The sequence below is a fragment of the Aedoeadaptatus coxii genome (genome assembly GCF_001553115.1).
Classification (GTDB): Bacteria; Bacillota; Clostridia; order Tissierellales; family Peptoniphilaceae; genus Aedoeadaptatus; species Aedoeadaptatus coxii.
Genome location: NZ_KQ960155.1, coordinates 57,672 through 114,129 on the forward strand (window position 1 = coordinate 57,672; position 56,458 = coordinate 114,129).

The 56,458-nt window shown below is 47.6% G+C and carries 57 protein-coding genes, 1 tRNA gene, 1 other RNA gene, 3 riboswitches and 1 other annotated feature (2 of these 63 only partly in view); of the genes, 6 read left to right on the top strand and 53 right to left on the bottom strand.

The window, feature by feature from the left end:
• From thiD to thiS, 9 genes are all read right to left on the bottom strand, one after another.
• Nucleotides 1–450, bottom strand: the 5' portion of a protein-coding gene (gene thiD, locus HMPREF1863_RS00505; RefSeq protein WP_332309961.1) for a bifunctional hydroxymethylpyrimidine kinase/phosphomethylpyrimidine kinase. It extends 330 nt beyond the left edge of the window; the window shows 450 of its 780 coding nt (coding positions 1–450); it begins with the start codon at nucleotides 448–450; its stop codon lies beyond the left edge, outside the window.
• On the bottom strand, nucleotides 447–1,133 hold the full coding sequence (locus HMPREF1863_RS00510) for a thiamine phosphate synthase (protein ID WP_068366154.1): 687 nt from the start codon (nucleotides 1,131–1,133) through the stop codon (nucleotides 447–449). Before HMPREF1863_RS00510 ends, thiD begins: the two co-directional genes overlap by 4 nt.
• On the bottom strand, nucleotides 1,133–1,948 hold the full coding sequence (locus HMPREF1863_RS00515; RefSeq protein WP_068366157.1) for a hydroxyethylthiazole kinase: 816 nt from the start codon (nucleotides 1,946–1,948) through the stop codon (nucleotides 1,133–1,135). Before HMPREF1863_RS00515 ends, HMPREF1863_RS00510 begins: the two co-directional genes overlap by 1 nt.
• 66 nt (nucleotides 1,949–2,014) lie before the next feature.
• A riboswitch (TPP riboswitch) is annotated at nucleotides 2,015–2,110 on the bottom strand.
• Between the two features lie 111 nt (nucleotides 2,111–2,221).
• Nucleotides 2,222–2,968, bottom strand: a complete 747-nt coding sequence (locus HMPREF1863_RS00520; protein WP_068366160.1) for an EFR1 family ferrodoxin — start codon at nucleotides 2,966–2,968, stop codon at nucleotides 2,222–2,224.
• Nucleotides 2,969–2,999: 31 nt separating this feature from the next.
• Nucleotides 3,000–3,614 carry a thiamine phosphate synthase gene (thiE, locus tag HMPREF1863_RS00525; RefSeq protein WP_068366163.1) on the bottom strand — a complete coding sequence of 205 codons (615 nt, stop codon included), beginning with the start codon at nucleotides 3,612–3,614 and terminating at the stop codon, nucleotides 3,000–3,002.
• The gene (gene thiH / locus HMPREF1863_RS00530) at nucleotides 3,611–4,777 is read right to left on the bottom strand and encodes a 2-iminoacetate synthase ThiH (protein WP_198142686.1); all 1,167 of its coding nucleotides are present in this window, start codon (nucleotides 4,775–4,777) and stop codon (nucleotides 3,611–3,613) included. Before thiH ends, thiE begins: the two co-directional genes overlap by 4 nt.
• A gap of 10 nt (nucleotides 4,778–4,787) precedes the next feature.
• Nucleotides 4,788–5,549 carry a thiazole synthase gene (locus HMPREF1863_RS00535; RefSeq protein WP_068366169.1) on the bottom strand — a complete coding sequence of 254 codons (762 nt, stop codon included), beginning with the start codon at nucleotides 5,547–5,549 and terminating at the stop codon, nucleotides 4,788–4,790.
• 1 nt (nucleotide 5,550) lies between these two features.
• Nucleotides 5,551–6,150 (bottom strand): sulfur carrier protein ThiS adenylyltransferase ThiF, encoded by a 600-nt coding sequence (gene thiF / locus HMPREF1863_RS00540; RefSeq protein WP_068366172.1) that lies wholly within the window; start codon nucleotides 6,148–6,150, stop codon nucleotides 5,551–5,553.
• Nucleotides 6,140–6,334 carry a sulfur carrier protein ThiS gene (gene thiS, locus HMPREF1863_RS00545; RefSeq protein WP_068366175.1) on the bottom strand — a complete coding sequence of 65 codons (195 nt, stop codon included), beginning with the start codon at nucleotides 6,332–6,334 and terminating at the stop codon, nucleotides 6,140–6,142. The genes thiF and thiS overlap by 11 nt, the downstream gene beginning before the upstream one ends.
• 494 nt (nucleotides 6,335–6,828) lie before the next feature.
• Between thiS and HMPREF1863_RS00550 the strand changes: the two genes are divergently transcribed.
• On the top strand, nucleotides 6,829–8,208 hold the full coding sequence (locus tag HMPREF1863_RS00550) for an alanine/glycine:cation symporter family protein (RefSeq protein ID WP_068366178.1): 1,380 nt from the start codon (nucleotides 6,829–6,831) through the stop codon (nucleotides 8,206–8,208).
• Nucleotides 8,209–8,244: 36 nt separating this feature from the next.
• Here HMPREF1863_RS00550 and HMPREF1863_RS00555 read toward each other — a convergent pair whose 3' ends face one another.
• Complete coding sequence (locus HMPREF1863_RS00555; protein WP_068366181.1) at nucleotides 8,245–9,093, bottom strand: LysR family transcriptional regulator; 849 nt, start codon at nucleotides 9,091–9,093, stop codon at nucleotides 8,245–8,247.
• A 103-nt stretch (nucleotides 9,094–9,196) separates the two neighbouring features.
• Between HMPREF1863_RS00555 and HMPREF1863_RS00560 the strand changes: the two genes are divergently transcribed.
• A complete protein-coding gene (locus HMPREF1863_RS00560) occupies nucleotides 9,197–10,210 on the top strand; it encodes a YeiH family protein (protein ID WP_068366184.1) in 1,014 nt (337 codons plus the stop codon).
• 90 nt (nucleotides 10,211–10,300) lie between these two features.
• The gene (gorA, locus tag HMPREF1863_RS00565) at nucleotides 10,301–11,650 is read left to right on the top strand and encodes a glutathione-disulfide reductase (RefSeq protein WP_083508449.1); all 1,350 of its coding nucleotides are present in this window, start codon (nucleotides 10,301–10,303) and stop codon (nucleotides 11,648–11,650) included.
• A 50-nt stretch (nucleotides 11,651–11,700) separates the two neighbouring features.
• On the opposite strand, the gene HMPREF1863_RS00570 is transcribed toward gorA, so the two are convergent.
• The 3 genes from HMPREF1863_RS00570 to HMPREF1863_RS00580 all read right to left on the bottom strand — a co-directional run bounded on the left by HMPREF1863_RS00570 (nucleotide 11,701) and on the right by HMPREF1863_RS00580 (nucleotide 14,563).
• Nucleotides 11,701–12,903: an FprA family A-type flavoprotein gene (locus HMPREF1863_RS00570; protein WP_068366187.1), complete on the bottom strand. Its 1,203-nt coding sequence runs from the start codon at nucleotides 12,901–12,903 to the stop codon at nucleotides 11,701–11,703.
• 78 nt (nucleotides 12,904–12,981) lie between these two features.
• Nucleotides 12,982–13,737: an exodeoxyribonuclease III gene (locus HMPREF1863_RS00575; RefSeq protein ID WP_068366190.1), complete on the bottom strand. Its 756-nt coding sequence runs from the start codon at nucleotides 13,735–13,737 to the stop codon at nucleotides 12,982–12,984.
• A gap of 1 nt (nucleotide 13,738) precedes the next feature.
• Nucleotides 13,739–14,563 carry a tRNA 2-thiocytidine biosynthesis TtcA family protein gene (locus tag HMPREF1863_RS00580; RefSeq protein WP_068366193.1) on the bottom strand — a complete coding sequence of 275 codons (825 nt, stop codon included), beginning with the start codon at nucleotides 14,561–14,563 and terminating at the stop codon, nucleotides 13,739–13,741.
• A 197-nt stretch (nucleotides 14,564–14,760) separates the two neighbouring features.
• Here HMPREF1863_RS00580 and HMPREF1863_RS00585 point away from each other — a divergent pair.
• Together HMPREF1863_RS00585 and HMPREF1863_RS00590 are read left to right on the top strand one after the other, a co-directional pair.
• A tRNA-Thr gene (locus tag HMPREF1863_RS00585) sits at nucleotides 14,761–14,836 on the top strand.
• Nucleotides 14,837–14,915: 79 nt separating this feature from the next.
• Nucleotides 14,916–15,695, top strand: a complete 780-nt coding sequence (locus tag HMPREF1863_RS00590) for a copper amine oxidase N-terminal domain-containing protein (RefSeq protein ID WP_068366195.1) — start codon at nucleotides 14,916–14,918, stop codon at nucleotides 15,693–15,695.
• A gap of 190 nt (nucleotides 15,696–15,885) precedes the next feature.
• Here HMPREF1863_RS00590 and HMPREF1863_RS00595 read toward each other — a convergent pair whose 3' ends face one another.
• From HMPREF1863_RS00595 to HMPREF1863_RS00735, 29 genes are all read right to left on the bottom strand, one after another.
• Nucleotides 15,886–16,716, bottom strand: a complete 831-nt coding sequence (locus HMPREF1863_RS00595) for a hypothetical protein (RefSeq protein WP_232300081.1) — start codon at nucleotides 16,714–16,716, stop codon at nucleotides 15,886–15,888.
• A 162-nt stretch (nucleotides 16,717–16,878) separates the two neighbouring features.
• Entirely contained in the window at nucleotides 16,879–17,271 is a 393-nt protein-coding gene (locus HMPREF1863_RS00600) for a hypothetical protein (RefSeq protein ID WP_068366201.1), read from the bottom strand.
• Nucleotides 17,272–17,291: 20 nt separating this feature from the next.
• Entirely contained in the window at nucleotides 17,292–17,939 is a 648-nt protein-coding gene (locus tag HMPREF1863_RS00605; RefSeq protein WP_068366204.1) for a hypothetical protein, read from the bottom strand.
• A 442-nt stretch (nucleotides 17,940–18,381) separates the two neighbouring features.
• On the bottom strand, nucleotides 18,382–19,239 hold the full coding sequence (gene rarD, locus HMPREF1863_RS00610) for an EamA family transporter RarD (RefSeq protein WP_068366207.1): 858 nt from the start codon (nucleotides 19,237–19,239) through the stop codon (nucleotides 18,382–18,384).
• Between the two features lies 1 nt (nucleotide 19,240).
• On the bottom strand, nucleotides 19,241–20,008 hold the full coding sequence (gene truA / locus HMPREF1863_RS00615) for a tRNA pseudouridine(38-40) synthase TruA (protein WP_068366209.1): 768 nt from the start codon (nucleotides 20,006–20,008) through the stop codon (nucleotides 19,241–19,243).
• Entirely contained in the window at nucleotides 20,005–20,817 is an 813-nt protein-coding gene (locus HMPREF1863_RS00620; protein WP_068366213.1) for an energy-coupling factor transporter transmembrane component T family protein, read from the bottom strand. Before HMPREF1863_RS00620 ends, truA begins: the two co-directional genes overlap by 4 nt.
• Nucleotides 20,810–21,673, bottom strand: coding sequence for an energy-coupling factor transporter ATPase (locus HMPREF1863_RS00625; protein WP_068366217.1), 864 nt, complete (start codon nucleotides 21,671–21,673; stop codon nucleotides 20,810–20,812). Before HMPREF1863_RS00625 ends, HMPREF1863_RS00620 begins: the two co-directional genes overlap by 8 nt.
• Entirely contained in the window at nucleotides 21,646–22,479 is an 834-nt protein-coding gene (locus tag HMPREF1863_RS00630) for an energy-coupling factor transporter ATPase (protein WP_068366220.1), read from the bottom strand. Before HMPREF1863_RS00630 ends, HMPREF1863_RS00625 begins: the two co-directional genes overlap by 28 nt.
• Before the next feature lie 121 nt (nucleotides 22,480–22,600).
• Nucleotides 22,601–23,110: a tryptophan transporter gene (locus HMPREF1863_RS00635; protein ID WP_068366222.1), complete on the bottom strand. Its 510-nt coding sequence runs from the start codon at nucleotides 23,108–23,110 to the stop codon at nucleotides 22,601–22,603.
• Between the two features lie 41 nt (nucleotides 23,111–23,151).
• Nucleotides 23,152–23,380: a binding site (T-box leader), on the bottom strand.
• Nucleotides 23,381–23,648: 268 nt separating this feature from the next.
• Complete coding sequence (arsB, locus tag HMPREF1863_RS00640) at nucleotides 23,649–24,689, bottom strand: ACR3 family arsenite efflux transporter (protein ID WP_068366226.1); 1,041 nt, start codon at nucleotides 24,687–24,689, stop codon at nucleotides 23,649–23,651.
• Nucleotides 24,690–24,691: 2 nt separating this feature from the next.
• A complete protein-coding gene (locus tag HMPREF1863_RS00645; RefSeq protein WP_068366353.1) occupies nucleotides 24,692–25,096 on the bottom strand; it encodes an arsenate reductase ArsC in 405 nt (134 codons plus the stop codon).
• Between the two features lie 10 nt (nucleotides 25,097–25,106).
• Complete coding sequence (arsA, locus tag HMPREF1863_RS00650) at nucleotides 25,107–26,837, bottom strand: arsenical pump-driving ATPase (protein WP_068366229.1); 1,731 nt, start codon at nucleotides 26,835–26,837, stop codon at nucleotides 25,107–25,109.
• An 11-nt stretch (nucleotides 26,838–26,848) separates the two neighbouring features.
• Nucleotides 26,849–27,226 carry an arsenite efflux transporter metallochaperone ArsD gene (gene arsD, locus HMPREF1863_RS00655; protein ID WP_068366232.1) on the bottom strand — a complete coding sequence of 126 codons (378 nt, stop codon included), beginning with the start codon at nucleotides 27,224–27,226 and terminating at the stop codon, nucleotides 26,849–26,851.
• Nucleotides 27,227–27,323: 97 nt separating this feature from the next.
• Nucleotides 27,324–27,605 carry an ArsR/SmtB family transcription factor gene (locus tag HMPREF1863_RS00660; RefSeq protein ID WP_068366234.1) on the bottom strand — a complete coding sequence of 94 codons (282 nt, stop codon included), beginning with the start codon at nucleotides 27,603–27,605 and terminating at the stop codon, nucleotides 27,324–27,326.
• An 82-nt stretch (nucleotides 27,606–27,687) separates the two neighbouring features.
• Nucleotides 27,688–27,888: a DNA cytosine methyltransferase gene (locus HMPREF1863_RS00665; protein ID WP_232300082.1), complete on the bottom strand. Its 201-nt coding sequence runs from the start codon at nucleotides 27,886–27,888 to the stop codon at nucleotides 27,688–27,690.
• 97 nt (nucleotides 27,889–27,985) lie between these two features.
• Nucleotides 27,986–28,228 carry a glutaredoxin domain-containing protein gene (locus HMPREF1863_RS00670; protein WP_068366240.1) on the bottom strand — a complete coding sequence of 81 codons (243 nt, stop codon included), beginning with the start codon at nucleotides 28,226–28,228 and terminating at the stop codon, nucleotides 27,986–27,988.
• Between the two features lie 39 nt (nucleotides 28,229–28,267).
• On the bottom strand, nucleotides 28,268–29,812 hold the full coding sequence (locus HMPREF1863_RS00675; protein WP_068366243.1) for a D-alanine--D-alanine ligase family protein: 1,545 nt from the start codon (nucleotides 29,810–29,812) through the stop codon (nucleotides 28,268–28,270).
• 56 nt (nucleotides 29,813–29,868) lie between these two features.
• Entirely contained in the window at nucleotides 29,869–33,093 is a 3,225-nt protein-coding gene (gene carB, locus HMPREF1863_RS00680) for a carbamoyl-phosphate synthase large subunit (RefSeq protein WP_068366246.1), read from the bottom strand.
• An 8-nt stretch (nucleotides 33,094–33,101) separates the two neighbouring features.
• A complete protein-coding gene (locus HMPREF1863_RS00685) occupies nucleotides 33,102–34,142 on the bottom strand; it encodes a carbamoyl phosphate synthase small subunit (RefSeq protein ID WP_068366249.1) in 1,041 nt (346 codons plus the stop codon).
• Nucleotides 34,143–34,153: 11 nt separating this feature from the next.
• Complete coding sequence (locus HMPREF1863_RS00690) at nucleotides 34,154–35,050, bottom strand: dihydroorotate dehydrogenase (protein WP_068366251.1); 897 nt, start codon at nucleotides 35,048–35,050, stop codon at nucleotides 34,154–34,156.
• Nucleotides 35,025–35,720 carry an iron-sulfur cluster-binding protein gene (locus tag HMPREF1863_RS00695; RefSeq protein WP_068366254.1) on the bottom strand — a complete coding sequence of 232 codons (696 nt, stop codon included), beginning with the start codon at nucleotides 35,718–35,720 and terminating at the stop codon, nucleotides 35,025–35,027. The genes HMPREF1863_RS00690 and HMPREF1863_RS00695 overlap by 26 nt, the downstream gene beginning before the upstream one ends.
• Entirely contained in the window at nucleotides 35,701–36,624 is a 924-nt protein-coding gene (gene pyrB, locus HMPREF1863_RS00700) for an aspartate carbamoyltransferase (RefSeq protein WP_068366256.1), read from the bottom strand. The genes HMPREF1863_RS00695 and pyrB overlap by 20 nt, the downstream gene beginning before the upstream one ends.
• A 223-nt stretch (nucleotides 36,625–36,847) precedes the next feature.
• On the bottom strand, nucleotides 36,848–37,498 hold the full coding sequence (locus HMPREF1863_RS00705) for a hypothetical protein (protein WP_068366259.1): 651 nt from the start codon (nucleotides 37,496–37,498) through the stop codon (nucleotides 36,848–36,850).
• 204 nt (nucleotides 37,499–37,702) lie between these two features.
• A non-coding RNA gene (gene ssrS / locus HMPREF1863_RS00710) (6S RNA) lies at nucleotides 37,703–37,881 on the bottom strand.
• Nucleotides 37,882–37,946: 65 nt separating this feature from the next.
• On the bottom strand, nucleotides 37,947–38,453 hold the full coding sequence (locus HMPREF1863_RS00715; RefSeq protein ID WP_068366262.1) for an OsmC family protein: 507 nt from the start codon (nucleotides 38,451–38,453) through the stop codon (nucleotides 37,947–37,949).
• A complete protein-coding gene (locus tag HMPREF1863_RS00720) occupies nucleotides 38,443–39,609 on the bottom strand; it encodes a cobalamin-independent methionine synthase II family protein (RefSeq protein ID WP_068366265.1) in 1,167 nt (388 codons plus the stop codon). Before HMPREF1863_RS00720 ends, HMPREF1863_RS00715 begins: the two co-directional genes overlap by 11 nt.
• A gap of 56 nt (nucleotides 39,610–39,665) precedes the next feature.
• Nucleotides 39,666–40,487, bottom strand: coding sequence for a phosphate/phosphite/phosphonate ABC transporter substrate-binding protein (locus HMPREF1863_RS00725; RefSeq protein WP_068366268.1), 822 nt, complete (start codon nucleotides 40,485–40,487; stop codon nucleotides 39,666–39,668).
• Between the two features lie 65 nt (nucleotides 40,488–40,552).
• Nucleotides 40,553–41,680, bottom strand: coding sequence for an acyl-CoA dehydrogenase family protein (locus HMPREF1863_RS00730; RefSeq protein ID WP_068366271.1), 1,128 nt, complete (start codon nucleotides 41,678–41,680; stop codon nucleotides 40,553–40,555).
• 224 nt (nucleotides 41,681–41,904) lie between these two features.
• The gene (locus HMPREF1863_RS00735) at nucleotides 41,905–42,759 is read right to left on the bottom strand and encodes an RluA family pseudouridine synthase (protein ID WP_068366274.1); all 855 of its coding nucleotides are present in this window, start codon (nucleotides 42,757–42,759) and stop codon (nucleotides 41,905–41,907) included.
• Between the two features lie 57 nt (nucleotides 42,760–42,816).
• Between HMPREF1863_RS00735 and HMPREF1863_RS00740 the strand changes: the two genes are divergently transcribed.
• On the top strand, nucleotides 42,817–43,614 hold the full coding sequence (locus HMPREF1863_RS00740) for an NAD(+)/NADH kinase (protein WP_068366277.1): 798 nt from the start codon (nucleotides 42,817–42,819) through the stop codon (nucleotides 43,612–43,614).
• A gap of 46 nt (nucleotides 43,615–43,660) precedes the next feature.
• Here the strand turns inward: HMPREF1863_RS00740 and HMPREF1863_RS00745 are convergent, their stop codons facing one another.
• From HMPREF1863_RS00745 to HMPREF1863_RS00795, 11 genes are all read right to left on the bottom strand, one after another.
• A complete protein-coding gene (locus HMPREF1863_RS00745; protein WP_068366280.1) occupies nucleotides 43,661–44,899 on the bottom strand; it encodes a glycosyltransferase family 4 protein in 1,239 nt (412 codons plus the stop codon).
• Between the two features lie 8 nt (nucleotides 44,900–44,907).
• Complete coding sequence (locus HMPREF1863_RS00750; protein WP_068366283.1) at nucleotides 44,908–45,702, bottom strand: J domain-containing protein; 795 nt, start codon at nucleotides 45,700–45,702, stop codon at nucleotides 44,908–44,910.
• A complete protein-coding gene (locus tag HMPREF1863_RS00755) occupies nucleotides 45,695–46,060 on the bottom strand; it encodes a metallopeptidase family protein (protein ID WP_068366285.1) in 366 nt (121 codons plus the stop codon). The genes HMPREF1863_RS00750 and HMPREF1863_RS00755 overlap by 8 nt, the downstream gene beginning before the upstream one ends.
• Before the next feature lie 137 nt (nucleotides 46,061–46,197).
• Nucleotides 46,198–47,811, bottom strand: a complete 1,614-nt coding sequence (locus HMPREF1863_RS00760) for a Na+/H+ antiporter NhaC family protein (protein ID WP_068366288.1) — start codon at nucleotides 47,809–47,811, stop codon at nucleotides 46,198–46,200.
• A gap of 105 nt (nucleotides 47,812–47,916) precedes the next feature.
• A riboswitch (Lysine riboswitch) is annotated at nucleotides 47,917–48,091 on the bottom strand.
• 62 nt (nucleotides 48,092–48,153) lie between these two features.
• Nucleotides 48,154–48,948, bottom strand: coding sequence for a zinc transporter ZupT (zupT, locus tag HMPREF1863_RS00765; protein WP_068366291.1), 795 nt, complete (start codon nucleotides 48,946–48,948; stop codon nucleotides 48,154–48,156).
• Between the two features lie 9 nt (nucleotides 48,949–48,957).
• A complete protein-coding gene (locus HMPREF1863_RS00770; RefSeq protein WP_068366297.1) occupies nucleotides 48,958–49,263 on the bottom strand; it encodes a DUF4298 domain-containing protein in 306 nt (101 codons plus the stop codon).
• Between the two features lie 44 nt (nucleotides 49,264–49,307).
• Complete coding sequence (locus HMPREF1863_RS00775; protein WP_068366300.1) at nucleotides 49,308–49,823, bottom strand: folate family ECF transporter S component; 516 nt, start codon at nucleotides 49,821–49,823, stop codon at nucleotides 49,308–49,310.
• Between the two features lie 29 nt (nucleotides 49,824–49,852).
• Nucleotides 49,853–49,948: riboswitch (THF riboswitch) on the bottom strand.
• 55 nt (nucleotides 49,949–50,003) lie between these two features.
• Nucleotides 50,004–51,749: a pyruvate kinase gene (gene pyk, locus HMPREF1863_RS00780; protein ID WP_068366302.1), complete on the bottom strand. Its 1,746-nt coding sequence runs from the start codon at nucleotides 51,747–51,749 to the stop codon at nucleotides 50,004–50,006.
• An 8-nt stretch (nucleotides 51,750–51,757) separates the two neighbouring features.
• Nucleotides 51,758–52,714: an ATP-dependent 6-phosphofructokinase gene (locus tag HMPREF1863_RS00785; protein ID WP_068366306.1), complete on the bottom strand. Its 957-nt coding sequence runs from the start codon at nucleotides 52,712–52,714 to the stop codon at nucleotides 51,758–51,760.
• Nucleotides 52,715–52,721: 7 nt separating this feature from the next.
• Nucleotides 52,722–56,156, bottom strand: coding sequence for a DNA polymerase III subunit alpha (locus HMPREF1863_RS00790; protein ID WP_068366308.1), 3,435 nt, complete (start codon nucleotides 56,154–56,156; stop codon nucleotides 52,722–52,724).
• A 48-nt stretch (nucleotides 56,157–56,204) separates the two neighbouring features.
• Nucleotides 56,205–56,458 carry the 3' portion of an HPr family phosphocarrier protein gene (locus tag HMPREF1863_RS00795; RefSeq protein ID WP_083508452.1) on the bottom strand. Its footprint extends 7 nt past the window's final position, so the window shows 254 of its 261 coding nt (coding positions 8–261); its start codon lies beyond the right edge, outside the window; it ends in the stop codon at nucleotides 56,205–56,207.

The following is a 56,458-nucleotide window of genomic DNA, read 5'->3' on the forward strand; positions in this document are numbered from 1 at the left end:
GATCTTCGTCGAAAGAAGATGTTCCGCCTCGGGAATATTGGGCGTTATAAGTGTGGCAAGGGGCAAAAGCAATTCTTTCAGCGCAGCTTCCGCCTCTTCTCTTAAAAGAGGGGATCCGCTGGTCGCCACCATGACGGGATCTACGACCACCGGCCCGCAATAATGTTTTAGGTGATCGGCGATGGTTTTTATAATCTCCGCCGAGGATACCATGCCGATCTTTACGGCGTCGGGAGGAATGTCGTCCATAATGGCATCTATTTGCGACGCCACCGCTTCCGGCGAAAGATCGTAGACCGCGTTCACACCCATTGTATTTTGCGCCGTAATGGAGGTAATGGCCGATGTGGCAAAGACGCCGAGGGATGTGGCCGTTTTAATGTCGGCTTGAATCCCCGCGCCTCCCGACGAATCGCTTCCCGCAACGGTCATCATCGTCTTTATTTTCATTTGGCATCTTCCCAGCGGCGCACTAATTCTTCCGCCGCCTTTTTCGGATCCTCAGCCGATGCAATAGCGGAAACGACGAAAAATCCGTCGACGCCGGTTTCCACTAAGGATTTCATATCCTCGGCCTTGACGCCGCCGCCGATGGTAATGGGAAGGGGCGAAATGGCGGCGAGCTTTTTAATTTCATCGAGGGTGCGGTAAATTATATTGCCCGCATCGTCCAGGCCACAATCGCGTTTCGTCTCCGTTTCGTGGAGAGGACCGGCGCCGAAATAATCCACGCCTTCAAAATTTCCCTCTTGCACGTAACGAGTTAAATCTCCTGTAGGCGCGGAAAGACCGATGACGGCATCGTCGCCTAAATATTTTCTGCAGACCGCTACGGGAATATCCGTTTGGCCTACGTGAACGCCGTCTACTTTCGCACCGGCTTCACGGGCGGCAAGGGCTACATCCAATCGATCGTCGATTAAAAGGGTGACCTCGTCGGATTTATTCATAGCCTTTAATAGATCCGATACCTCCACGGTAATGGCGATCATTTCCCGGGCACTTGCCACTTTGCTTCTGATTTGCACGCAGGTAAAGCCCGCTTCCACGGCGGCGCGAACCATGTCCGCTACCGGGCGGCCAAGGGTGTTTTCAGGACCGACGACAAAATATTTTTCGATGCTGAAGGCCATTACAGTGCCTCCATTTCACAATTCGCAATGTCTTCTCCCGTTAAATTGGAAAGAGCGTCCAGGAAGGCGACCTTAAAGCTTGCCGTGCCCTTCGCCTCGCCTTCGGCGATTTTCCCCGCTACATTGTAGGCGTTGGTGGCGGCGAGAGCGGCGGTAAAAGGATCGGTTACCGACGCGTAAACGGCGCAGACGCCGCCTAAAGAACAGCCGCTTCCCGTAATCCGCGCGAAATATTCACTGCCGCCGAAAGAGCGAATGGTGCGCGTACCGTCGGTGACAATATCTTCTTTGCCCGAAACGCAAACGGCGCCGTCGATAAACTTTGCCAGCGCTTCCGCCGACGCTGTGGCGCTTTCCACAGTATCTGTAGAGTCTACGCCGCGAACGGCACCTTTTTCAGAATCGATAAGGCCCCACATTTTGGCGAGGCTGATAATTTCCGAAGCATTTCCCCGCACAATTTTCGGCGGATAATCTTTCATGCCTTCTAAAAGCTTTGTGCGCAATTCGCCGATGCCGATGGCGACGGGATCCAATACATAGGCGGATTTTTCATACGCCCGTTTCGCCGCGGCGGTCATGGTGTCGCCGTGGGAAGGCATGAGCGTGCCTACGTTAATGTAAATGCACTTTGCAATGTCCGCCACCGTTTCTCCTTCATCGACCATGTAGACCATGGCGGCGGAACCACCTACGGCAATTTGCGCATTGGCGACGAAATCGATGGTGACAAAATTCGTAATCGAAGGAGCCATAGGCCCGATGGCGCGTACGTCGTTTCCCGCTTTGACGAGAGCTTGTTTAATTTCTTTCATCTTGAACCTTTCCTAGACAAAAAAAGAAGTACCTTCTCCGTTGAGAAGATACTTCTTGTCATGTTCATAAAAAGTCGCATGCATTCCTACGCGAGTATTAACTCACAGGTTCATAGGGTCAGGTTCTACCTTCTCAACGTCAAAGTCCCCCTTGCAATTATTCGATTAAGGAAACAATATCATTGAGAAAGTTCTTTGTCAATAAAGGATCATTCATTTTGAGCACGCAAAAGAGGCGACAGGTATTTAAAAATACCTTTTTGTCGCCTGAAATTATTTTTCTTCCACCTTTTCAAATGTATAGCGAAAACGACCTTTGGTTTTCTTCCCGTATTCCACGGCTTCCACCGGGCAGTAGTTGATGCAGGCCATGCAATGGGTGCAGCGATCGAGCCAAATCGGCCGCCCTTCTTCCATAACCACATTGGCGAGAACGCAGTGTTTTGCACACTCGCCGCAGCCGATGCAATTGTCTTTTGCGTAAAATGGTTTCGCTTTGACGAAGAGGCTGTAATAGATTCCGTTTACGGCGGAAATCAATCGATCGCTCCATCGAGGATGTACTTTTTTGCGCTCTCCTTTTTCCACGGCGCGGGCGATGGCGTCGATTTTTCCTTCCGCCTTTTGAATAATGGCGCGAGATTCTTCCACACCGGGCGTTTTAAACATGGCGATATAGTTTTCCGGCATGACCACGGAAAACGTGTCGCCGTAGGGAGCGCCTACGCTTTTAGAAAGCGCCTCGGCGTAATGGGCGGCGTTGCCCATGCTTCCGCCGCAGGTCAACACGTAATATACGCTCTTCGCCGAAATCCGAAGGCCGGATACATAATCTTCCACGATCCGCGGCATGCGATAACAATAAGTGGGCGTCACCACGATCATGGTGTCGTCGGAAATGTCGTCCATGTTTCCCCTTCGGATTCTTTCGCCCAAATCCACTACGCTCATTCCCAGCTTTTCGCCGAGCACCTCCGCCACGTGGCGACTGTTGCCCGTGCCGCTGAAATAATAAATCATGCTACTCCCCCTTTACAAGGAGTATAACACATTACACGGTCTCCAATAATTTCCGCAATCCCTTGACGGCGCCCTCCGGATTTTTTGCGTATTGGATCGCCGATACGACGCAAATACCGTCCATGGGAAGGCCTTTTAATTTTGGTAAGGTTTCTTCGTTAATGCCGCCAATGGCAAAGACGGGTACATCCACCGCCTCTTTAATGGCTCTGAAGGTTTCGAGGCTCGTCGGCCGGGTGATGACTTTCGTCTTGGTGGGAAAAAGGGCGCCCGTTCCGAAATAGTCCGCTCCTTCCTCGGCCGCTTCGTAGGCGCGCTCTACACTTTTGACAGAGGCGCCGATAATGGCGTCGTCGCCTAATATTTTTCGCGCCACGGAAATGGGTAAGTCATCCGCCCCGATGTGAACGCCGCAGCCGGCGGCGTAGGCTACGTCGATGCGATCGTCGACGATAAGGGGCGTGTCGTATTCCTCCGCCATGGCTTTTAATTCCCTCGCCAAGCGGAGTACCTCTTTATCGGTTCTGTTTTTTTCACGAAGCTGAAGATAATCCACGCCGCCTATTAAAGCCGATTCCACGGAGCGTAAAAAATCTAACTCGTCGTCGAAAGCTTCGGAGTTTGTGACAAAGTAAAGTTTTTTCATAGGCGAATATAATCGTTCCGTAGGACGTAGAGCCCTTCTTCCGCCAAATCTTTTTCGATTTCGTCCAGGGTGCGATTGTCGGCGATGACAAATTGCTCTTCCCCTTCGTCCTCTTCGTGTTCCTCCGTGCGACGGCCGATGCCCGTATCCACCGAGGCTGAAATTTTCGTGGCGCCGTAATACATGGCCTTGTCTCTAAATTCTTTCCGCTCTCTCGTGGAAATAGTCATGGAAGCGAAGGGCATAAACATGCGAATAGCCAAAATGAATTGCATCAGCTTTCGCTCGCCGATGCGATTAGTGTTGTCCACATCTTCCGCGCCGTGGGTGGGGCGAATTCTCGGAAGGCTAATGGCGATTTCCAAATGAGGATATTTTCTTTGAAGTAAAAAGGCGTGAAGCCCGAGGCAGTAGGCATCTCTCAAAGGATCGCTCAATCCGAAAAGAGCGCCGAAGCCCACGCCGCGCATGCCGCCCATGGCCGCCCGCTCTTGGGTGTTCATGCGGTAAATCATGCTCCTCTTGTGGCCGTGAGGATGGTAGTAGGAATAGCTTTCGGGATCATAGGTTTCCTGAAAGACGGTGACGAAATCCGCCCCCGCTTTTTGAAGGCGTTCGTAATCTTTTACATTGGCAGGGTAAATTTCCAAACTCACGACGCGGAAATACTTTTTCGCCAAGCGAACGGCCATTTCGATGTATTCGATGGGAGAAAATTTGTCCGATTCCCCGGTTAAGATTAAAACATCTTCAATGCCTTCGGCGGCCAACGCCTTCATTTCGTTTTCAATTTCTTCTTCCGTCAACATGGCGCGCTTAATGCCGCTCTTCGAATTAAATCCGCAGTAACGACAGCCGTTTTCGCAGTAATTGGCGATGTAAAGGGGAGAGAAGGAATTCACATTGTCGCCGAAATATTGGCGGCGCAACATACGCGCCTTTTCCGCCATGGCGTCTAAAAATCCTTCCGCCGCATCGCTGAGCAAGACGTAATAATCGTCGGGGGTCAGCCGGTCTTTTTGAAGTACCGCCCGCACGTCGGCAGGCGTAATGGTGCGCGCCTTTTGTTTGTTGTAGGACGCTTCGATTTTTTTCGGGATCTCTTCGGAAATTTGGTCCATATCCGGAAGATAATCCCGCACATCTTTTACATTAACAACCATGATCCACCTCTTAATCGAAGAAATCTCTTAAAGGAGAGGACGGATCGGCGCCGCGATCCAACACGCGACCCGGTTTGGAAAGATATCCTAAACGTCCAGCTTCGATTCCTTTTTTAAAGGCTTCCGCCATTAAGGTAATGTTCGAAGCCGTGGCAATGCCGGTGTTGGCCATAATGGCGGCTGCGCCCATTTCCATAGCTTCCGCCGCTTGAGACGGTCTGCCGATGCCGGCATCGACGATGACAGGCAAATCGATTTCTTCGATAATGATTTGAATGAAATCTTTCGTGGAAAGTCCTTTGTTACTGCCGATGGGAGAGGCCAGGGGCATAATGGATGCGGCGCCTGCATCGCGCATATCCCGAGCGTAATTAAGATCAGGATACATATAGGGCATGACGACGAAATCTTCTTTTGCCAAAACTTCCGTCGCCTTTAAAGTTTCTGCATTGTCGGGAAGGAGATATTTAGAATCACGCATAATTTCAATTTTTACGAAATTGCCGCAGCCCATTTCCTTGGCGAGACGGGCGATGCGAATAGCTTCGTCGGCATTGCGTGCACCACTGGTGTTGGGAATAAGGGTTACATGTTTCGGTATGTAATCCAAAATATTTTTAACATCGGCGGTGTTCGCCCGTCGCAAAGCCACGGTAATCATTTCCGCGCCGGCACATTCTACGGCGGCGTCGATTAATTCCGGCGCATATTTTCCCGATCCTAAAATAAAACGGGAGGTAAACTCCTTATTTCCTAATGTCCACTTGTCCATTTCAATACTCCTTTTTACAAACTAATTCCAACACGACACTACATTCCATGGCGGCAATGGCCATGACCTTGGGAATATAGCAATCCTTCCTGTCTTCCCCTTGAAAATCGCCGACAACATGTATATGCCCGAGATCTCGTCTCGAGAGTTCGCCGAAGGGGCCGGCCACGCCGGTGGTGCAAATATAAGGCTTATCCCTTCCTGCGAAAAAATCATAAGCCATGACTTTCGACGATACGGTGTCGAAGGCCTCGATGAACATATCCCCCTCGGCGTAAACCGAACTGAGAACCTCTTCATCCACCAATTCATTGCGCGGCTCGATGGCGACATAGGGCAAAAGCTCTTTAATGCGCTCCGCCGTCCTTTCGGCCTTCATTTTTCCAATATCGTCGACGCCGTAATGCTGACGATTTAAATTCGACGGCTCCACACGATCGAAATCGTAGATAATAAGTTTTCCCACACCGAGGCGGGCGAGCATATGCGCAATATTGCTTCCAAGGCCGCCGGCGCCGAAAATCACCACCGTAACATTTTCAAGTTTTCCATTGATCCCTTCAGATTGGCGCTGAAGTACCGCCTCCCGTTTAACCTCCACCGGTAAAAGAAAACACCTCCAAAACATCGTCATCTTCGACGATCGTGTCGTCGAAATCCACGCGGCGAATTAACTGCTTATTTTTTTCCAAGGCTACGGATTCGGGATCGAAACCTCTCTCCAAAAGCACTTGTCGCAAAGGCTGTGGGCCATTTAAAGTAAAGGACTTGCCGTTGATCTTCATGGTCACCTCCTAACAAAAAAAAGCACGAAGAAACTACACCCGCGGTGGTGTACCCCTTCGTGCTTTGCACTCTGTTTATGAGTTTACCATATATTATTTCCCCGTCAAGAACGAATTTTTATAAACACTATGATTCAAAATCCATTCCAAACGCAATCCCCAACCCTACATTCGCCGACAAACGACGATTTCCACGCCACTGCAAAACAGAATTCCTTCCATTAAAATTATGATAAATTAAAAAACTGCTTGTTATTCGATGATCGTGTTTTTATTTTTCGACCGCCGGCGGCGAGAAGGAAAAACCTCGAAAAAATGCAATTCTTTTTCCTCGGTTCGTTTAGAAATTAATAATCTTTTTAAATGCCTTTTCTGTTTCGAAATTATTTTTAAAATAACGAAGATTTTTTGGAAAAAGGTCTTCCCTTTTTTGCGTTCAGTAGTATAATGTATTCAATAGAAATTATATTATATTGTCGAATTGGAGGTGGCTTATGTCATTTGCAGATTTATTGGTAAAAATTGACGCGTTTTTGTGGGGCGTTCCCCTTATGGTTTTATTGCTCGGTGCAGGCATTATTTTAACGGTGCGCACCCGCTGCATACAATTGAGGAAGTTCCCCTATATTATCGGAAACACACTCGGGAAAATGTTCCGTCGATCTGAAATTGAAGAAGGTGCCATCTCCCCGTTCCAAGCATTATCGACAGCCCTCGCCGCAACAGTCGGTACAGGTAATATCGTCGGCGTATCCGTCGCCATTTTAACCGGCGGTCCCGGCGCCGTTTTCTGGATGTGGTTTGCAGCATTCTTCGGAATGTGTACGAAATTTTCGGAAGTTAACCTTTCCATCGCCTACCGCGTGAAAACCGACGTAGGGTATGCCGGCGGCCCCATGTACTACATCGACCGCGGACTTCATAAACCTTGGCTCGGCAAAATCTTTGCATTCTTAGCCGCTGTCGCCACCTTCGGTCTCGGTTGTTCGGTACAATCCAACGCCATCGCCGGTACGCTGAAATCTTCATTCAGCATTCCGCCGTTCTTAACCGCCGTCGTCATTACGATTTTAACCGCCGTCGTCGTTATCGGCGGTATCCAATCCATATCGAAAGTTACTGAAAAGCTCGTTCCCTTTATGGCAGCATTTTACATCGTCGGCGGCCTGATTATCATCTTCGCCAATGTAGGCAATCTGCCGGGCGCAATTCACGATATTTTCGTCGGCGCATTCAATCCTAAAGCTGTCGGCGGCGGCGCCATCGGTTTCACCATTATGACCGCTATGCGAAGCGGCATCAGTCGCGGCGTCTTCACAAACGAAGCCGGCTTAGGTTCTTCGCCTATCGCCCACGCTACCGCTTCCACCGACCACCCCACCCGCCAAGGCCTCTGGGGCGTTACGGAAGTTTTCCTCGACACCTTTGTCGTATGCTCCATTACCGCACTCGTTATCTTAACCTCCGGCGTATTAAACAGCGGCGAAGCAGACGCTTCCGCACTGGTCGCCGAAGCATTCTCCATGAAATTTACTTTCGGCCGTTACATCGTCTCCATCGGTCTTTTACTCTTCGCTTTCTCCACCATTTTAGGTTGGGAATTCTATGGCGAAACATCGGCACGCTACTTAATCGGCAGCCGCATCGGCGCTCCCTACAAAGTTCTTTTCCTGATCATGGTCTTCGTCGGATGTACGATGAAATTAGACCTGGCATGGGAAGTTGCCAACATTCTGAACGCCTTAATGGCCGTTCCGAACTTAATCGGCTTGATCGGACTTTCCGGCGTCGTCGTAGCACTGGAAAAAGACTTCTTCAGCGACGATCGTCTGCGGAAATCCCCGGAAGAATACCAACACCTATTGAAAAAATAACACTTCACGAAAATAGCCCTCTTCGGAGGGCTGTTTTTATGTTCTCTTTAGTTCGTGATAAAGTTCAATACCCCCCGTTCCCTTTAAGGCGACGAGGGAAAATTCGTGGCGATCGGTAATGCCCCGCACATGAAATGTGGCGAGGTTTGGTTCTTCTTTTAATATGCTTTCGTAGCCGAAGGTAATGCCCACTTCCCGCTCCACCAGTTTTGTAATGAGTTGTAAGCTGGAGCAGGTGATCAACCGTTTGAAATCGCCTACATCGTAGCCTTTGTACTGTAGTTTTTGCTCCAAAATTTCTCTGGAGCCGGAGCCCGGTTCCCGAAGAAGTAAACAGGCTTCCCCCAGTTCTTCCATATTAAAAACCCCGCCTGCCAAGGGATCGCCGGGGGCGCAAAGGCCGGTAAATAAATCTTCCGTCAAGATTTCGTAATCGAATTCGCTTTTTGAAAAGCGCCCTTCGACGATGAGAAAATCCAATTGGGCGTTGCGCAGTTGATCTAAAAGCATGCCCGTGTTGTCGATGGTAATAGCAAATTCGTTGGTTCTGTTTTTCATCATCCGGCTCAGCTCTTCCACATAGGCGTAATTGCCGATGGTTTTCGTAAGGCCGATGCGAATTTTTTTTAGGGGCGCGGCGCGAAAGCTGTCCACTAAATCCCGGTAATTCTTTTGCAGCCCGCGGGCGTAGCTTTCCAGACGCTCCGCTTCTTTTGTCATGAGGATTTTTTTGCCGTCGTATGTAAAAAGCTTGACCCCGAATTCCTCTTCCAGGGAATGAATGTGTTTGGTCACGGCGGGCTGGGTGATGTGAAGATTTTTAGACGCTTTGGTGTAATTCCGCGTGTCGATGACTTCTAAAAAGGTAGCGAGTCGCGTATCCATAGTACCTCCATAACGTTTTGTTATCGCAAGATAATAATTGATAATTTTATTTTATTTTAACTCTATGGGATAATAATGACAACTATGAAAGGAGCACTGCTACATGAAAACCATTCAGTCTATTTTCCCGGGGGTTGTTCTCACCTTCCTTATCGCCATTGTTGCGCGATTCCTCGAAAACCTTATGCCCCTGCCTTTAATCAGCGCATCGGTTATCGCCCTCTTTATCGGCATGATCTGCAATCATTTTATCGGCGACGACCACATTGTGCATAAGGGCGCCACGTTCTCTTCTAAGAAATTACTTAAACTGGGCATTATTTTACTGGGCGCTTCCCTTAATATTGCCACTGTCTTCCAAGTAGGTCGCCTTTCCATTTCGGTTATGGTCTTTACCCTGCTCACGTGTTTCGGCCTCGGCCATTTCTCCGGTAAGTTCTTCGGCCTTAACTGGAAAATGTCCAATCTGATTTCCGCCGGCACGGGCATTTGCGGCGGCAGCGCCATCGCCTCCATCGCCCCGGTTATTGACGCCGACGATTTGGATATCGCCTACGCCATGAGCGCCACCTTTATTTTCGACATGGTCATGATCGTCGCCTTTCCCTTAATGGGTCACGCTCTCGGCCTTTCCGATATGGCCTACGGCCTTTGGGCAGGTACTGCCGTTAACGACACCTCGTCCGTCGTCGCCGCAGGCTACGCCTTCTCCGACGCCGCAGGGGATTTCGCCACTATGGTAAAACTCACCCGTACCCTCGTCATTATCCCCACGGTTTTAATCTTCGCCGTCATTAATGCCCGCATTAAAGCAAAGCAACATATTGAAGGCGAAAGCAAAAAAGTATCCATTACCAATGTTTTCCCCTGGTTTATTTTAGGCTTCCTCGCCTTTACCGCCATTAATTCCTTAGGCTTTATTCCCGCCAATATTAGCCAAGGCATGAAATTTGTAAGTAAATTTTTAATGGTTATGGCTCTTGCCGGCATCGGCCTGAAAACATCTTTAAAAGATATGAAGAGCTCGGGCACCGGCCCCATGCTTCACGGCTTCGTCATTTCCCTTTTAGTGGTTATCGTCGCCATTGGCGTAGAATATTTCATGGGTCTCGTTTAAATGTCAGAAGAAATGGAGAGAGGTTAACACCCTCTCTCTTTTTTGTGCCATAATAGAATCAGTAACTGTAATTAAGAAAGGAGATTACCTTTGAAACAACATTTTGATTACATGGTCATCGGCGGCGGCAGCGGCGGAAGCGCCACGGCCAATCGCGCCGCCCAATACGGCGCCAAAGTCGCCATCGTCGAAGAAAAAGATTTCGGCGGCACCTGCGTCAACAGAGGCTGCGTGCCGAAGAAAATCCTCTGGTACGCTTCGGGGATTCGCAGAACTCTGGAAAAAGAATCGGAAAACTACGGCTACAAAATAGGCGATTGGGCCTTTGACTTTAAAAAATTAAGAAATTCCCAACAAGGCTATGTGGGCCGTGCGCGAAACAGTTTTGAATCCGGTCTCGAAAAAAACGGCGTCACCAAACTTTTCGGCAAGGCGCAATTTAAAGACGCCCACACCGTCGTCGTCGACGGCGAAGAATACACCGCCGATCACATTACCATCGCCACAGGCGCATACCCGAGCCCTTGCAAACTTCCCGGCGCGGAACTCGTGGATTATTCCGACGATTTCTTTACATGGGAAGAACTCCCGAACACCATCGCCATTGTCGGCGGCGGCTACATCGGCACGGAACTTTCGGGATTTTTGGCGGGCATGGGCGTGGAAACTCATCTCCTCGTGCGCAAAGATCGCATTCTCAGAAAATTCGATTCCTTTATTACCGACGCCGTTACGGAAGAGCTTCAAAAAGGCGGCGTGAACATTCACTTCAACACCTCGTCGAAAAGCTTTAAGCGTGTTGAGAGCGGCATTGAAATCACATTCCAAGACGACACCACCGCCGTCTTCGACAAAGTGCTTTGGGTCGCCGGCGTCACCCCCAATATCGAAGGGCTCGGCCTGGAAAACACCAGTGTAACGATAGATGATCGCGGCCGCATTGTCAGCGATGCTTACGAATGTACGAGCGAACAAGGGGTTTACGCCATCGGCGATGTGACGGGGAAATTAGATTTAACACCCGTCGCCATTGCCGCCGGACGTCGCCTGTCCGATCGTCTCTTCGGCGGAAAAAAAGACGCACACTTGGATTACGACAATGTGCCTACGGTGGTCTTTAGCCACCCGCCCATGGGCACCGTGGGCCTTACGGCAAAAGATGCAAAGGAAAAATACGGGGAAGACGCCGTTAAAACCTACACCTCATCCTTTACGGATATGCGCTCCTCCGTGTCGGGTCATCCCCATCAATGTAAAATGCTCCTCGTCTGCGCAGGAGATGACGAAAAAATCGTCGGCGTTCACGCCATGGGCCTCGGCGTCGACGAAATGATGCAGGGCTTCGGCGTCGCCGTGAAAATGGGCGCCACCAAAGCGGATTTCGATTCCACCGTGGCCATCCACCCTACCAGCGCGGAAGAAATGGTCACCATGCGCTAGGGCAAAAAAAGAAGAGCTCTCCTTTACGGGAGAACTCTTTTTTTGTTTCCTTATTTCTTTAATGCTTCCGCCATTTCTTTTGCCATTTGACGGCATTTTTCGAAATCTTCCGCTCCGGGAAGGCCCATGACGTCGACGGTAGTGGGAAGGACTTCCCATTTACTTTGTTCGGCGAATTCCGCAAATTTCTTTTCGGCGCCGCCGCCCCAAGTGTAGTTGGTGAAGGTGCCGAGGATGTGGTTTTTCATTTTTTGTTTTTTAAGCACTTCTACAAGGTTTTCCATAGGCGGGAATAGGCCGACGTTGTACGTGGGGCAACCTAAGATAATGCCTTTGTAGTTCCATGTTTCGCTGATGAGGTAGCTAATATGGGTTTTGGAAATGTCGCGAATGCGAATGTTGCGTACCCCTTCTTCACTGAGGGCGCGGGCGATGGATTCGGCGACAAATTCGGAATTGCCGTACATGGAGCCGTAGACGATGAGGACGCCGTCTTCTGTTTTTTGTTCGCTTAAATCGCTGTATAAGCCGACGATGCGACCGATGTTTTCGCGCCAAACCGGGCCGTGGTCGGGGCAGATCATTTTAATGTCTAAGCCTTCTAATTTTTTAAGGGCGCGAATAACTTGTACGCTGTACTTGCCGACGATGTTGGTGTAGTAGCGAATGGTTTCTTCTCGGTAATTATCCCAATTTAATTGATCGTCGAAAATGGCGCCGTCTAAGGTTCCGAATCCGCCGAAAGCGTCTTGGCTGAATAAAATGCCCGTTTCTTCTTCGAAGCAGACCATGGATTCCGGCCAGTGTACCATGGGGGTGGTGTAGAAGGTAAGTTTGCGTTCGCCGATTTCTACGGTTTCGCCGTCTTCAACGAGGATCACGCGATCGTCGCCGATGTTGTAGAAGTTGTTCATCATGGCGACGGCTTTTTTGTTGGTAATGATTTTAATGTCCGGGTAACGTTCGATGACCGACTTCAGGGAAGAGGTATGGTCGGGTTCCATATGGTCGACGACGACATAATCCAGGGAGCGGCCGCCGAGGACTTCGGTAATGTTATCCATAAATTCGCGAACGGAATCGATTCTTACGCAGTCGAGGAGGCAGGTTTTGCTGCCGCCGTCGAAGAGGTAGGAGTTGTAGCTGATGCCGTCGGGCAGGGGCCACATAGCTTCAAATAAATGGGTGTAGCGATCATTGACACCGATGTAGTGCATATGATCGTTCATCTTAACTATTCTTAAATTTCCCATACTATCACCTTTCTTTTAAATGTATTTTTACTCACCTTAAAGTTTAACGTTTCCGCACTGTATTTTCAATGATAAAACTTAAACGTCCAGCTCCAAGTAGACGGGGCAATGATCCGACCCTAAAATGTCGTCGCGAATGTCCGCCTCGACGATGGCATCGTCTAAATCATCGCTTACGACGAAGTAATCGATGCGCCATCCGGCGTTGCGATCCCGGGCTTTGGTAATGTAGCTCCACCAGCTGTAGCGATCTTCGGCATCGGGATAGAGGTAGCGGAAGGTGTCCGTGTAGCCGGCGTCCAAAAGGTTTTGAAATTGGGCGCGTTCTTCGTCGGAAAAGCCCGCGTTTTTTCGGTTGGACGAGGGGTTTTTAAGGTCGATTTCGTTGTGTGCCACGTTTAAATCGCCGCAAAGTACGACGGGTTTTACGTTTTTCAACATATTTAAATAGGCTCTGAAATCTTCTTCCCATTCCATGCGGTAATCCAATCGGGCGAGCCCTCGTTGGGAATTAGGCGTATAGCAGGTGACGAGGAAGAATTCCTCGTATTCGCAAGTAATGACCCGCCCCTCTTTGTCGTGTTCTTCCATGTCGATGCCGTAAGACACGTGAATGGGCTCTTCTTTTGTAAACACCGCCGTGCCGCTGTAGCCTTTTTTCTCGGCGTAGTTCCAATATTGGTAATAGCCTTCCAGTTCCAAATCCAGCTGCCCTTCGGAAAGTTTGGTTTCCTGAAGGCAAAATATATCGGCATCCACGTCATTGAAAAAATCCATAAAGCCCTTTTTCAGGGCGGCACGAATGCCGTTGACATTCCAAGATACGAATTTCATTTTATTCTCCTTTGTCGTAACGATCTAAAAAGTTGACTTGCGTTCCGTCGTAATCTTTAAAGCCCAATAGTGCGCCCAGCTCCACATTTTGCGCCGATCGGAAAATGGACATGCCCACATTGGGGTTTTCTTTCGCAATGTCTTCGATGAGGTTTTTCACGTAAGCTCGCGCGCCGAAATTTTCCTTTTCGGTGACGGTGCAGGCGCAATCGATGGGGGTAAGGTCGTTGGCTTTTACAAAGCGGCGCACGTCCTCTTCACGAATATATACCATGGGGCGAATAAGCTCCATGCCCTCAAAGTTCGTAGCGTGAAGTTTGGGCATCATGGTTTTGTAACTGCCGCCGAAGAGCACGTTCATGAGCACGGTTTCGATGACATCGTCGAAATGGTGACCTAAAGCGAGTTTGTTGGCGCCTAAAGATTTCGCCTTGTCGTAAAGGCTTCCCCGTCGCATACGGGCGCAAATATAACAGGGCTTCTCGCCGCCCATATCCTCCGCCACTTCAAACACATTGCTGTCGTACATTTGAAGGGGGATGCCCATGGCCTCCGCCGTTACCTTCACTTGCTCCTGAATATGGGGAAGGTAACCGGGGTTCATGCAAATAAACAAAAGCTCGAATTGCTTTTTGCCGTGGCGCTTCAACTCCTGTAAAAGCTTGGCGAGGAGCAGGGAATCTTTTCCCCCGCTAATGGCCACGGCGATGACGTCGCCGTCGTCGATCATGTCGAAGTCGTTGATGCCCTTAATAAAACGGCGCCAAATTTGTTTTCTGAAACGTTTAATAATGCTGCGTTCAATGTCCGCTACTGTCGCTTTCATACTCTTGCCTCTCTATTAAAAAATCCCGCCGGGCGGGATACTCTTACTCATCAATACTACTATAAAAGGCAATTTCTTTCAATAAAGAGCCCCTCGCCGAAACCTCTTCCTCCTTAAAATTCAGGACGTGGGCGAAAACATTTTGTAAGATACTCTTGCAATTTCTCTATAATTAGCCTAAAATAATAGAAGTATTCGCTAACGTGGCTCAGATGGTAGAGCAGCTGATTCGTAATCAGCAGGTCAGGGGTTCAAGTCCCCTCGTTAGCTCCAAGCGACGCCCTCGGGCGTCTTTTTTTATGCCTTTATTCTTCGTGCAATGATACAATGGGGTTAAGAAAAGGAGGATACCATGAAAAAAGTATTGACCGCCCTATTCACCCTTCTCCTCATCTTGACGCTTTCAGGAGAAACGGAAGCCCGTTCGCCGAGAATTTGGGTCAACGGCCGTTACATTGAATCCGACGCCCAACCTTTTATTTACAACAATCGCACCATGCTACCGGTGCGCAGCGTATCGAATGCGTTAGGTTACCGCGTCATTTGGCTCCCGGAAGAACGCGCCGTCTCAATATCCGATTATGATCAAATCGCCAACGGCAATTGTGTCTCCCTCCGTATAGGCGACCACACCATTTACGGCGATGAAGATGATGAAAATTCTATTTACTCCGATGTAGCGCCCCTTATTCGTAACGGTCGCGCCTACCTTCCCCTTCGTGCATTAGCGCAGGCCTTGGGCGAGCCCGTTCAATGGGACAGACGAAATTTCACCGTCGCCGTGGGAAGGGGTTATCCCTCTCTCGTAAGCACCTGCTCCTATCCGCGCGCCACGGTAACCCGCATCGTCAACGGCACCACCCTCGACATTCGCTACGATAACGGACGCACGCGGCGGGTGAAGCTCCACGCTTTCCGCCCGAGAACGCCGGATAGCGACAGAGGCTACCTCTCCAATTTAGATGTGCACCGCATGTTGCTACTCAATCAGCAGGTCTATGTCGTCGAAACAAAAACCGGGAACGACGAAGTTTTTATCTTTATGCATCGACCGATTCATAATCGCCCGACAGAAGATGAAGTCAAGCGACTTTGCTACAATTACTTCGCCCCCCGCATCTTAAGTGATTAATCACATGCACTGTGCCGGCATTCCCGGCACTTTTTTATTGCACTTAGATGGTTAAAGTGGACAATAAAAAAGCGACTAAGATATTAGTCTAAGTCGCTAGCTTCATAATAAAATTGATTTTCCTCCACTTTAAAAATAAAAGACAGCAACTTAAATATTATTGCTGCCTCTATAAGATGCATCGTCACCATTAGTTGTTGAGTAAATAAAACCTTAATTCATTCGCTCTAATCCATGTCGTCTTGTCGAGATACCACTGTAACTTTTCCCCCGGGGAATTGCGATGGTCCGCATCCTTTTTCTTCTCATCTACAGATTCTTCAATGATACTTTCTTTCGCTTCAACTAATGCTTTCTTTACTTGTTCTAAACTACAATAATGCACCTCGCCATTTTCATAGTCTGTTTTATTAGAATGCATCTTCATTGCTTTTTGTTGCCCAAGTCCTGACCGAAGATCAAACGTCTCCACGACGACATCGCCCATTAAATTCCCCGATGCTAAATCATCCGAAATAGCGGCAACCACTTTATATGTGTCGCCTTGTTTTTGAACAATGAGTTTATAAGTGAACACTGCCCCAGAATTAAGTGCGCGGCCATCTCTTATATCATCATATTGATAAAAAATCCTGGCTAGTACCTCATACTGACTTCCTCCCAAGGGAGTTACTGTCATATCTTGAACGTTCCATTGTTTTACTTTATATTGCAAGTTAAATATGTCTTGCTGATATTTAATAACTTCTTTTTTATCCCGTATATACCGAATCAAATCCTTAGATTGAGGATCGACATCTTTTAAATCATAGTGATCCAAGTCGGCGAAGTCTGAAAAAACATTAATTATGAAGTCACATACAAAATCTTTGATCGGTTCGTTCGCACTTTGTTGGCCCACGGTACTACTTCCGGTAGTGGCGGTTTTCGCCGCTGAAGCAATGTTTGGACAACCAGCTAAGGCTAAAAATAAAATGCCCACTGTTAACCATTGTTTGTATTTCCGATTTTTCAATGCCATCCCCTTTCATCAATCTAATATATAAAACGTATTAGGATATCCTTTTCTGCCTAAAGTATAATTTATTTTTCTGCCCATTTCAATATCATTTCTCATTGTTTCATTCCTAAAAAAAGCGCCCGACCGAAATCGAGCGCGTGATTTTCATTCTGTTTTATTCCGTCATTGTTTTCTCTTTTCTCCGGGCCGAGTCCTAAACCAATCCGCAAAGAGGAACGCGGCAAGAAATGTGATCGTCGTCGTAACATTCGGCGAATTTGCTATATAGCGAAAGGCATAATCATTGCCTACACTAGCGAGGAAATAACAGCACGCAACTACAACGAGTAAACCAATGCTCCAATAAAGCTTTTCCCTATGCGTCATATCGTACATCATGAGATAACTCATTAGACCTGCGACAAATAGTGCGGCCAGTTTAAAGAGCCAACTATTGGCGACGACTGCTGCAAAATTACCCCACGCTATCTGCTCCCAATCAGGCTGTAGTGCCTGCATAATGTAGGGCAGGCTCAAGAGTAAAATAACTATGCCGATGCGTCTGATACCTTTCAATCTCCATCACCACCGGTTTATTAACCTAAACTTTGATAAACAATAACCGGTAAATTCAGTTCCCAGGAACTTCCTCCACGTGTAATTTTTATATTTGATCTTCCCCCTACCAATCCGTAAGCGGTACCATTTATCGGATTTTTAAAATTTGTGTACTTTTTAATATGACCCGGAGAAACGTACCATATTCTATCCTGTGAAATTTCTGCCTTACCATTATAGTAATTAATACCATGACAAATCGCTGAAATTGTTGCATTTGATAATGATAATGAGGGATCTTCCTTGCGCCAATTGACCTCTACGGCATTTAATAGATATCCGCCATTTGTATAACTATAATAGATTTTAACCCATGCTTTTAGTCCGCGACTTCCATCCCATTTTATGTCTTGCATTGAACCCGCATTACCAAAGCTTGAAGGAGTGATTTCATACAATGCTTCTTTAAAAAACATTGTTTCCTCTCCGCTGACATTATGCGTAGTTGCAACCACTTGTGGCTCAGATTCCGTTACCGGCTCTAAAAAGACTTTATTTCCCGTCTCTCCAATAAGAACTGCTTTTTGTTGATTGTATTCTTCTGTATTTTCATTATATGCAAAGATAGGTGCTGACATCAAAAGTATAGAGCTTAAACAAGCAATTAAAAATAATCTCTTTTTCATGCTTGGCCAACCTTTCTTATCTAATTATTTTAATCTTTCTTATCTCAAATAATTACATCTCCATTTTTATACCTACTCAAATTAAAATACATTATCAATGTCCTCCTCTACGTTGGAATCGGTTCTATCTAAATATTATCATCATATTTTTTCAGCGTCAATACTCTATTTTGATAAAGTTTTCTCTTTATAAGTCTTGTTCTTTAATTCTTGCACAAGATAGGAAATGTCTCTAAGGATTGTTAGGTCGACTTCGACTTGTCTATTCGTCCTGAAATTCTTTATAAAAAACCATTGAAAGCTACTCCACTTGGCGCAAAAAATAGCTTTTAATGGTTTATATTCAACTTCTCTGCGCGTCCTATGAGCAAAATTGTCGAAGCGTAAATTTTTAACTCTATCGACTAGAAGTCTTTATGTAAATCGGAGCTGCCGGTTATTTTTACTCCACGGCCTTCTTCTTTTGCCGGAAGGTATCCGTCAAAAACAATGCCACGCCGACCCAGACGAAGGCGAACATGATGCCGTGGACTTTTGTAAAATCTTCGCCGTAAAAGAAGACGCCGATCAAAAGTTGGATCGTCGGGTTAATATACATTAACACGCCGGCGAGGGAAAGGCTCGTGGTCTTCATCCCGATGGAAAATAGGATGAGGGGCACGCTGGTGGCGATGCCCGTAGTGGGGAGCATCCACCATTGGAAGGATGTTACATTGGAAAGATCACTTACCAGGAAAAGATAGGCGAGGGCGATCGGCGTGACCCACATGGTTTCCACAAAAATGCTCGTAATCCCCGGCGCCGTCACTTTCTTTTTAATGGCGCCGTAAACTGCGAAGCTGACGCCGATAAAAATGGCGAAGAGGGGCAACTCGCCGTAGGCCACCATGGGCACGATGACGCCGATAAGGGCGAGGACGAAGGCGAGCCATTGAAGGGGTCTGAGTTTTTCTCCGTAAACGAAGGAGCCTAAGACGATGGAAAAGAGAGGATACATATAATAAGCCAGGGAAGCATCCAACACTCTTCCCGTCATGACGGCGGTAATGTAACCGCCCCAGTTTAAACTTACCACGACGCCTGCGGCGAGCAATGTGAGCATTTGCTTTTTATCACAAAGCACTTTTTTCAGCGTATCGGTCTGCTTGCCGGCGACGATTAAGATAAGGCAAAACACCATGGACCATGCGATGCGAAAGGCGAGGACGGCCATGGGATCGACGGTGGAAAACATGCTCCAGTAGGCGGCAATAAGCCCCCACATAATGTAACACAATAAAACTAACAGACTTCCCGACATATTATTTACCTCTTTGATTCGTATCGTTCGGATAATCGATGGACATTAAAATCAAGCCTTCCGACGGCGCCGTGGGCCCGAGATCTCCGCGATCTAAGGTTTGCGTCGCCTTTAAAAGCTGATCGACAGGTTTCAATCCCCTGCCGATTTCAATGGCACAACCCATAATGATGCGAATTTGGTTTTTTAGAAAACTCATGGCGTAAAAATCCACGTCGATGAAATCGCCTTTTCGCGTCAGTTCGATGCGGTCGATAGCGCGTTTGGGATTGCTCGGCGAGGCGTAGCGGCCGATAAAGGCGGAAAAATCATGAAAGCCCTGAATCATTGCCAGGGCTTTTGCCATTTTTTCGTGATCTAAGGGATAGGGCACGTGGGTATAGGCTCGATCTAAAAAGCCGTTTCGATGTTTGCTGTTGTAAATGCGGTATTTGTAATGTTTGTTCTTGGCGCTGTAGCGGGAATGAAATTCCGCGGGCACTTCTTCGGCATGGGTAATGCTTACATCCTTCGGCAAATGTTGATTGATGACGCGGGGAAGATTCCCAAGATCGATCGTGGTTTCGGAATGAAAATTCGCCCGCTGCCCCATGGCGTGAACGCCTTTATCCGTTCGCCCTGCCGATTGCAGATTGACGGGATGCTTTACCGCCTCTTCGATGGCTTTTTTTAAATGAGATTCGATGGTGCGAAGGGTTTTCGGCGACTGATCCTGATAGCCGTAAAAATCCGTGCCGTCGTAGGCGATGGTGAGTAAAATATTTCTCATGGCAAGGGCACGCCCATCCAACGGGTGGCGCACACGATCATAAGAAAGATACAATTGACGCCGAAGAGAATTTTATCCTGGGAAGTCACCACTAAGGGATTGAGTTTCGTGCGGTGATCGTCTCCCCGATAGCATCTGCTTTCCATGGCCGTGGCCAATTCTTCCGCGCGCCGCAAAGCGTTTAAAATCAAGGGCACAAGAAGGGGCACCAGGTTCTTCGCCCGGTTCAACACATTACCCGATTCGAAATCCGCACCTCGCGCCATTTGCGCCTTCATAATTTTATCCGCCTCGTCGATTAAGGTGGGGATAAAGCGCAGGGCGATGGTAATCATCATGGCGATAGCGTGGGCCGGAAAGCCGACGACTTTTAAGGGCGAAAGTAATTTTTCGATGCCTTCGGTTAGTGCCAAGGGCGATGTCGTCAAAGTTAAAAGGCTCGTTCCCACGACAAGGAGTATAAGGCGAATGCCCATAAAGATCGCCTGATGAAGCCCTTCGTTTGAAATGCTTAAAATGCCGAAGCGGAAAATTTCCTCTCCCGGAATAAAAAACAGATTCATTAAAAAGGTAAAAATCAAAATGAGGCGTAAAGGCTTCAGCCCTTTTATCACCATATTGGCGGGAATTTTCGCCGTGTAAATAATTAAAAACAGCCACCCGAGGACGAGGATGTAGGGCCAAAAGGAATTGATGAAGAATAAACTCGCAATAAAAAACATCATGATTAAAATTTTAAAGCGAGGGTCCAATGCGTGTACCGGCGATTCCGCCGGAAAGTATTGGCCGATGGTAATATCTTTAAGCATGGCGAGCCTCCCACCAATTTGTAAGTTCTTTAAGGGCTTCGTCGACGGTGATGCAGTTTTCCTCTACATCGAGCCCTTTTTCTCTGAGCATGGTCATGGCGCTGCGCACTTGGGGCACGCCGAGGCCGATGGCTTCCAGCTCTTTTTCACGCTTGAAAATCTCCCGCGGCGTGCCGTCCATGCGCACTTCCCCTTTGTCCATGACGATCATGCGCGTGGCGAGCTGTGCCACTTCTTCCATGCTGTGGCTTACGAGGACGATGGTGGTGTCGGTGGTGTCGTAAATTCCCTTAATTTCCCGTAAAATTTCACGACTTCCGTGGGGATCCAAACCCGCCGTCGGCTCGTCCAACACGAGAACCTCAGGCTCCATAGCGAGAATCCCGGCGATGGCCACACGTCTTTTTTGTCCGCCGGAAAGGGAGAAGGGGCTTTCGTCGCCTACATCGTCGTAGGAAAGGCCGACCCGTTCCATGGCGCGGCGCACTCTACCGTCCACTTCTTCTTCCGAAAGGCCAAGATTGATCGCGCCGAAGGCGATATCTTTCTTCACCGTCTCTTCAAACAACTGGTATTCCGGATATTGAAACACCAGGCCTACTTTTTGGCGTAGTGTGGCGATTTTTTTGCCCTTTTCTCTGTAATTGACGCCGTCGTATAAAATATCGCCCATGGTCGGCTCGTTTAAGCCGTTTAAATGTTGCACGAGGGTAGATTTTCCGCTTCCCGTGTGGCCGATAAGGGCGATAAATTCCCCGGCATCGATGTCCAGATTAATATTGTTTAACGCCTTTTTCTCAAAAGGCATTCCCTGATTGTAAATGTAGCTTACATTTCGGATGCTGATGCGCGACATAAGGCGTTAACAAACTCCTCTCTGTTTAAAATACCGTCCGGCAGGGGCACACCGACTTGCTTTAAGCGAAAGGCGAGCTCCGTCACTTGGGGCACGTCCAATCCGATGCGCTTCATCGTCTCTACCTGGTTAAAGACGTCTCTCGGTTCGCCCTCTAACAGAACGGATCCCTTTTCCATTACCACTACCCGATCGGCCTGCACGGCTTCGTTCATAAAGTGGGTAATGAGGAGCACGGTTTTATTTTCTTCGCGATTTAATTTTAAAATCGTCTTCATAACTTCTTTTCGCCCCACGGGATCCAGCATGGCCGTAGGCTCATCCAATACGATGTAATCGGGATTCATGGCGAGGATCCCTGCAATGGCCACCCGTTGTTTTTGACCGCCGGAAAGTTTGTGAGGTTCCGCATGTTTATAATCCGTCATCTCCACGGCATCCAGGGCATAATCTACGCGCCTGCGAATTTCTTCTTGGGGAAGCCCCAAGTTTTCCGCGCCGAAGGCCACGTCTTCTTCCACAATGGTGGCGACGATTTGATTGTCCGGATTTTGAAACACCATGCCGGCGCGGCCGCGAATATCCCAAATGTCCTCTTCATTTTTCGTATTCATGCCGTCGACGATGACGTCGCCTTCCAAAGGCTTGTAAAGGCCGTTGATGCATTTCGCCATAGTGGACTTGCCGCTTCCGTTATGACCCAAAATGGCGACGAACTCGCCCTTTTCTATTTTCAGATTCACGCCGTCCACGGCATTTCGCTCGCCGTCGTCATAGCGATAGACTAAATTTTTTATCTCTAACATAAAAGCTCCTTGAAAGCTCAAAACTTGTGATTAACTCGTATAGTATATCACAGAAAATCCGTTTATTAGCTGATTATGCCATGAATCCATAAGAAAAAAGGGACGCTTTTCGCGTCCGTTTTTATCGGGTAAGTGTCCTCGCCAATTGCTTTCCGACTAATTTGTCGAAAACGAGGCCTAAGGCGCCGCTCATTGCCGCCGTAGGAAGGACGATGGTAACAAACATGGCGCTGAAAGGTGCGCCGTCGGGAAGACCTGCAATCATCATGGCTACGCCTAAGAAAGCGGAGCCGCTCACGACCGTCGCGAGGAAATAAAGAATAGCTTTTTTAATGGCGCCGCTGTTTAAGAGGTAGCGGTAAGCGTAAAGTGTAAACAAAGCCGTAATGGGCTTATCGATCATATTGGCCACTTGCCCGCCGGGGAAAGAGGTGCTGATCGCCGACATAATGCCCATGGCCACGCCGATAGCCAGCGCGTTTTTAACATTCGGATAAATTATAATGTAGGTTACCATAAAAAATAGCATGAAATCAGGCTTCATTCCGAAGAAAAAACCCGGAATAGTATAGTGAAAAATAAAACCTAATGCGATAAAAATTGCTCCGTGTACTAACGACTTCGTGTTCATAATAACTCCTTTTCTCGGCACAAAAAAACCATTTGCTTCCCAATAGGAGCAAATGGTGTATTCGCGGTGCCATCCTAGTTACGCCAAAAAGGCGCATCTCAATTTAGATACTAACATATCCTATCTCTGTAACGGGAGATCCGGCTCGGGTACTTTATTCGCCTCGCACTCACAGACCCATTCATCTTAGTTCACTTCATCGGTTCACACCTACCACCGACTCTCTGAGAAGCATCCCTAAAACTACTTACTTCTGCTCGACGTTTTCATATAGTTATATAGGATTAAAACTATTATAGCAAAGCTTTTTGAATTTGCAATCTTTTTTTGACTCAATTCTCTAAAAATCAAGAAGCTAAGCAAGACCCTTTCCTCACCTCAAAAAACATTATTATTTACAATATCATGAAATGTGTTATAGCTTCTAAATCCTAACATGAACTATAGGTGGACATCCTAGGACATTTAGAGCATATATATGATCTAGCATTTTGTAAATTAACACTAATTGATTGTTATTAGCAGTTTTAACTCATATTCAACGATTAAATTTATTTTCCATAGAATTAGCAATCTTTACCAAGGCTAACATAACAGGAACCTCAACCAGAACACCTACTACAGTTGTTAACGTAGCTCCTGATGATAGCCCAAAAAGAGATATAGAAACTGCGACGGACAACTCAAAAAAGTTAGATGCGCCAATCATGCTACATGGAGCTGCAATTGAATATGGTAGCTTTGCTAAATATGCCATGAAAAATGTTATCCCAAATATAAACAAAGTTTGAATTATCAGAGGAATTGCAATAAGGATAATATTTAGTGGCTGATCCAATATCTTCTGTCCTTGAAATGAAAATATTATAACCAACGTCAATAATAATCCCATCATCGTGTATTTATCAAATGCAGGGATAAAAGTTTTATTTAGGTAGTCTTCCCCTTTATTTTTAATGATTATACTTCTAGTTATCATGCTTAAAATAAGAGGAACAACAATAAATAATACAATGGATAATAAAAGTGTTCCCCATGGAATATTTATATTTCCCACCTTTAATAAGAAGCTCACAATCGGTATATAGGCTATCAATATAATTAAGTCGTTACTAGCTACCTGTACTAAGGTGTAGGCACTATCACCTCTTGTTAACTTGCTCCATACAAATACCATTGCGGTACATGGTGCAGCTCCGAGTAATACCGCCCCGGCTAAATATTCTGATGCCAATTCCTTATTAATAAATCCCTTATAAATAATAAAGAAAAATAAGGATGCGATTAAATACATGGTGAGTGGCTTGATGATCCAATTTACAAACCATGTGATAAATAGACCTTTAGGATTTTTCCTTATATCTTTTATACTTTTAAAGTCAATTTTCAACATCATTGGATAAATCATTATCCAAAGTAAAATGGTTGTCGGAATAGACACCTTGTAAAACTCAAATTTTCCTAACCACTCCGGAATAGAAGGAAAATAGTTCCCGATAAGTATGCCTATTACCATACAAATTAACACCCAAAAAGTCAGGTTTTTCTCAAAAAAACCAATATCATTTGTTTTCTTCATTCCTAAATTGCCTCAACTTCCTCAATTAATTTATGAACCTTACTTTCAATCTCCTTAATGGTTTTTATAAACTCTTCATCATTTTTTCCACTAGGATCTTCAAGTCCCCAATCATCTGTTTTGACAGTGTAAGGCAGAATTGGACAGACGACATTACATCCCATTGTAATGAGGTAATCAACTTCGGGAATCTCATCTAGAAGTTTTGGCTTTTGAGCCTCTTGCATATCAATGGCATACATTTCTTTGACGAGCCTTACTGCATCCTGATTAATTTGATCCTTTAATTCTGTCCCTGCAGAATATACCTCTATAGAATCTCCGGCGAATTTTTTTGTCAGCGCTTCAGCGATTTGACTCCTGCACGAATTGTGAACACACACAAAGGCAACTTTAATCTTCTTCATATTTTTCCTTCTATATCTGATAAAGTTTATCGCCATAAAGGTCTTCCTTTGACCATTCAATGACGGCTAGTTTTCCTGAAGTGTGATCTAATATTTTGTTAATCCACTTAACTTCTTCATTTGCTTTAGAAGATAACATCTTGTTGCTGGGATTTGCTTTAAACAGGGATGAATTGACAATCCACCAATTTGTATGAATTGATGCCCTTTTTAAATCTTCTTCTAGTCGATATGCCTCATAAAATGGGGTAGCCTCTGCCAAGCTAACGATTAATACTTCTGTTTCCTCTCCTCTTAATCTAGGTAACAATTTTTTTACAGAGTTCGGTATCTGTCCTTGTGTTCTTTCAACTTCTTTATGATAACTTAAAGTTGAGTCTAACAACAGCAAGGTATGACCCGTGGGAGCAGTATCAATCACCACTATTTCATCGTCCGCTTTTTCCACAAGCTCTGCAAAAGCTCTAAATACAGCTATTTCCTGTGTACATGGTGATCTTAAATCTTCTTCAATATAAGCTACATCATCCGCACTCATTGTTTTTCTTGCATTTTCAAGTACTTCATCTTGATACTTTTTTAATTCTTCTTTTTCATCAATATGACTCATAGATATTCTGCTGGAACTATCTACCATATATTTTATATGGTCGGCCGGATCTGTCGTAGCTAGGTGTACTTTTTTACCCAGTTTGCTTAGCTTGAGAGCAACAGAAGATGCAATAGTAGTCTTTCCTACACCGCCCTTGCCCATAGTAAAGATTACTTTTCTATTATTTTTTACAAGATCACTGACAACATCATCTAAATTAAAGAGTTCGCCTTTTACTTCCACTTTTTGTTCATTTATTTGATCTTTCTTAAGGAGATTTCTTATAGAGTCAATTCCTGTAATGTTATATGATCTCAAGGCAATTGTATAGGTATCAAACTGAGTTAACATATCCGGCATATTTTCAAGGGCTAACTTTTGTTTGTTAAATATATTTTCAGATAAGGCATCATCATAATTTTCTAAGACACCATTAATCACTAATATTTGATTTTTTACTCCAATCTCAGATAGCTCCTTTGATGCTCTGGCTACCTCATTAAGTGGTGTTTTATCAGGCCTTGTAACTAATGCCAGGGTTGTTAAACTCTTGTCTGCTAAATTTTCAACTGCCTTTTTATAAGTTTCTTTTTTAACGTCTAATCCTGATAACTGTCCTAAACAGGATGCTCCATGCGTACTTTCACTAATAAAATTAGTCCAAGCAGAAGGAAGCTGTAACATTCTAAGGGTATGACCCGTAGGTGCTGTATCAAATATAATATGGTCATAGTCTGTATTAAGCTTAGAATTTGTAATAAAATTAGAAAACTCATTAAAGGCAGCAATTTCTACTGTACAAGATCCGGATAACTGTTCTTCCATATTCTCAATAACAGAATCAGGCAATTTGCCCCTAAAAGGTGCTACTACACTTTCTTTATAATTATGTGCCGCTTCCAATGGATCCAGATTGATTACTTCTAAATTATCTACTCCTTTAATTGGCTTAGCTTTACCGTCCAATTCTGTTTCAAAAACATCTTGTAAATTTGAAGCAGGGTCTGTACTAATGAGTAGTACTTTCTTTCCCTCATCCGCTAAAGTCACTGCCGTTGCACAAGCTGTAGATGTTTTACCAACACCTCCCTTACCTGTGAAAAATAGATATTTAGTTAATTTAATATCCGCAAGATTAAATTTCTTCACAATGAACCCCCTCAGCAACAAGAGCTATTGTTTCCACAGCACCCTTGATTTGGTTTTTCATCTTCTCTATTTTCAAGATACTCTTTAGAGATTTGTAAAAGTTCCATTATTTCTTCGTTTTTTGGATATCTACCTTCTATGACTATATCGTCGTCCACAAGGATTAATGGCAGCCTATCGGTTCCATTTTTATCCAAAGCTTCTTTTACCTTGTTATTATTTACAAATGCCATTGGCTCACTAGATAGATTGTATCTTTCAATAGTGATGCCATTTTTCTTCAAGTTGTTAATTACTGTAGAAATACGTACGAGTTCAGGATCTACATTAACTCCGCAAACACCTGTATCACAACACATAGCCGGTTCATAAATTGACATTCTTTTCATTTTTTACACCCTTTCTTCAGTTTCTTAAATTGAATTTTATTGATACATCAAATCCTTTTGATGTGAAGAGTCTTTTTTTAGTTACCCTTAAGGGTAACTAATTACTTGCTGTACATTCTAAAAACATCTGTATTATTTCTTGTCTTCCTTGTTCAGATATAGTGTAGTAAACCCACTTGCCTTCATCTCTTGCTGTAACAATTCCTGACTCTATCAATATTTTCATATGGTAAGACAAGCCTGATTGTGTTAAATCTAGTTTTTCCAATAAATTACAGGCACATTCTTCCCCATTTTTTAATAAATCTAATATTTCTAGACGAATCGCCACAGAAAAGGCTTTAAATATCTTTGCAGTTTTTACTAAATCTCTGTTCATAAAAGTCCCTCACATCAAATTCCTTTGATGTGTTTACCATATCACTAATCGTTCTTCTTGACAAGTCTTTTTTCGTGAGATATCACAAATTCTTCCAGATAAACTTGTCATCTTCTATTACATTCCGGCTAGGGCTATTCTTTCTGAGGGTATCACAGGCACTTCTATCAAATTCGACAAATGCTAGTCCTTTCACGCCTGCTTCTTCCAAACCCAAAGCCAGACCTCCTGCACCTGCAAAAAGTTCAATTCCTGTAACTTCCATTCCCATTAACCATTCCATTTTTCACTTTTGACATGTCTTCTAAACCATATTATAAGGCAACGCTTATTTAAAATCTCGCTCCAGAAAAAAATCTATTCATGCCTCGATTGTAATACTATAATTCTTCTACAGAAAATGCCACGGTTCCGTCTTCTTTAATAAAAGCCGGAACGCCGATTTGTCCTTTTTCTTTTACCGAATCAAAGGCGGGATGCTCGTCTCTCAGTTTCATAAATTCTTTCAAGTTGCCGATGGTTTCTGTAATGTTAATGTCCTCGTAGGGAATGTTTTTCTCTCTTAATTCCTTTTTCGCCTCGATGCAATCGGGGCAAAGGGGTGTTTCGTAAAGTCGAATCATGTATCCTCCAAAGAAAAAGCCGGCGTATGCCGGCTCTTTTTATCTGTTTTCAAGTAGTCGTAACCGTTCTTCCAGTGCGTGAACACGGCGTTCCAAGGCGCGGTAGCGCGCGTCGGCTCCGTCTTCTTTTGCCACGCCGTAAACGGCTTCGTCGCGGATTTCGGGAGCGTCTTTTTCTCGCCTTTCGGCTTCTTCCGCTTCAGCTTCCTCTGCATAACGAACTAAATAATCTACGGTGTCGTCTCGCTTTTGGGCGGCGCGACGCTTAAAGTCTTCCGCTTTTTCCCGGGCATCTTGCGCTGCCGATTGGAAGCCTTCTTTTATTTCATAAGCTTTGTCTTCCCCGCGATTTTTTAATTCATAAGCCTTCACTTCCGCATCATCCATGGCATCCGACACGCGATCTCTCAGTTCGTAAGCTTTCGCTTCCCCTTCCTTCGCGGCGGATTGTGCGTTTTCTTTTAAGCGATCCATTTCCTCGGAGGCCATGGCCTTGTATTCGGCACTTTTGCGTTTGGCTTCCCGTTGAAAATCGTCGAAGGCACGCTTTGCTTCTTGATCGAAGCGGCGGCGATAGGCGCTCTGCGCTTTTACCCGCGCTTCTTCCTGTTCTTCGTGCCGTTTGGCGCGAATGCCGTCTACATCGCCTTTTTTACCGTCGTCTCGCAAGCCTTCCCGCTTGACGGCAATGTCCACGATGGTTTGAATTAGTTCGTCGTAGCCTATCCCATCTTCTTTCGCCGCAGCGGCAAACAAGCCCTCGGGATGAAAGTCGACGGCGCTCTTTAGCCCGTAAACGTACGCTTTTTCTTCGTTTACTTTCATAGCGACGACGGCGTAATCGCGCATTTGTAAAAGATCAAATACCTTCGCCGCAAGAGCCTTCGCCTCGTTCATATGCGTGTCTTGGAGATCTGCCGGCGTGGCGCAAATGCCCTCTTCCCCGTCGGGATCCTCTACGAGAACGAGCGGCGGCAAGACCGTCTTCTCATCGCCATTTCCGAGGACACTAAAGAGAACGTCCTCCCCTTCTATACTTTCCATTAAAAGAAGCTCTTCTCCTTCTAAAAGACGAGGGGTCGCCTCTTCTAAAAGTTCTTCTTCGTTCAAAACCAATGCGCCGTCACCACATTGGGAAAGGATGCCTTCGGAAGCATTCATAACCACTAAGGGATACGCCGGGGAAAGGCCGGCAAGCGCCACGGGATTTTCCGCCAACCACATGGTGGGATGGGGAATATGGTTTCTCGAAAGAATTCCCGTCATCAGGCCGCGATCCGATGCGATCCCCTGCCCCATGGCATTGCTTCCGGCAAAGGGAATATCCAAGGAGTTGAGGAGAGCGGGCAGTTCGCCCACGTCGTCGGGATTGACATTTCCCTTGGCGAGTATGAAAGCCAAATCGATTTTGTCTTCCCGCAACTTTTCGCCGAGGGTATCGTCGAAAATATAATCGATGACATCGTAGCGATCTTTTAGTGCATTCTCGATGGAGCGGGCCACTTTGTCCTGCTCTCTTTCCTTTATATGATTTTCCGATCCTTTGTCGATTCTGAATTTATCCTTAATAATGCCAATTCGCATAGTTCACGCTCCTTTGTGTATCTATGGGCTATCTACCCGATTTCAGGAGCTGTAAATCACGCCTCCTTGGAATAGTCGTCTAATTCGTAGATCGTAACGTCGTCTTCCAAAGGATTGTTTTGCAGGGTTTCCACATATACCTTCGCCTTATCTAAGTTGGTGAAAAGTTCCACGTCACATTCGATGGCGTTTCGGCGAATCAGGAAGCCGTCGCGCTTGGAGTCGTTGCCCTTTGTCGGCGTGTTAAATACCATGTCGATTTCCCCTTCTTGAATCAGGTCGATCATGGTTGGCGATTCTTCGCCGATGCGGCGTACTTCTTCGGCGGCGATGCCGTTTGCTTCCAGGAAGGATTTCGTGCCTTTGGTGGCGAGGAAGCGAACGCCGACGGCTTCGAGATTTTTCGCAATGGGAAGGAATTCTTCTTTATCCCGATCGCGAATGGTGCAAAGGACATTGCGCATGCGCTTGGTAATATCCGTTCCCGCCGCCATAAAGCCCTTGGCCATTGCTTCTTCTTCCGTTGCGCCGACGCCTAAGACTTCGCCGGTAGAGCGCATTTCCGGCCCAAGAGAAGCTTCCACTCTATGAAGTTTTTCCGTAGAGAACACGGGGATTTTGACGCAGGTTAATTTGCTGAGTTTGCCGATGCCCGTCGAGTATCCCATGGATTTTAAGGATTTGCCGAGCATCACTTTGGTGGCAAGTTCCGTAATATTGGTTCCCGTTACTTTGGAGAGATAGGGCACGGTTCGCGAGCTTCTCGGATTCACTTCGATCATGTAGAGGGTTTCGTCTTTGATGATGTATTGGATGTTGATCATGCCGATGACGTCGAGGGCGAGGGCCACTTTTTTCGTGGCGTCTAAAATTTCCTCTTCCATTTTCGGGCTGATGTTGCGGCTGGGATAGATGCTGATAGAGTCGCCGCTATGGACGCCGGCGCGCTCCAAGTGTTCCATCACGCCGGGGAGGTAGACGTCGGTGCCGTCGGAGATGGCATCCACTTCACATTCCATGCCCTCGATGTATTGGTCGATTAACACCGTGCGCTTCGGTTCCATGGCGAAGGATTCTTCCAGATAGTAGCGGAGATCGTCGTCATTCATGCAAATTTCCATGCCTTGGCCGCCGAGGACGTAAGAGGGGCGCACGAGTACGGGATAGCCGATGGATTTTGCGCCTTCCATTCCCTCTTCCACGCCGTGAACGCCGATGCCCTTCGGGCGGCGTAGATGTAATTCTTCCAGCATAGCATCGAATTTTTCCCGGTCTTCCGCCCGGTCGATGGCGGTGGGATCGGTACCTAAAATGGGCACGCCTTTTTCTTTGAAAATACCGGCGAGTTTAATGGCCGTTTGGCCGCCGAATTGAAGAATCACACCGTCGGGATTTTCCTTTTCGATAATGTTCAGCGTATCTTCCGCCGTCAAGGGCTCGAAGTATAATTTGTCGGAAATGTCGAAGTCCGTGGACACAGTTTCGGGATTGTTGTTGATGATAATGGTTTCGTAGCCTTCTTTGCGCAGCGTCTTGACGCAGTGTACGGAAGCGTAGTCGAATTCCACCCCTTGGCCGATACGAATGGGGCCGCTGCCGATGACGATAATGCGCTTTTTGTCTTTCGTTACAGGCGATTCGTCTTCCCCTTCGTAAACCGAGTAAAGGTAATTGACGCGGGCGTCGGCGAGGCCGCCTTGTGTGTCAACCTTGCGGTAGCGGGCGTGAATTCCGAAGAGTTTACGAAGTTCTCTTACGAAGTTTTCGCTTACATTTAATCGGGAGGCGATGATTTCGTCACTAAAGCCCATTTGCTTCATTTCGCGAAGTTTGTCTTCGTTTAAATCTTCTTTCTTCATGGATTCTAACTCCGCTTCCACATTGACGATGTGTTTAATAATGCGGAGGAAGTAGGCGTCCATACCCGTTTCTCTGGAAAGGCGGGAAATGTCGTAGCCCGTGTTTACAAGAGCTGCCAGGTAGAACAGCCGCTCGTCGTTCGGACGCTTGACGTTTTCTTTCAGCGTGGCGATGTCCATGTTTCTGAAGCGTGGGTGGAGCAAGCTGAAGGCACCGATTTCCAGGGAACGCAACCCTTTTAATAGGGCTACTTCAAAGGTTGAGCCGATGGCCATAACTTCCCCGGTGGCCATCATCTTCGTGCCTAAATTTCGGTCGGCGTTAAAGAATTTATCGAAGGGCCATTTGGGAAGTTTGACGACCACGTAGTCGATGGAAGGTTCGAACGCCATGGAAGGGGTGCCCGTCACTTTGTTTTCGATTTCATCGAGGCCGAGACCCAACGCGATTTTCGCCGCCACGCGGGCGATGGGGTAGCCCGTGGCCTTGGATGCCAGTGCCGATGAGCGGCTCACCCTGGGGTTGATTTCGATGACGGCGTATTGCAGACTGTTGGGCTCGACGGCAAATTGCACATTGCAGCCCCCTTCGATTCCCACTTCTTCGATAATGCGGAAGGCGGCTTCTCTAAGCATGCCGTGTTCCACATCCGTCAGGGTTTGTGTCGGCGCCACGACGATGGAATCGCCGGTGTGCACGCCGACCGGGTCGATGTTTTCCATATTGCAGACGCAAATGCAGGTGCCCTTGGAGTCGCGGATCACTTCGTATTCGATTTCTTTCCAGCCCGTAATGCATTTTTCGATCAGGACTTGGCCGACGCGGGAAAGGTGAATCCCGGCGTGGGCGATGGTGTGGAGTTCTTCTTCCGTTTCGCAAATGCCGCCGCCGGTTCCACCGAGGGTAAAGGCCGGGCGCACGACGACAGGGTATCCGATATGTTTGGCGTAGGCTACGGCGTCTTCCACCGTTTCCACGGTTTTCGATTCGATAATGGGCTCGCCGATTTTTTCCATTAATTGGCGGAACTCCTCTCTGTCTTCCCCGCGCTTAATGGAGGGAATGGAGGTGCCGATAATGTCGACGCCGTATTTTCCCAAAATGCCGGAATCGTAGAGTTCGATGGAAAGATTGAGGCCGGTTTGGCCGCCCATGCCGGCGATTAAAGCGTCGGGGCGTTCCTTGGCGATGATTTTTTCGATGACCTCCACCGTCAAAGGCTCGATATACACTTTATCCGCCACTTCTCTATCGGTCATAATCGTGGCGGGATTGGAGTTGACGAGGACGACTTCCACACCTTCTTCTCTTAAGGATTCGCAGGCTTGGGTCCCGGAGTAGTCAAACTCGGCGGCCTGACCGATGACGATGGGGCCGCTACCGATGACGAGTACTTTTTTAATGTCTTTTTTACTATCCATGATGCCTCCTAAGCCAGCTCTTTTAATTGTTTTAATTGTTCGTCCAATAAATCCGTCGCCCCCGGTAGACCGAAGGGATCGAATAAGACGCCGTACGCTTTTTGTTCTTTACTCCAAAAACCTTCCACATTGCCGTCACCTACGTGGGTGTAGGTTACCGCGACGGAATCCGGCAAGTTTTCAATATAGTAATCGTGGTTTTGGCTCGTCATATACACCCGATCCTCTTCTCCTTTTACGGGAATGGATGCGCCGGCATGGGGCTTATTTAATTTTTGCAAGACGCCGCCGAGGGCGAGGCCTAAAAATTCCGCGCCGAGGCCGATGCCGTAAATGGGAAGCTTGCCGAGCATTTGCCCTACGTCGTGAACGATGTCCAGGTAATGAGCGGCAAAGCCCGGGCCCGAGCTTAGGAATAAAATGTCGGGATTGTCTTTTAAAATATCTTCGTAATTGGTCATGGCCGGGTAGACGATAATGCGGTAGCCTTCGTCGCTCAGCTTTTCCAAGATGCCGTCTTTTACGCCGAAATCCCAAAGGGCGATGGTCTTCCCTTCCCCTTCGATTTCCGTCACTTCGATAGTGGATACGGCTTCGATGGTGTTGGGGTTTTGTTCTGCAAAAAATTCTTCCATTTCAGAAGGGGTCAACAGCCGCTCGGTAATAACCGCCCGTTGGGCGCCGTTTTCATTTAAATGGCGTACGAGGCCGCGAGTGTCCACTTCCTCGATTCCCAACACATCGTAGTAATCTAAGTATTCTTTTAAATTCATTTCGCTTCTGAAATTCGTCGCGTCATCCATGGCGCGGCGGCAAATAAAAGCGGAAATCGTGGGTCCCTCGGCTTGATTATCTTCAAAATTCATGCCGTAACCGCCGACGAGGGGATAGGTAAAGAGCAAAATGCGCCCTAAATTACTTGGATCGGTCATAACTTCTTCGTGGCCGATCATGGCGGAAAATACCATGAGCTTTCCGCCTACCGATTCCTTACTTCCGCTAAACTGCTTGCCTTTAAAGACAGCTCCGTCTTCTAATTGAATATACATTTGCCCCTCCTCTAAATGATTCCGCGAATGGCATCGAGAGATTCGATACCTTCTTCTTTCATATACTCTTCCAGCTCATCTAAAAGCCTCGGTATAATACCGGGCTCGACTAAATTCATAGTTCCGATTTCCACGGCTTGCGCTCCCGCCATGATCATGGCGAGTACATCCTCCGCCGAGGCGATGCCGCCGATGCCCACCACGGGGATATTGACGGCTCGCGACGCTTCCCGCACCATGCGCAGGGCAATGGGAAAAATGGCGGGCCCCGAAAGTCCGGCGTAGACATTGTCGAACATGGGCTTTTTATTTTTCACATCGATGGCAAGGGCCTGAAAGGTGTTGACGAGGCTCACGCTGTCGGCTCCCGCTTCTTCGCAGGCCTTGGCGAGATCCGCCACATTGTCTCCGTTGGGAGAAAGCTTGACGATCACCGGGTGGCGGGTTTTGGCTTTTACTTTTTTCGTAATGGCCGCCGCATCCTGGCAATGAAGGCCGAAGGCCATGCCGCCGCTTTTAACATTGGGGCAGGAAATATTCAGCTCGATCATGTCGATGTCCGCCCCGTCTAATTTTTCCGTGGCGATCAGATAATCCTCTACGCTGTGGCCACCTAAATTCGCCATAATCACCGTATCTCGTTTGCGCATGTCGGGCAAAATGTTTTCGATGAAAGCGTCCACCCCGGGGTTTTCCAAGCCGATGGAATTCATAATCCCGGAAGGGGTCTCCACGATGCGAATGCCTCTATTCCCAGGCCTGGGATTCAGCGTCAGCCCCTTTGTGGAAATGGCGCCCGTCAGTGCCGGATCGTAAAAGGAAGCGTACTCCTCGCCGAAACCGAAAGTTCCCGACGCGCCGATAAGGGGATTTTTAAGTGTCTTACCGCAAAGCGTGGTCGTTAGCATATACCGCCCTCCCTTCAAATACCGGCCCGTCTTTACAAATGCGTTTTCGCTCGCCTCCCGCTTCGCAGGTGCAGGCGAGGCAGGCGCCGAATCCGCAACCCATTCGCGATTCTAAGGACACATACACGTCGCCCTTCGCCTGCTTCACCGCGCCTTCCATCATAGGCCGCGGGCCGCAGGTAAAGATGACCTCGTCGTCGATGGTCAATTCGTCGAAAATATTATTTCCGATATAAAACCTTACCCGATCGCCGTAGGGCGCATAAATTGCTTCGAGTTTCGGGTTTCGCTCCCGTAAACCGATGGCGACTTTCAATTTTTCCTCTGTATCTCCTTCCAGTAAATGAAGGGAAGGGGCGATGCCCGTGCCGCCGCCTATGTAAAGAGTATCTCCTTCAATGGCGGGGAAGCCGTTTCCGAAAGGCCCCTCCGTTTGGATCGCATCTCCCGGCAATAATTTTTTTAGTGCATCCGTGCCGCCGCCGACGGTCTTTATTAAAAAGGAGAGAATCCCTTCTCTTAACGAAAACACAGAAATGGGGCGTCCTAATAATTTGGAATGGTCCTTTGGCTTCAGCATGAAAAACTGGCCGGGCTTTGCCTCGCCGTCGTAGGCGAAGCGCAACACATACAGACCGTCGCCTAAGTCGTTATTTTCCAGCAGCTGCATTTTTCGCCTCCAATAGGGTTAGGATCAGGGCCATGCGCATATACATACCGTTTCGCGCCTGCTTGAAATAGAGCGCCCTCGGGTCGTCGTCGATGGCCGCGTCGATTTCATCTACTCGCGGAAGGGGATGGAGCACAATTAAGTCCTCGGAGGCACTTTCCATAACCTCGGGATTTAAAAAGTAGCTGCCCTTGTAGCGTTCCGCCTCTTCCTCGCTAGAGAACCGTTCTTTTTGCACGCGGGTCATGTAGAGAACATCCAACTCGCCGATCTCCCCTTTTAAATCGTCCACTTCTTTATAAGGGCATTTGGCGTGATCCAAATAGATCGTCGGCATTTCCAAGCCTTCCGGCGCGATAAAGACAAATTCATTATCGTAATCGTTTAAGAAATTGTAGAGGGAGTGAACGGCGCGTCCGTAACGTAAATCGCCGCAAAAGCCTATTTTTAAACCCGACCATTTTCCCTTTTGATCGCGAATGGTGAAAATGTCCGCCAAGGTTTGGGTCGGATGGGCGTGATCGCCGTCGCCGGCGTTAATGAGGGGCATATTTTCGAGAACGCCTACCGTTTCCGATTGAGTATAAGGCACGGGATGGCGCATGGCGCAAATGTCGGCGTATTGATCCACGATGTGGAGGGTGTCCCTTACCGTTTCGCCCTTTGCCATAGACGACACCTTTACATCGCCTAAGTGCAGCACCTGTCCGCCTAAACGGTACATGGCGGCGTCGAAGGACATGCGCGTCCTGGTCGAGGGCTCAAAAAAAAGACTGGCTAAAATCTTTCCGTCGCACGCATGGGCGTAAGACGATGGATTTTTTGCAATATCTGCTGCCAGTCTAAATAAATCATCATACTCTCTCTCGTTGAAGTCACTCGATTCTATAAAATGTCTGAGCATACGGCCTCCTATAAAAAAAGCTTTTATCAGGGATAAAAGGCACAAAGAGAGACCCTTCCCTTTGGGGAAAGGTATATTCTATTTTGCAACCTTTTTAGTGTCTCGCACTAAATTAAAAGTATCTTGTCTACAAATAGTCTACGCCCCTGGCGCCCTTTCGTCAAGGAAAAATATAAGAGAAAAGAAAAAGCCCGAAGGCACTTGGTGTCCTTCGAGCAGTGTTTCACATTTCATCTTTTCCTCCCGGCCACGGCGGTGCTTCGAGATCGGCTTTCAGTTCTTTTTTCGCCTTTTCCAAATCGTAGGGCGCGGAGGCCTTCTTATTCTTCTTTCCCGGAAGTTGCCAACTATAATCCAGTTGGTCGCTTTTAATTCCATTTTCTCCATCGATTAACCAAGAAGCCGAGGTGTCATTGCTCATGGCAGCCTGAACTTTAGGCTGTCCATTTTCAATGATCATGTGTACCTTATAGTCATCGTTGATAGATGCGCGTTCCTTGCCGTCGTCAAAGGTAAGATCTAACGATACGATGACATCATAGGTTCCGTCGCCGTTGTCGATAAATTTTTCATCCTCAACTTTCGCCTTTTTTAAAACGGCCTTCCGTCCTACGGTTTCACATCGATACCGGTTCATTTCTCGTTTGTCTTTCATAAATTGTCGAAGTGTGTCAGAATCCTTGCTCAAATTACTGGTTCTCAACTCCCTGATTGGAACAAAGTCGTGAAAATCATTTAGAATAAAATTCCGCGCCGTTTTTAAGCAAGGCTGTTTCCACTTGCCTTTCGCAATCGAGTAGTAAGGCATCACGGAAAAAATTGCTACGAGGACGATAAGCGTCAGGCTGCCGGTAACAATAAATAACTTCTTCATTTCAAACCTCCTTCTATTTCATATGATATTTTCGTTCTATGTATGTTTCCGTCGGCACTCAACGTAAATACCGCTTGTTAATTTTAATTTACAACTTGCTTCGCCCTGCAAGGTTACAAATAGATAAATAAAGATTTATATTTTGTCTAAGATAATGTGCACAAATTATTTTAAAAATAAAAAAAGATCCGGCGAACCGGATCTTGGAATCCCGCCCGGCCGGACTTCATATAATTCAGACCCGCCCTTAATATAAGGTGGGTAATCTGCTAACTACTTCTAACTTCCACTCAGTGGAGGCTTGTTATAGGTAACTAAACACGATTTCCCGTGTCTGATTTGTCGGTTGAATTAACAGAAGTAATCGAACCGGGCAGGAAAATTTCTTATCTATATTATAATACGGTGTTTCATATTTATCAAGGCGATGTAGTTTTCACTTTCAGATCTACAGCACCCATTCGATGAGAAGCTCGATGGGCCGCGCGTCGGAAACCAATCGGTAAATGGGGTTGGCTTCCTGTGCCTTTCGAATCATCTCGTTCATTGTTTCGGGATCGCCGTCGCCGTAATAAAACAACTTTACCTGAATCTCCTCGATGTCGGCGGGGTCGTCGTAGCCTCTCACGGGGATCATACGCAAGGGATTGGTAAGCTTGGCGCGAACGAGCCCTTCAATTTCGTCGAGAAGGACGCCTTTTGACTTAAGTTCTTTTACCGATATAAAAAGTATGGAGGAAAGTAGACTTCCTAAAAAATAGGACATGCTCGTCACTTTTTCGTACTCGTTGTCGAAGCTGACTGCGTTGCCTACTAAAAGTTCTACGCGATCGGTGTAAAGCTTTACATCTTTTAAATCGGGATAGGTCCCCCGCATGCTCATTTCAAAATAGCGGGCTTCCGCCGGTTTTTCTTCCCGCTTCGCCGCGGAGGAGAGGGTCGTCTTATTGTCCATAGCGGTTTCTCAATTCTTTTTTAACCGATTCCAAGACGGCGAGTTTTTCCTCGATGTGTTCCAGTTCGTTCACCGGCTTTTTGGCGAAGGTGGCGAAGCCGCAATCGGGATTGAGCATGATTTTCTCCGGCGGCAAATAGTCCATAACCTCTTCCACTCGCTTTATAATGGATTCTTTCGATTCCGTGGCATCTTGTCTCGGGTTCATGACGCCGAGGCCGAGGGTGGCGTGTTCGAAAATTTTCTTGTTTTCGAAAAGGGATGCAATATCCCCTGCCCGATCGGTGGAATATTCCAGAAAATAAATATCCGCCTTTACCGCTTCGAAAAGTTCGAGAAGGGGGGTGTAGGAGCCCGTCAAAAGAATGGTTTCGTCTTTGCTCCAATTGCCCCGGCAAACGTGGAGAGCGGCGCGGGATTTCTCACGATCCACCGACGCCAATACTTCTTTAATTAAGCCCGTGGCGAAAATCAGCTCTTCCGTAGGGTCTTTCTTTTCCGAAAGTGAGGCGCACATAAAGGTGCGCGTGTGTTCAGGAGAAAAGACGACTTCCGTGAGCACGGGCTCGTCGAATTGTATGATCTCCACTCCCTCTTCCTGCAGTTCGCGAATTTCCTCTTTGAATATGGCCACTACATCGGCGCCGAGCTCTTCTTTTGAGTTGTAATAATTGTCGGAAAGGCCTTTAAGCCACATGGAGCGGGTTACGAGATAGGGCCCGGGAAGGGTGATTTTCTTTTTGCTTTTCGTCATGCGCTTCATGGCCCGAAGTTCTTCCAACACCAGGGGTTTGTCTCGGGTGACTTTTCCGGCGCAAATAGCATTTTTTATGCTGTTGGCAGGCACGTCCAAAATGGAAAGCATGTCTTCGTATGCTTTTTTGTTTTCGATATAGGGGAGCATATCGCTCATGCTCATCATATTGACGCCGCCTAAAGCGCCGGCGATAAAGGACACGTAATTGTCTCTGGAAAGTTCGCCACAGGTAATGTAATCCACATCGTATGCGTCTTGAAGCTTTACTACTTTTTCCGTGGCGTCTTCCACCATTGCGTCGTAATCCTCTTTGCTCATGCGGCCCTTGTCCACGTCGCGGACAGCTTTTAACAGGGCATTGCCTCGCGGCATGGAGCCCATAAGGGATACTTCAAACATGAATACCTCCTAATAAGGAAAGCCCACCCTCTATGGGCGGGCTCTCAAATGGCTTCTTAGATTTCAAAGAAGTTCATATAGTCTACTGCTTTACGAATTTCTTCAAAATTAGTGGTACGACCGGGAACCCATTTTTTCAGGCCTTCCAAGTCGAGAATTTCTTTGTCCCGTTCTCTGGAATAATCCATGGTGAGCAGGACATCGTCGAATTTTTTCAAATCTTCGTCGGCTACATCCTCGTGAGCTGTGAAAATGCAGTGGTCGAATAAATTGGTTTTGCCGATGACTTCCAATTGGTTGCCGTCGATGGTGCCGTCTTTCACCCATGCGTTAAAGTTGCCTTCAATGGCGAAGCCTGCCACATTGTCGCCTGCTTCTACAGATTTAACGGCGTCGAGTTCGCCGCCGGTGTGGTCGCCGTCGAGGCCTACGCCGATGTCGTAGCGCACTTCTTCGTAATCTTTACCGAACTCAAGGCCTTGTTCCCGTAAAAATTGAATGGGAATGAGGCGAGCTTGAGGGGAATCGATGGCGCCGAAGGCAATTTTTTTACCTTTGACATCCGCTACGGATTGTATACCGCTGCCTTTTTTGGCCACGAGGACGGTATGGAGATCTCTGTCCGTATCGCGCATTAAGCCGTATTTAATTTTGTCCCCTAAGCGTAGTTCCGCTTCCCGATTGGCGAGGGGCGAATTCCACGCCACGTCGATTTCTTTCGCTACGAGGGCTTTAATTTGATGGCGATAATCGTCGAAGAACACAGGCTCGATTAAAATGTCCATGTCTTGATCTTCGATGTATTGACGAATCATATCCCAAATAACGGTTACTTTCGGGTCGTAAATAACGGCGCCGACTTTTAATGTTTTGGTCATTATTTAATCCTTTCTAAAATAAAACGAGCGATGCATACGCCTTCGCTCGTTTTTATACCCAATTTTTACGGAATCATTTGTCCGGTTAAGACGCTGCCGATCCATTGATGTAAAATGTCGAGACTGGGCGCCATAACTTGTCCTGCGAGGGCATCTGCAAAATAGTGAGCGAAGTTTCTGAATTGGCTGTATGCGCGGCCGCCGCCCACTTGCATACCGAGCTTGCCGCTTTCCGTTACATTTTCGATGGCGATAACGCGCGCGGAAAGAATTTTCGGAAGGGCGTCTGCATCGCCGCGACGTGCGGCCATAGCAGCTTCTCGCGTTGCGGAAACACCTGCAAAGGCGTTGTTGTAAATGGTGGAAATATGGTGTTTGATCGTGTCTACTTCGGAGAGTTTGCTTCCGTCGGGGAAGGTTCTGTCCGTTGCGTGCATAATGGCTTCGTTGGAAATGGCGACGTTTAATCCGCTGTAAACCGAGGCGAGGCCTTGAATAAATAAGGGCGCGACGAGGGTAAGGATTTGTTCCATACCGGATGTGTTGTCGCCGGTGCGATAAAGTTCGTCGATTTCCACATTATCCATATACATGGGGCAGGACACATTGCCTTTTAAGCCGATGCCGTTCCAGCGTTCCATTTTAAAGGTCAAGCCGTCACTTTCGATGGGCACGCAGAAATTGTCGGTGTCGGCGCGGCCTTCGCCGGTTTTAGCGATGACCATGTAGTAGGATGCGTATTCTGCAGAAGTTACCATGCTCTTGGAGCCGTTAAGGAGCCATTTGTCGCCCTTCTTTTCTGCCGTTGTTTCGGGATAATAGAAGCTTACGCCGCTTCCCGATTCGGAATATGCGAGGGCAAGAGTTTTGCCTTCTTCAATAACTTCTTTTACAATTTTTTTCTTTAATTCATCTTTTCCGGCGTTTAACACGATATTTAACGCAACATTGTGCATCATGTAGGTTAAACCCACGGTTGCCGATTGTTCGGAAAAAGCGCGAATAATTTCCGAGTGATCGTAAATGTCGCCGCCTAAGCCGCCTAATTCTTTAGGGATTAATAATTTTAAATAGCCTTCTTTTTTAAGTTCTTCGAAGACAGCTTTCGGGAATTCCGGTTTTTCGGAAAGATCGCGTGCGATAGGTGCAATGTGTTTTGCAGCAAATTCCTTTGCTCCGTTGTAATATTCCATAGTTTCCTCCTTAAAAATAAGTTCATTTCGGTATGTACGGGAATCGTTTCCATCGTGGAAAAAAGAAACCCTACAAACTAATTACAGTTTTAACAGATTTTATGGAATGCTTCAACGGCATTATTTTTCGACTTTTGAATTTTTCCCTCATAAATGACAGTTCTAAGCCATTTAAACTGTATATATTTTATTTTAAAATATAACTATTCTCGTATAGGTTCTTTCTATAGATCACTACCGCCGCCATTCATAAAATCTTTCGGCACCTCGGAGCGAAAGGTTATGGCCTTTCCCGTGCGCGGATGGAAAATGTCTACGGAGGCGACGTGGAGGTGCACGCCACCCTTGCCGCCGCCGTAAAGTTCGTCGCCGACGATGGGGTGGCCGATGTAGGCCATGTGGCAGCGAATTTGGTGGCATCGCCCCGTTTCCAGCGTCAATTCGAGAAGGGAGTTTTCGCCGATCTCCAGGGGCGCGTAATGGGTGACGGCCCGTTGCCCGTCTTTTCGCACGACGCGCACCAGGGATTTGTCGCCGGGGCCCATGGGCGCATCCACCGTTCCCCTTTCGGCGACTTTTCCCCGCACGAGGGCCACATAGGTTTTGCTTTGTGTATGGCGGTCTAACAGTTTTAAATAGGCGAAGGGATTTTTGCACACCACCATGACGCCGGTCGTTTCTTTATCCAATCTTCCCAGCATACGTACTTTCCGTTTTAATCCGATGGAATCAAAATAGCCGGCGATTTCATTTGCCAGAGTTTCCGTAGGATACATTCTGCAGGGCATGGAGGGAATCACACCCTTTTCAATCACGAGAAGATCTTCGTCCTCAAAGAGTATGTTTTGGCGGAAAGGACTTGGGGAAAGATCGCTACTTTCCTCTGCAAACTCGACGATCACCCTGTCCCCCGCTTTTAAAGGACTTGTGCGAAAAAGTATTTCCCCTTCCCTCTTGACTCGGCCGCCTCGGAAAGAGCGTTTGATCAGGCTATGGGAAAAGCCGGCTCTTTTTAAAAAATCGTCGGCGCGTTTAAAATCTTTGTCAATTTTTAATTTTAACCGGTCATCGCTTTTCATTTTTCCTCTTTTCATTTACCATATTATATGAGTTACATTTCAAGAACGGAGGTGACTATGAATAAGATCATTAATATTATTTCGAATTCAAATTTTGAAAGTCGTCGCACGACGAAAAATCTGATTCAGAAATTAAAGGAACACCACTTTAATCCTACCACCACTTTAAATCCGAAGGCCGCACTAACCATTACCGTCGGCGGCGACGGCGCTTTTATTAAGGCGGTGAACCGTACGAAGTTTGCCGCAACGCCTATCGTCGGCATTAATACGGGGCATTTGGGGTTTTACCAGGAGATTAATCCCGAGAAACTCGACGACTTTATCGAGGATTATAAAAATAATCGCTATCATGTGGAACAGCTTCCTATTTTAAGCGCGGAAATTTATACCAATCAGAAAAAGTTCTATGCTCAGGCCATTAACGAAATCGTCTTAAAGGCGCAAAACTCCAAAGTTATTCACATGAATATTTTCGTGGACCGCAACCACTTGGAGAAATTTTCAGGGGACGGCATGTTGGTGGCGACGCCGTCGGGAACCAGCGGCTACAATCTTTCCCTTGGGGGAAGTCTCGTTCATCCTGAAGTAAACGCCATGGCCATGACGCCCCTCGCCGGGATTTCCTCATCCAGCTACCGCTCCATGAAGTCCACTATCGTCTTCCCCGGCCATCACGTGATCAGTCTCGTGCCCGAACGGCGCTACGCCAATTCCAATTTAGTTTTAATCGACGGGAGAGAACACAGCTACTCCCAGTTTAAACGCATTAATATTAAATTTTCGGATAAGCGCATAAATAAACTCGTCTTCGAAAATAATTACTGGGAAAATATTAAAAGTAAATTCCTCTAAAAAAAGCCCTTTCCGAGGGAGCAACGGCTCCTTCAGAGGGCTTTTATTATGCTCTTTGTTCCCTGTGGTTTTTATAAACCTCACACATGAGGCGATATTCCGTCTCCACGATTTCGCTCCACGCGTAGGAGCGCACGTGATCGTAGCAAGCATCGGAGAAGGGGCGGTTTTCCCGCACGGCTAGAATTTGTTTTTCAATGGCTTCTTCCAGCCCCTGAACATAATCGTCAATTTCCAGTTTAAAGGGCTCGTCCGTATTGTAAAGTTTCGGCAGAGGCACCACTTCCACCACATCGCTTTTTAAAAAATCGTCGCCGAGAAGTTCTAAAAGCCCTTCCAGTTCCGAGGTTACGAGGCGCATGCGGCAGGCCAGCGCTTCAATGGCGATGAGCCCCAGCCCTTCGTAATAACTGGGCAGGACGAAAATATCGCAGGTCTTCATGTGGGCGCCCAATGCCTTTTGATCGATGACATTGTGGATCTTAAAGCCTTCTTTGTAATGGGCGCACTCGAAAATGCGATCTTTCTTTTCAAGGGATTCTTCCCCGATTAGTTCCATTTCAATTTCAGGGTATTTCCGCTTTAAATTGGGATAGGCTTTCGCCAATTCGTAGACGCCCTTGGCGCGGGAAAGTTTTCCGGCGTAAATAATCTTAATGGTTTTTTCGTGGCGCCAAATGCCCTGATCGTTAAAGACATTTTGATTGTAGCCTCCGCCGGTAACGGTGATCTTGTTTTCGGGAATGGCGTACATTCTGGAAATGGCGGCCTTGTCTTTTTCCGAAAGGGCGAAGACGTAATCCAGCTCGTTCATATGGGTGGTGTAACGTTCCAAGAGATCGTCGTGTTTTTCTCCTTGGCGAAGGTCGGTGCCGTGGCAAATGCCCACGACGGGGGTGTCGGGGAAAAGCTCCAATACCATATCCGTCAAATACCAAATGTGGTGGGCGACGATAAGATCGGGCTTAAAGGTTTCCTTGGCTTCTACGAGGCGCTTTTTAAACGCCGCTCGCCAGGTGGCGATCATCTCCTCGGTCATGTGCGAGTACACCGTGTTGTTATAGGGCATTTCGTCGCTCATGCCGGCGATGGGAAAGGGAATCTCGTCATTTTGAAAGGCGACGGGAAATGTTTTTTGAGAAAAATCGAAAGTATAAGGTGCTTGCACTGCGTAAACCAGCGCCTGTTCCATGCCTTTTTTCTCCAAGCCGTCTACGAGGTTTGAAAAATAAACGCCACTTCCCGTCCGCGTCGGAAGTTGGGCGAGGGTGTGTAAAATTTTCATAGCATCTCCTAATTTTTATTTCCGTACATTTGCTTATACCGCGCAATGGCGTCGTCCGTTAAAAAGTCGTGAGCCGCATTGATTTCCTGGAAGATCTTCGTCGTATCTTCTCCCGGATTTAAGTCTGGATGGTATTTTTTCGCAAGGCGTTTATAGGCGAGGCGCACTTCGTATTTGTCCGCCGAAAGATCCAGCCCCAGGCGATGAATGGCCGCTTCGTATTTTTCCTTAAAGCCGCCGTCGTAGCTTGCGCCGGCATACCCGCCGTTGGTGTAGCCGCCGCCATGTCCCCCGCTGTAATCGTCGTAGCCGCCGAAGTTTTGTTGATTGAAGAAAGCTTCAAATTGGCGTCTGAACATTTCCTCTTCAAATGCCGCCTGTTCTCTTTCCTTGCGACGGCGTTCCGCTTCCATGCGACGCTCATAGCGTCTGCCGTAATCTCCCATGGATTCGTAACTTACATCTTTCCCCAAAAGATAGTAATCTGCGCGCTCGTAAAAATATTCCGTCACCATGTACTGAACGTATTTGAGCCGCGTAACGGCAAAGGATCCGATAATGGGAAAAATTAAAATAAGTAAGATAATCAGAGACCAAGGCACGCCGCCGCTGGAGCGGAAACTCATGGGAATCCACAACAGAATAAACACAAAACAGCCGCCGAAAAATAAGACCGATAGAAGTAAGCTTCTAAAGGATCTGGAAAGTTCCGTGAGCAAACTGAAGATCGTAATTAAAAATTCAAATACATAGTCCAGTGCCGTGCCGATGGTTTTGAAAAAGTTGCCGTAAAATTTATTCATTCTCCCTCCTATAGCGTTCCATAAACGCCAGGTCATCTAATTCCAAATCATTTTCCCCGGCTAAGGTTTCCAAATGATGGGTAAGCTCGTGGTAGAGCGTTTCCTTTAATTGGTAAGCCAAGTCCTCGTGGGGAAGATGGCCGAAAAGGGCCATAAAGGATCCGTAATAAAGTTCGATGGCGCGCACCGTACCCATGACGCGATAATGACCGAGGATGTAAAGCTCGTTAAATTCCTCGTCGTGTATGGCTTTGCGCGAAAATAACACGCCGCCGTTTAAACCGTTTAAATATTCTTGGGGAAGTGCGTCTACCGCATCGTCTAAAATTTCCGCCATTTCGTCAAATCGATCGTCCATTACAGCCTCCTGAACTTTCATTATATGAGATCCGCGGGAATTTATAAAGACATTCAGCTCTTTCCGAAAAACTTTTGCCTTTTCCTTACCTTTATGACGACACAAAAAAAGAATCGCCGAAGCGATTCCTTTTGTTTTTATAATTCGTTGCGTAGGGGATCGTCTCCTGCGCGAACTTTCAAGAATGTTAAGAGGCCGACGATCATCGCCACGCCGACGGCGAGAGGAATAATCGGCGATTGAACAAATGCCGCGATGAGGTAGCAAATGGCACTGACTGCCGCCACCGTCATGGCGTAGGGCAATTGTGTGGATACGTGGACGACGTGATTGCAACCGGCACCCGCCGAGGACATAATCGTCGTATCGCTAATGGGCGAGCAGTGATCGCCGCAGACAGCGCCTGCCAAGCAAGCGGAAAGGCCGATGAAGAATACGGGATTTTCTACGCTGAACATGCTGACGACGATGGGGATTAAAATACCGAATGTACCCCAGCTTGTGCCCGTAGCAAATGCGAGAAGGGCGGCTACGATAAAGATAACGACGGGCAGGAAGTATTGAAGTCCGCCGGCGACGCCGTTCATTATATTGGCGACGTATTCGGCGCTGCCTAATAAATCGTTGGAGATGTTCTTCAGTGCCGTCGCCATGGTTAAAATCATAATAGCGGCGACCATGGAGTTAAATCCTTCCGTCAAGCAATTCATGGATTCGCCGAAATCCAAAACTCGGCGAATTAAAAGGTAAGCGATAGTAACGATCAGCGTAATGAGGGCGCCCCAGGGAAGGCCCACGGTGGCATCGGTGTTGCCGAATGCGCCGACGAAATCGCCTTGGAAGCCGCTGGCGGGATCGAAGAAACCGCCGACGTAAATTAAAGCGATTACGGATACGCAGATTAAGAAAATAATGGGGAGAACGAGGTCTAAAAGGCTGGCGTGATCCGCCGTCGTATCTTCTATTTTTTCTTCTCGAAGTGCGCTGTGATCGTTATCTTGTAAAGCGTCTTCTTCATACTTGAGCATGGAGCCGAAGTCGTCGTGTTTCCAAATTAAAACTACAACGAAAACCAAGGTTAAAATCGAATAAAAGTTATAGGGTATGGCCTTTACGAACATGGTAATGCCGCTCATGCCCGTGCCTTCGGCGTAACCGGATACGGCCGCCGCCCAGGAACTAATGGGGGCGATCATACAAATGGGCGCCGCCGTAGCGTCGATAATGTAGGCGAGCTTTGCTCTTGAAATTTTGAAGCGGTCCGTTACGGGCTTCATAACCGAGCCTACGGTTAAGCAGTTAAAGTAGTCGTCGATAAAAATTAAAATACCGAGGAAGAAAGTGGCAATTTGCGCGCCGCGGCGAGAGGTAATTCTGCGGGCTGCCCATTCGCCGAAGGCGCGGGTGCCGCCGCTTTTGTTAATGAGGGCGACCAACATCCCGAGAAAGACGAGGAATAAGAAGATGCCCGCCGTGCCGGAAACTGCCGCAGTTAAACCTTCGTTAATGACGTGATCCATGGTAGTGGTAAAGGATCCGCCGGAAGATAAAATGGCGCCGACGAAAATACCGATGAACAACGAAGGGAAAACTTCTTTCGTAATCAGCGCCAAGCTAATGGCGACGATGGGCGGAACCAATGCCCAGAACGTGGCGTGGGTTTCCGCGCCGCTTGCCGCCACGGCAAAGCTGCCGCCGACGGCGATAATGCCCAGTACCAGGGCGATAAGTAAATTTCTGCGATTTGTCATTACATTTTCCTTTCTGATTCAAAATATAATAGCGAATCAATCGAAACAAAAAAAGCCATGATACTATCATGGCTTTTGAATTTCCGTACGAAAAGAAAATCCTAAAGACACGATAGCGCTCCGTTCGCTCGGCGAACGACAGTACGCAGGATATTTTCCTACGTCCCGGCGAAAAGTATCCGTGGACACAAATACTTAACCCTCGGCACGTTTCCCTTTCCCGAAGATCCATTGACCGGAGATGATCGGTACTGATGAAACATGCGCCTCTATCATGCAGATTCGATTGTTGTATATGAGTATACGAAGCTTTACTCGGAAAGTCAAGTATAAACTTCATTTTTATAAAATAATTAAACTGACCCCCATGACGAGCATGCCGAAAATCACGCCTACTAAGGATAAATGAGTTTCGCCGTAAGCGCGGGATGCGGGCAAAAGTTCGTCGAAGGAAATTAATACCATGATCCCCGAAATAGCGGCAAACACGATGCCGAATAAGGTGGTGGTTAAAAAGGGACGCAAGACCAAATAAGCGAGAATGGCGCCTAAAGGTTCTGAAACGCCGCTTAAAAAGGTGAGCCAAAGGGCTTTCTTTTTTCCTCCCGTGGCGAAATAAATCGGCGCCGCCACTCCGATTCCCTCGGGAATATTATGCATGGCGATGGCGATAGCGATGGAGACGCCGACGGCGGGATCTAAAAGGGTGGTCATAAAAGTAACCATTCCTTCCGGAAAATTGTGAACGCCGATGGCGATGGCGCTTTTAATGCCCACTTTTTCAAGGGCCTTTTCCCGCCCTGCCGCTTCCATTTCCTCGCCGCTTTTTAAATCGTGGGGCTCGTCGGCTTCGGGCACCAAGTGGGAAATTAGACCGAATACGGCCATGGAACCGAAAAAAGCGCCCAGCGTCGCCAAACCGGCGGCGCGTTCCCCCATGGTTTTTTGAAAATATTCCGTGGCCATGGGCATCATTTCCATAAAGGAAATGTAAATCATGACGCCGGCGGAAAAGCCGAGGGCCGAGGACAGAAATTTTTTATTGTCCGATCCCGTAAAAAATACGATCACCGCACCGAGCATGGTGGCAAGGCCTGCGAGCGCCGTATTTAAAAAGGCCACACCTACATTCGACATAAATTCCTCCTAATAATGTTTTAAAAGAGTATGGGCGAGTTCTAAAAGATCTAAGCCGAGTTCGTAGCGATCGCCCATTAAATCGTAAACGCCGTCTTCCGTTAAGACGCCGCGGTTAATATCGTCGAGCTTTCCCGCCTCGTCGGCTTCTAAATCTTCGTTCATGTCCTCGCTGCCGTAATAATCTCTGAGAATCATATAGCGTTCGTTCAGCGCGGCGACTTTTTCCATGGCTTCGCGAAGCTCTTTTTGACAGGCTAATTGTTCTTCTAAAATTTCTTCCATACCCATAACACGTTTTTTAATTGCTTCCATCGATATCCTTCTTTCTAAAATAAAAGACGCCTTGCGGCGCCTTTTTAATCGCGGAAGAGACGAATGGCCTCTTTCGACATACGATCTAATATAAGTGCTTGAACAACAATTTTAATCACAAGCATTAAACCTTGGAATGGCAATTTGCTCATTAACACAGCTTGGAAGGGGTTGCCGTATAGCATGTGTACCCAATAGGTTCCCATCAAGCAGTTAACGAGTACTGTGATGACCACGTTGGCGAGAACGATGCGTTTGATGGTAAGGTCTTTTTTGTAAAAGAAAACACCGTAAAGCGCCGCGCTCAGAAAAGCGTTAAAGGTGAACCCCGGGAAATAAGGACCGGTAGGTTTCATCATAAAGCCGACGATGTCCGCCACAATGGCGGCGATCCCGCTGGCAATAGGCCCTAACGTCGTCGATGCCAAGGTGACGGGAATAAAGGAAAAGCTGATCCGTTGATAGTTTCCGAGATCAATTCCCAAGGTACGCGCAAAGACAATTTGCAGCGCCACCATGGCTGCCAAAAAGGTCAGTTTCTTCGTATTAAATTGTTTCATTGTTCCTCCTTAAAGCTGCTAAAGAGGATAGCAGCGGATGCGGCAAAAGATAGCGAGCCTCTTATCTCTTCGTTTGAGGGCAACTTCCCATCCCTCAACACTTAACGCCTTTTGCCTACTCTACATAACGAAACTATTATAAACGTTTTGCGTGTCTTCTACAAGGTTTTAATAAAGATATTAAATGGCGTTGACGCTGCCGAGGAAAATTTCCCCCGTATCGCCGTTAACCGTAATCACATCGCCGGGATGGAGACCGTCGACGATGCCAACACATCCTACGACGGAGGTGACCCCCAGGTTCATTCCCGCAATGGCGGAAGGGGATGTAAGCCCTTCTTCTTCGGAGACGAATCCGCCCGCCCGTTCGATAAACGGAGCAAGCTCTTTTCCGTAGCCTTTAACGACGAGAATATCGCCGTCGGTAAAGTCGCGCACAAAATCCATATCTTCGTTTACGATGCGCGCCCTGCCCGTTTTAATGCCGCCGCCGAGGCCCGTGCCTTTATGAAGTGTGGAGGCCACCTGATGAATTTTAATGACATTGGTGCTTCCGGCGACGCCTTGGGGGATCCCCGCCACCATGGCAATTAAATCGCCGTCGTGAATCCAGCCGGCACGCTTCACGATCCGCGCTGTGTCGTCAAAAATATGTTTGCCGCGCGTGCTGCCGAGAACCCCCGTGACGCCCCATTGAAGATTCATTTGTCGGAGCACCCGCTCGTCTTCTGTGACGGCAAAAACCTTTGTCTTCGGGCGAAATTTCGAAAGATTCCTGGAACTGTAGCCCGTCGCCGTGGCGATGACGATGGCGTCGCAAGCCAGTTGATCCGCCATTTCCACGGCATGTTGCACCACGGTATTAGTGGTGCTTTTTTTGAAGCTCGTCAAATGTTTATAGGGTTCTTCTTCTTTTAATACGGGCTCCGTCACCTCGGCAATGCGCGCCATGGTCTTGACAGCCTCCAAGGGATACTCGCCCATGGCCGTTTCCCCGGAAAGCATGACCGCGCTCGTGCCGTCGATAATGGCGTTGGCCACATCCGCCACTTCGGCGCGGGTAGGCCTGGGGTTGCGAATCATGGAATCCAGCATTTGCGTCGCCGTAATGACGGGAATGCCTTCGGCAATGGAACGGGCGATTAATTCTTTTTGCACCATGGGCACACGCTCCGTTTCAATTTCCACGCCCATGTCGCCGCGCGCCACCATAATGCCGTCGGCGGTGGCAATAATATCGTCCATATTGGCGATACCCTCTTCATTTTCGATTTTTGCAATAATTTTAATGCCGTCGCCGCCGTGCTGTTCCAAGACGTCGCGAATGGCGAGGATGTCGTCCTTCTTCCGAATGAAAGACGCGGCGATAAAATCCATATCCTCTTCAATGGCCAGGAGAATATCCTGAATATCTTTTTCCGTAAGGGCGGGCAAATTAATTTGCGCTCCGGGCACATTGATTCCCTTATGATTGCTGACGACGCCGCCGTTTAAAACCTTCGTGTGAATGGTGGTGCCCTCGATAGAGGTAACCTCCAAGGCAATTAAACCGTCGTCAATTAAAATTTTTTGACCCGGCTTAACGTCGCGGTAGAGATTGTCGTAGGTTTGGTAGACGCCTTCCCCGTCGCCGAGACGCTCTTCCCTGTAAAGGCTAAAGGACGATCCCGGTGTCAGCTCTACACTCTCTTCTTTAAAATCCCCTGTTCGAATTTCGGGGCCTTTCGTGTCCAGCATGGTGGCGATGGATGTCTTTGTCGCCCGCGCCGCTTCTCGTATGGCGGCGAGCTCTTCTCTGTGGCTTTCGTGATTGCCGTGGGAAAAGTTGAGCCGAAATACGTTCACCCCGGCTTCGATTAAAGCGCGAAGCATATCAGGGCTCGACGATGCAGGCCCGACAGTGGCCACGATTTTCGTCTTTTTCATACTGCCTCCTAAATGGAAATTTTATCCAGCGTGTCGTACAGTGCGCGGTCGAAGGTTTTTTCCACGGCGAGGGCTTCCCGTAAATCGAAGGATTTAATTTTCCCCTCGGAAAGGCCCAGGGCCAGGGAGCGCTTTTCCTCGCCGCAAAGGAACACGGCTTCGGCGCCGAGCCTGGATGCGTTAATGCGATCTTTTCCCGTGGGAATGCCCCCTCTTTGGGTGTAACCTAAAATAGTGACGCGCGTTTCCACCCCCGTCGCCTCTTCCAAATCTTTTGCGAGGCCGTAGGCGGGAATCTGCTCTTCCGTCAGGAGAATAATATGGTGGCGCTTGCCCCGTTTCTTTCCCGCCAAAATTTTATTTTTAACGCCGTCAAAATCGAAAGGTACTTCGGGAATAATCACGCTTTCCGCGCCGCCGGCGATGCCGGCATAAAGGGCGAGATCGCCACAATGTCTTCCCATAACTTCGATAATATTGGCGCGCCTTAAGGCACTGGAGGTGTCGCGAATTCTTCCCACAGCTTCCAAAATAGTTTCCACCGCGGTGTAAAATCCGATACTCGCCTCCTGATAGCCTAAGTCGTTGTCGATGGTGGCAGGCAGAGTAATCACCGACTGCCCCGCATCGGAAAGGGCGAGGGCGCCTTTCATGGAGCCGTCGCCGCCGATGACGATTAAATGCTCCACGCCCTCTTCTTTTAAAATCTCTCGGGCACGTGCTATGCCTTCGTCGGTGCGCATTTCTTTCGATCGACTCGTGCCTAAAATCGTGCCCCCCTTATGAATAATATCCGCCACCGAGGAAAGGCCCATGGCGACGAAATCTTTTTCAAAAATACCGCTAAAGCCGTTGCGAATGCCCACCACGTCGTGGCCTTCGTAAATCGCCACCCGCACGACGGCGCGAAGGGCGGCATTCATTCCCGGAGCATCTCCTCCGCTTGTCAATACGCCGATTCTCATGTCGTCCTCACTTTCTCACAGCGTCGGTTTCGGGGTTCATTATCTCCCGTAAATCCCGAATCAATCCGTCGCCGTAGGATACGTAAAATTCTCTCGGCACGCCGAGGGCTTTTTTCGTGTCCTCAAAATAAAATACGACGGGCATGGAGCCGGGGTATCGCTTTAAGATCGCTTCCGCATCCCCCTGAAGCCCTTCGTTTTTTAAACGCAGGTAGAGGGTTTCTTTATCGTCCAGATCTTTTAGAGGCTTTACCGATTCCACCAATATTTTGCCCTCTTCCACATCACTTCCCTCGACGCGTCCTTTGACGGTTATCAGCTGTCCTTCTTCAAAAACGCCGGATTCCAAGCTTGCGTAGACGCTTGGAAATAAAACGAGTTCGATGGTGCCGTAAAGATCTTCCAAGACGCCGAATGCCATCATTTGGTTTTTCTTCGTCACCAGCGTTCGCTTTTCCCGCAAAAGACCGCCGAGGGTGGCGCTGTAAATCGTATCTTGACTTTCTAATGTTTCACGCACTTTTTGCGTGTCGTAATCGGTCTGATCCTTTAGACTTTTGACATAGGATTCCAAAGGATGACCTGATACATAAATGCCCATAACGTCGCGCTCGTATTCGAGTTTTTGCTTTTGATCGTAATCTTTTAATTTCGGCAAATGATCCCTTTGAGTTTCCGCCGTTTGAAAAAGGCTGACCTGCCCGGGAATATTGCGTCTGTTTTCCCCTTGCACGCCGTCGATTAATTTGTCGTAAACGGCGAGGTACTGGGGTCGATTGCCGCCCAGTTCGTCGAAGGCGCCGGCCTTAATGAGGGATTCCATACTCCGCTTGTTCATGGCGCCCGGAGCAACTTTATCCACCCGTTGAATAAATTCATTGAGGGAACTGAAAGGGCCGCCTTCTCTGCGGGCCTTTTCGATGGCTTCTACAAAATTCACGCCGACGTTTTTTACGCCCTTTAAGCCGAAGCGAATGGCGCCGTCTTCTACATTGAACTTTAAAAAGCTCTTATTGATACTCGGCGGCAAAATCTCGATGCCGAGACGCTTGCATTCTTCGATGTACATGCGCACGTGGGCAGTATCGGACATAAAGGATGTAATTTGCGCCGCCATAAAGGCCGCCGGATAGTAATATTTGAGCCACGCCGTTCGATACGCCACAACGGCGTAGGCTACGGAGTGTGATTTGTTAAAGGCGTAGTTTGCAAAGTCGATCATTAAATCGTAAATGACATTGGCGCTTTTTTCGTCCACGCCGTTTCGCATGGCTCCCGCCACGTCCACGGAGCCGTCGTCGTTTAAACTGCCGTAAATAAAATTTTGCCGTTCTTGTTCCATGACGGCCATTTTCTTTTTACTCATGGCGCGGCGCACGAGATCCGCTCGCCCCAGGGAATAGCCGCCGATTTTCCTGACGATCTCCATAACCTGTTCCTGATAGACGATACAGCCGTAGGTTTCCTCCAAAATCGATTCCAGCGCCGGATGAGGATAGGAAATTTTCGAGGGATCGTGTTTCGATTCCACAAATTTCGGAATTTGATTCATAGGCCCCGGTCTGAAAAGGGCGTTGGCGGCGGCGAGGTCGGCAAATTTCGTCGGCTTCAATTCTTTCAGGAAGGCGCGCATGCCGCCGCTTTCAAATTGAAACACGCCGAGGGTTTCCGCCCGTTGAAACATCTTCAACACATCGGGATCGTCGTAACGCATGGTGTCGAAATCCACGTCGATTCCGTAATCTCTCTTAATAAAATCTTTCGCATCCCGAATCACCGTAAGGGTTCTGAGCCCTAAAAAGTCCATCTTCAAAAGGCCCAGCTCTTCCAACTCGATCATATTAAATTGAGTGGAGATAATGTCGCCGTTTCGCGTAAGGGGCACGTAGTCTGTAATGGGATTTTGGCTGATGACCACCCCCGCCGCGTGGGTGGAGGTATGGCGCGGCACCCCTTCAATATGCAGCGCTAAATCCAACAGCCTGTGGATTTCCTCTTCGCTATCGTATTCCTTTTTAAGAGACGGCGATATGTCGAGAGCCCGCGTCAACGTAATGTTGAGCTCGTTGGGCACTTGCTTCGCCACGTAATCCACTCGCCCGTAGGGAAGGTCCATAACCCGCCCCACATCGCGAATGGCGGCGCGAGCGCCTAAGGTTCCGAAGGTGACGATTTGCGCCACGTGGTCTTCCCCGTATTTTTCGATAACGTATTCGATAACTTCTTCTCGCCGTTCGTAACAAAAATCCACGTCGATATCCGGCATGCTCACCCGTTCGGGATTTAAAAACCGTTCAAAGAGCAAGCCGAAGGCCAGGGGATCCACGTCGATGATTTCCAGGGCATAGCTAACGACGCTGCCTGCAGCGGAGCCGCGGCCGGGGCCCACCTGAATATTTTTCGATCGGGCAAAGCGAATAAAATCCCAGACGATGAGGAAGTAATCAGTGTAGCCCATGGAAAAAATCGTGTTCAACTCAAATTCCACGCGATCGCGAATCTCCTCGCTTACGGTTCCGTAACGGCGAATAAGCCCCTCTTCCACCAGTTCGCGTAAATAGCCTTCATTGGTGTAACCCGCCGGCAATTCAAAATGAGGCAAGTGAAGATTGTGAAACTCTAGCTCCACATTGCAACGCTCGGCAATTTTTACCGTGTTTTCCAACGCTTCCGGCGCAAAGGAAAAAATCTCCGCCATTTCCTCCGGGCTTTTGACGTAAAATTCGTCGCTGGGGAAGCGCATTCGTTTTTCTTCGCTTAAAATGGAGCCCGTCTGAATGCAGAGAAGGGCATCGTGTACGTCGGCATCTTCCCGTCGCAAATAGTGGCAGTCGTTGGTGGCGATCAGTTGTATTCCCGTTTCTTTCGACAGGCGAAGCAAGCGGCGATTAACATCTTTTTGCTCTCGCATGCCGTGATCCTGCAATTCCAAAAAGAAATTGTCAGGCCCAAAAATATCCCGGTAGCGCAAGGCGATGGCCTTCGCCCCTTCTTCATCGCCCTTTAAAAGGGCTTGTTGCACTTCGCCGCCGAGACAGGCGGAAGTGGCGATAATGCCCTTGTGATGTTTGCGAAGATCGTCCATGTCCACCCGCGGCTTGTAGTAAAAACCGTCGACGAATCCCGCCGAGACGATGGCCATTAAATTTTCAAAGCCTTCTCGATTTTCGGCGAGAAGAATTAAATGGTAGCGGGGATTTGAAGGATCTTTCAAAAGCTTATCTTTTTCCGTTACGTAAACTTCGCAGCCTAAGATCGGCTTGACGCCGGCCTCTTTCGCCGCCTTGTAAAAAGCCACGGCGCCGTACATATTGCCGTGATCGGTTAAGGCCACGGCATCCATGCCGAGGGATTTTACGAGCTCGGGCAATTCATCGATTTTGCTGAAGCCGTCTAAAAGGGAATATTCCGAGTGTAGATGTAAATGAACGAATGATGTCATGGCGTTCCTCTTTCAATAAAAAAAGAGCTTTTATGGTGCAAGCTCTTTTTATTCCAATTCGTTTTCGATAAAGTTGGCCAAATACTCTACCGCCTCGGCTTCGTCGGCGCCGTCGGCTTGCAGCGTAATCTCTTGGCCGGAATAAAGCCCAAGGCTCATAATACCGATAATGCTCTTGCCGTTGACCTCGTCGCCATCACTTACGATCGTAATGTCGGAGGTAAATTGATTGGCCGCCCGAACAAACATTGCTGCCGGCCTTGCGTGTAAACCCTCTTCGTTTTTAAGGGTAACTTTCAATT

Coding starts and splice junctions, on each gene's coding strand:
- HMPREF1863_RS00510 (WP_068366154.1), bottom strand. CDS start 1,133: ATGGCCTTCAGCATCGAAAAATATTTTGTCGTCGGTCCTGAAAACACC.
- HMPREF1863_RS00515 (WP_068366157.1), bottom strand. CDS start 1,948: ATGAAAGAAATTAAACAAGCTCTCGTCAAAGCGGGAAACGACGTACGC.
- HMPREF1863_RS00520 (WP_068366160.1), bottom strand. CDS start 2,968: ATGATTTATTATTTCAGCGGCACGGGCAACAGTCGCCACGTGGCGGAG.
- thiE (WP_068366163.1), bottom strand. CDS start 3,614: ATGAAAAAACTTTACTTTGTCACAAACTCCGAAGCTTTCGACGACGAG.
- thiH (WP_198142686.1), bottom strand. CDS start 4,777: ATGGTTGTTAATGTAAAAGATGTGCGGGATTATCTTCCGGATATGGAC.
- HMPREF1863_RS00535 (WP_068366169.1), bottom strand. CDS start 5,549: ATGGACAAGTGGACATTAGGAAATAAGGAGTTTACCTCCCGTTTTATT.
- thiS (WP_068366175.1), bottom strand. CDS start 6,334: ATGAAGATCAACGGCAAGTCCTTTACTTTAAATGGCCCACAGCCTTTG.
- HMPREF1863_RS00550 (WP_068366178.1), top strand. CDS start 6,829: ATGTCATTTGCAGATTTATTGGTAAAAATTGACGCGTTTTTGTGGGGC.
- HMPREF1863_RS00555 (WP_068366181.1), bottom strand. CDS start 9,093: ATGGATACGCGACTCGCTACCTTTTTAGAAGTCATCGACACGCGGAAT.
- HMPREF1863_RS00560 (WP_068366184.1), top strand. CDS start 9,197: ATGAAAACCATTCAGTCTATTTTCCCGGGGGTTGTTCTCACCTTCCTT.
- HMPREF1863_RS00570 (WP_068366187.1), bottom strand. CDS start 12,903: ATGGGAAATTTAAGAATAGTTAAGATGAACGATCATATGCACTACATC.
- HMPREF1863_RS00575 (WP_068366190.1), bottom strand. CDS start 13,737: ATGAAATTCGTATCTTGGAATGTCAACGGCATTCGTGCCGCCCTGAAA.
- HMPREF1863_RS00580 (WP_068366193.1), bottom strand. CDS start 14,563: ATGAAAGCGACAGTAGCGGACATTGAACGCAGCATTATTAAACGTTTC.
- HMPREF1863_RS00590 (WP_068366195.1), top strand. CDS start 14,916: ATGAAAAAAGTATTGACCGCCCTATTCACCCTTCTCCTCATCTTGACG.
- HMPREF1863_RS00595 (WP_232300081.1), bottom strand. CDS start 16,716: ATGGCATTGAAAAATCGGAAATACAAACAATGGTTAACAGTGGGCATT.
- HMPREF1863_RS00605 (WP_068366204.1), bottom strand. CDS start 17,939: ATGAAAAAGAGATTATTTTTAATTGCTTGTTTAAGCTCTATACTTTTG.
- rarD (WP_068366207.1), bottom strand. CDS start 19,239: ATGTCGGGAAGTCTGTTAGTTTTATTGTGTTACATTATGTGGGGGCTT.
- truA (WP_068366209.1), bottom strand. CDS start 20,008: ATGAGAAATATTTTACTCACCATCGCCTACGACGGCACGGATTTTTAC.
- HMPREF1863_RS00620 (WP_068366213.1), bottom strand. CDS start 20,817: ATGCTTAAAGATATTACCATCGGCCAATACTTTCCGGCGGAATCGCCG.
- HMPREF1863_RS00625 (WP_068366217.1), bottom strand. CDS start 21,673: ATGTCGCGCATCAGCATCCGAAATGTAAGCTACATTTACAATCAGGGA.
- HMPREF1863_RS00630 (WP_068366220.1), bottom strand. CDS start 22,479: ATGTTAGAGATAAAAAATTTAGTCTATCGCTATGACGACGGCGAGCGA.
- HMPREF1863_RS00635 (WP_068366222.1), bottom strand. CDS start 23,110: ATGAACACGAAGTCGTTAGTACACGGAGCAATTTTTATCGCATTAGGT.
- arsB (WP_068366226.1), bottom strand. CDS start 24,689: ATGAAGAAAACAAATGATATTGGTTTTTTTGAGAAAAACCTGACTTTT.
- HMPREF1863_RS00645 (WP_068366353.1), bottom strand. CDS start 25,096: ATGAAGAAGATTAAAGTTGCCTTTGTGTGTGTTCACAATTCGTGCAGG.
- arsD (WP_068366232.1), bottom strand. CDS start 27,226: ATGAAAAGAATGTCAATTTATGAACCGGCTATGTGTTGTGATACAGGT.
- HMPREF1863_RS00660 (WP_068366234.1), bottom strand. CDS start 27,605: ATGAACAGAGATTTAGTAAAAACTGCAAAGATATTTAAAGCCTTTTCT.
- HMPREF1863_RS00665 (WP_232300082.1), bottom strand. CDS start 27,888: ATGGAATGGTTAATGGGAATGGAAGTTACAGGAATTGAACTTTTTGCA.
- HMPREF1863_RS00670 (WP_068366240.1), bottom strand. CDS start 28,228: ATGATTCGACTTTACGAAACACCCCTTTGCCCCGATTGCATCGAGGCG.
- HMPREF1863_RS00675 (WP_068366243.1), bottom strand. CDS start 29,812: ATGCGAATTGGCATTATTAAGGATAAATTCAGAATCGACAAAGGATCG.
- carB (WP_068366246.1), bottom strand. CDS start 33,093: ATGGATAGTAAAAAAGACATTAAAAAAGTACTCGTCATCGGTAGCGGC.
- HMPREF1863_RS00685 (WP_068366249.1), bottom strand. CDS start 34,142: ATGTATATTCAATTAGAAGACGGAGCTGTCTTTAAAGGCAAGCAGTTT.
- HMPREF1863_RS00690 (WP_068366251.1), bottom strand. CDS start 35,050: ATGCTAACGACCACGCTTTGCGGTAAGACACTTAAAAATCCCCTTATC.
- HMPREF1863_RS00695 (WP_068366254.1), bottom strand. CDS start 35,720: ATGCAGCTGCTGGAAAATAACGACTTAGGCGACGGTCTGTATGTGTTG.
- pyrB (WP_068366256.1), bottom strand. CDS start 36,624: ATGCTCAGACATTTTATAGAATCGAGTGACTTCAACGAGAGAGAGTAT.
- HMPREF1863_RS00705 (WP_068366259.1), bottom strand. CDS start 37,498: ATGAAGAAGTTATTTATTGTTACCGGCAGCCTGACGCTTATCGTCCTC.
- HMPREF1863_RS00715 (WP_068366262.1), bottom strand. CDS start 38,453: ATGGACAATAAGACGACCCTCTCCTCCGCGGCGAAGCGGGAAGAAAAA.
- HMPREF1863_RS00720 (WP_068366265.1), bottom strand. CDS start 39,609: ATGTTTGAAGTATCCCTTATGGGCTCCATGCCGCGAGGCAATGCCCTG.
- HMPREF1863_RS00725 (WP_068366268.1), bottom strand. CDS start 40,487: ATGACCAAAACATTAAAAGTCGGCGCCGTTATTTACGACCCGAAAGTA.
- HMPREF1863_RS00730 (WP_068366271.1), bottom strand. CDS start 41,680: ATGGAATATTACAACGGAGCAAAGGAATTTGCTGCAAAACACATTGCA.
- HMPREF1863_RS00735 (WP_068366274.1), bottom strand. CDS start 42,759: ATGAAAAGCGATGACCGGTTAAAATTAAAAATTGACAAAGATTTTAAA.
- HMPREF1863_RS00740 (WP_068366277.1), top strand. CDS start 42,817: ATGAATAAGATCATTAATATTATTTCGAATTCAAATTTTGAAAGTCGT.
- HMPREF1863_RS00745 (WP_068366280.1), bottom strand. CDS start 44,899: ATGAAAATTTTACACACCCTCGCCCAACTTCCGACGCGGACGGGAAGT.
- HMPREF1863_RS00750 (WP_068366283.1), bottom strand. CDS start 45,702: ATGAATAAATTTTACGGCAACTTTTTCAAAACCATCGGCACGGCACTG.
- HMPREF1863_RS00755 (WP_068366285.1), bottom strand. CDS start 46,060: ATGGACGATCGATTTGACGAAATGGCGGAAATTTTAGACGATGCGGTA.
- HMPREF1863_RS00760 (WP_068366288.1), bottom strand. CDS start 47,811: ATGACAAATCGCAGAAATTTACTTATCGCCCTGGTACTGGGCATTATC.
- zupT (WP_068366291.1), bottom strand. CDS start 48,948: ATGTCGAATGTAGGTGTGGCCTTTTTAAATACGGCGCTCGCAGGCCTT.
- HMPREF1863_RS00770 (WP_068366297.1), bottom strand. CDS start 49,263: ATGGAAGCAATTAAAAAACGTGTTATGGGTATGGAAGAAATTTTAGAA.
- HMPREF1863_RS00775 (WP_068366300.1), bottom strand. CDS start 49,823: ATGAAACAATTTAATACGAAGAAACTGACCTTTTTGGCAGCCATGGTG.
- pyk (WP_068366302.1), bottom strand. CDS start 51,749: ATGAAAAAGACGAAAATCGTGGCCACTGTCGGGCCTGCATCGTCGAGC.
- HMPREF1863_RS00785 (WP_068366306.1), bottom strand. CDS start 52,714: ATGAGAATCGGCGTATTGACAAGCGGAGGAGATGCTCCGGGAATGAAT.
- HMPREF1863_RS00790 (WP_068366308.1), bottom strand. CDS start 56,156: ATGACATCATTCGTTCATTTACATCTACACTCGGAATATTCCCTTTTA.